The following is a 56,327-nucleotide window of genomic DNA, read 5'->3' on the forward strand; positions in this document are numbered from 1 at the left end:
TCGATGGAGGTGCGCGTCGACCAGGCGCCGATGCGGATATAGCCGGCCGCATCGCGTTCCAACTGGTCGCGCACCAGCGTGGAGGCCGGATCGTGGCCGATCGCCACGAACACGCCGTCCACCGGCTCGATGAAGGCGGTGTCCGCCTTCAGGTCGCGCAGGCGCAGGCCGGTGACCTTGCGCACCGGGTCCACCTGTCCGAGAATCTCCTCGGGAACGCAGTTCCAGAGAATGCGCACCTTGGGGTTCGCCATCAGCCGGTCCTGAAGGATCTTCTCGGCTTTCAGCCGGTCGCGCCGGTGGATGAGCGTCACCTTTGACGCATGATTGGTGAGATAGAGCGCCTCCTCGACCGCCGAATTGCCTCCGCCGATGACGGCGACGGACTTGTTGCGGAAGAAGAAGCCGTCGCAGGTCGCGCAGGCCGACACCCCATAGCCCGCGAAGTCCCGTTCGCTTTCAAGGCCCAGCCAGCGCGCCCGCGCGCCGGTGGCGATGACCAGGGTGTCGGAGAGGAAGACGCTGCCGGATTCGCACGTGGCGCGGAACGGTCGCGACGACAGGTCCAGGGCGATGACATTGTCCTCGACGATCCGCGCGCCCACATGGCGCGCCTGCTCGCTCATCTGCTCCATCAGCCACGGGCCCTGGATGGCCGTGGCGAAGCCGGGGAAATTCTCCACATCGGTGGTGATGGTGAGCTGCCCGCCGGGCTGCATGCCCGTCAGCAACACCGGGGAAAGGCTCGCGCGCGCCGCATAGATGGCGGCGGTGTAGCCGGCGGGCCCCGCCCCGATGATCAGGAGGCGGGTGTGGATCGGTTCGGCCACGCCTGCAGTGCCCGCGTGCGTCATGATGGTCCTCGCTTGAGATGTGGCGGCTGGACGGGCTAATGCGCCGGCGTGCCGCGGTTCTGGGCCTCGCGTTCGCGCGCAAACCGCGCGAGCGCCACGTACCGGTAGATGCCGTGCACGAACTTGCCGTACGGCATGGTGAGGAAGAAGCCGAGCACGGCGCCGAGATGCAGCGCGAGCAGCGTGCCCATTGCAGCCGTTTCCCGGAACACGAGCAGCGCCAGCCCGGTCACGCCAAGCCCCACCAGAGTCAGGCAGAAGGCCGTGCCCAATCCGGCCTGGCCGGGATCCTTGAGAGGGGCCTCGCGCCGGCGGTCCTGCGCCATCAGGCCGAGCGGCCCGATGACGATGCCGATGCCGCCGAGCGTGCCGAGCACCACCGGCAGGTCCCACCAGGGGTAAGGCGCTTCCCACCCGAACAGATAATGGTAGAGCGTCGCGACCGAGGTGGCGGCCAGGCAGAGCATGAAGCCGTAGAAGGTGAGGTGGTGGTACAGCCGCCGGCGATCCTGCGGCTTTCCCTCCGCATTCCCGCAACCCGCGCCGCCGCCATCGAGGTAACGCAGTTCGCCCGCGTCGCGCGTCGCCTGCCACAGGCCGCTGCCGGCGGCCGGCGTGGCGGCGGGCTCGGCGATGTCCCGCAGGAATGCGCGCACGCCAAGGCCGATCACCGCGACGGCGAACAGCAACGCGATGCCGAACAGCAGCGCCATCGCATTGTGCGGCATCAGGCGATAGAAGGCGCCCGGTCCCACATGGACGCCGAACAGAATGTCCGGCCCCTGCCAGATTGCGAACCCCGCGAACAGCGCCGCCACGGCAAGCGCCGAGGCCCCGGCGACGGCGATCCCGGACCGCTTGAACACGCCCGAGAGGATGCCGGGCCGCGCATAATGGCCGTAGGATTCCGCCCGCACCTGGGCCAGCACCTGCGGGACATTGACCTCGAATTCGTGCGGCGGCGAGAATTGGCAGTCGTAATAGCAGGCGCCGCAGCCGTGGCAGAGATTGGCGAGATAGTTCAAATCGCCATCGGCAAAGGCGCGGCGCATCTCCATGGCCGGGAAGACGGCGCACAGCCCCTCGCAATAGCGGCAGGAATTGCACACCGTCATCAGCCGGTCGGCTTCCGCCAAGGCGTTAGTTGCGTGCATTGCGGCTCGCCTCCCGTCCCGCGATCCGGCCGAACACGCTGCCGATCGTCATTCCGATGCCCGCCGCATAGCCCTTGCCCAGCACGTTGCCGGACATGATCTCGCCGGCGGCGAACATGTTGGCCGAAGGACGCCCGTCGCTCATGAGCATGCGCGCGTCGTGGTTCACCCGCGTGCCGAGATAGGTGAAGGTGATGCCGGGCCGGACCGGATAGGCATAGAAGGGCGCGGCCTCGATGCGGCGCGCCCAATGGCTCTTGGGCGGATCGAGGCCCTCGGTCCGGCAGTCGTCCAGGATCTTGTCGTCGAACGTGCCCGGCCGCACAGCGGCGTTGAAGCCGTCCACGGTGGCCTGCAGCGCCTGCGGATCGAGCGAGAGCTTCATGGCCAGTTCCCCGACGGTGGGGGCGCTGATCGGCGGGAACAGGGACGGCATGAACAGGCGCAGCGAGGAGGCATCGAAGATGATGTAGGCGATCTGCCCGGGCTGGGCGGCGACGAGCCGGCCCCAGATGGCATAGCGCTTGGGCCAGATGTCCTCGCCTTCGTCATAGAAGCGCTGGGCGTGCGCATTGACGACGATGCCGAACACCACGCAGTCCAGGCGGGTGATGATGCCGCCGTCGTATTTCGGCGCGCGCGCGTCGATGGCGACCGCGTGGCACTGGGTGGGATCGCCCACCTGCTGCACGCCCTTGTCCAGCAGCATCTTCAGGATGGTGCCGCGATTGTTGGAGGTGCCGCGAATGAGGAAATTGTCCGCGGCTTCGCCCCAATAGCGCTTCAGCCATTCGATGTTGGACTCGAACCCGCCGGCGGCGGCCACCAATGTGCGCGCGGTGATGCGCTCCGGGGCGTGCTTGCCCACCGTGGCGGAGAGGAAGGTCCCGTCGCGGATGTCGAGGTCCGTCACCTCTGCCTCGTAGCGCACCTCGACCCCGAGCTGCGCGGCGGTGCGATAGAGCGCGTTCAGCATGGCGCGGCCGCCGCCGAGGAAGAAGGAATTGGTGCGCCCGAGGCTCAGCGTTCCGCCCAGCGAGGGTTGCCAGCGCACCCCCTGCTGCTCGATCCAGCCGAGCATGGATTTCGATTCCGAGATCATGAAGCGCGCGAGGTCCTGGTCGGTCTCTCCGCCGGTCACGCGCATGAGATCGTCGAAGAATTCCGCTTCCGTATAGGGCCCGGTGAGGATGTCCGTGGCGCTGTCGTGGGCGCAGCGCATGTTGCGGGTGTGGCGCGTGTTGCCGCCGCGCCAGAAGGCATCCGCCGATTCCAGGACCAGGACCGAGGCCCCCTCGCGCCGCGCGCTGATGGCGGCGCAAAGGGCCGCATTGCCACCACCGATCACCAGCACGTCGTAGTCGTTGTGCCTCGCCTGGATCAATGCGCCCTCCGCTAGGCCGTTTGTCGTTTTGGCCGGCTGGCGCCGGCGCTCTTCCCCGCAAGGGGCGGACGGGTGGGAATGGGGCCGCCGAGGGAATGGGTGAGCTGCGCGCTGGCCTTCAGAAGCAGATCCCGCATGTGCGTGATCGCGCTGTCGGTGAAGCGCTCCCCGGGGCCCGAAAGGGATATCGCGCCGGCGATCTCGCCTGTGGGGCCGAACACCGGCGCGGCGAGCCCGCAGCAGGCCGGATCCCGCTCGCCCCGCGAAAGGGTGTAGCCGTCCCGCCGCAGGGCCTCGTGCGCGGGATCGGGATCGCCCGAATAGGCGAGCAGCACCCGTCCCGCCGCGCCGCGCTCCAGCGGCATGACGTTGCCCGCCTCCACCCGGTCGAGGGTGGAATGGGACGAATTCACGCGGAACAGGCACAGGCGCGTGCCCGGCCCGTGCAGCACATGGAAGGAGGAACTCTCCGTTCCATGCTCCACCAGGTCCTTGAGCACCGGAAGCACGTGCTGACGCAACGGGTTCTGCCGCTCATAGGCCAGCCCCAGGCGAAACGCGGATGCGCCGAGGCCGTAGCGGCCGTCGCGCATGCGCACGGCATAGCCGCCGACCTCCAGGGAGGTCATCAGCCGCAGGATCGTGCTCTTGTAGAGCCCGGTCGCCTGCGCGATCTCGGCCAGGGTCGAGGGCTCGTCCACGGCAGCCAGAGCCGCCAGAATGCTGAAAGCCCGATTGACCGCTGCGACGCCGTCCTGCGTTTCGATGGATGCCACGGGGGACCTCACAAATCTGTGGGACCGGAGGCACTGGTATTCGGATCGATAATCCGGCTTACCACCGGCCAATACAGGCGGCTGTAGCCACTTTCTGCCGCCTGGCGCAAGAGGTCGTCTGCCGTTTCGGCACCCCGCAGGGTGATGCCCAACGCCTTCGCCAGCGAAAGCGCATAGGACAGGTCCTTGCGGGCATAATCGGTGGAGAAGGCGCGCTCGGGAAAATGCCCGGGCAGGATCGCCTTCATGCCGTGATTGCGCAGGGCGAAACTGTCGGCGGACCCCTTCATCAGGGTCTCGAACAGGATCCGGTCGTCGAGGCCGGAGCTGCGGGCGATCGCCACCGCTTCCGACAGGGCCACCACCGTCTCCACAAGCACCATGTTATTGAGGATCTTGACGATCTGGCCCGCGCCAACGGGTCCGCACAGGGTGATGTCGGTGGCGAAGGTCGCGAGCAGCGGACGCAGCTCCGCGAATATGCCCTCGTCGGCGCCGACCATGATGCTGAGCGTGCCCTCCTCCGCCGCCTGCCGGGTGCGGGCGATGGGGGCATCGGCATAGCGCGCGCCGGCGGCCACGAAGCGCGAGGCCAGCTCGCGCGTCAGGTCGACCGGCGAGGTGCCGAGATCGACGACGAGCGTGCCGGGGCGGATGCCCGCGAGCAGGCCGTCCGGCCCGGTGCACACCGCTTCCACGTGCTTGCCGCTGGGCAGGGCCATGAAGATCACGTCGCAGGCCCGGGTCAGCGCGGAGAGGCTCGCGGCGGGAGCGACGCCCTCCGCAGCCAGCCGCTCCAGCGGCTCGGATGCGAAGTCGAAGCCCAGGACCTTGGCGCCGCTCTTGCGAGCGAGATTGCGGCACATGGGTTCGCCCATGACGCCGAGTCCGATGAAGCCGATGGTGGTCATGTGCGGTTTCCTTCGGCGGCGCCGTCCAGGGCGAGATAGATGCTCTTCGCCTGCTGGTAGAGCCGCATGCCGGCCGTGCCCTTCTCGCGTCCGAGGCCGCTGTCCTTGAACCCGCCGAACGGCGTCGAGATGCTGAGCTGCTTGTAGGTATTGACCCAGACGGTCCCGGCATCGATGGCCCGCGCGACCCGCCAGGCCCGCTTGTAATCGGCGGTCCAGATCCCGCAGGCGAGGCCGTAGGCGGTGTCGTTCGCCTGGGCGATCAGGTCGCTCTCGGTGTCGAACGGCAGGATGCACAGCACTGGCCCGAAGATCTCCTCCCGGCACACCCGCGCCCCGGTCGGCAGGCCGCTGATCAGGGTCGGCAGATAGAAGGCGCCGTTCTGCAAGGCCGGATCGTCCGGCCGTGCCCCGCCGGTCAGAATGTCCCCGCCCTCGGCCCGCGCGCTCTCCACGAAGCTTTCCACGCGCTCGCGGTGCGGGAAGGAGGCGAGCGGCCCCATGGTGACGCCGGCCTCGTCGGGAAGCCCGACGCGCAGGCGGCTCGTGCGCTCGCGCAGCTTGTCCACGACCTGATCGAAGACCGGACGCTGCACGAACAGGCGCGATCCCGCAACGCAGGACTGCCCGCTGCCCTCGAAGATGCCGCCCATGACGCCCTTCACCGCAGCATCGATGTCGGCGTCGGCGAAGACGATGTTCGGCGACTTGCCGCCGAGTTCGAGCACGACCGGGATCAGCCGCACGGCGGCGATCTGGGCGATGGCGCGCCCGGTGCCGGTGCCGCCGGTGAAGGAAATCATCCGCACGCCGCGATGGGTGACCAGCGCCATGCCGGTCTCCGCCCCGGTGCCGGTCAGGACGTTCAGGATCCCCGGCGGCAGGCCGGCGGCAAGCGCGATCTCCGCGACTTCGAGCGCGGCGGTGGGCGTCACCTCCGACGGCTTCACGATGACGGCGTTGCCGCCCGCCAGCGCCGGCGCGATCTTCTGCGCCTCCATCGTCAGCGGCGAATTCCAGGGCGTGATGGCCGCGACGACGCCGACCGGCTCGTAGAGCGTCATGGAGAGATAATCTCCCCGGGGCGGCGTCAGTTCGGAACCGAGGGTTTCGCAGACGCCGGCGTAATAGCGGAAGGTCGCGGCGGCGCTCGCCACCTGGGTGCGGCACTCCGCGATCACCTTGCCGTTTTCGCGCATCTGGATGTCCGCGAGGACCTCCGCGCGGGCGGTCATGCCGTCGGCGATGGCATGGAGAATCTTCGCCCGCTCGTGCGGCCGCAGATCCCGCCACCCGGTGGCGCGAACGGCCTGCTGCGCGACCGAAACGCAGATGTCCACATCGCCGGCCGAGGCCGCGCACACCTCGTAGTTCACTGCGCCGGTGGCAGGATTCACGGACGAGAAGGTGCTCGCCCCCTGCACGCGCTCGCCACCGATCAGGAACGGGACGGGCGCTCCGTCGGCCAAACCCGCTTCCCGGCGATGCATCGCATGTTGCGCCAAGGCGTCCTCCTATTGCCGTTCTCTTCTACAGAACGATCGTTCTATTGTTATGTGTAGCGCCTCGCGATAAGGTTGGCAAGACGGCGCCCGGGAAATCGAAAAATGCGCCGCGGATTTCCGAGGTCCGCCCCGGAAACGCGCACCGCGCCGGCGAACGGCCGGCCTTGAAAACGAGGAAACGCCATGAGTGATCTGGACCCCTACGAGATCCACGCCATCCGCTACGCACACAATTCCAGCGCGACGCGGCGCGGGAATTTCCTTGATGGCGATGCCCATGACGGCCCCATGCCGCTGGACTATTTCGTCTGGGCGATCCGCGGGAACGGCCGCACCTTCATCGTCGATACCGGCTTCGATGAAGCGATGGCGCGCAAGCGCGACCGCACGCACCTGCGCTCGCCCGGCGCCGGGCTGAAATGCATCGGCATCGATGCCGACACGGTGGATGACGTGATCGTCAGCCACATGCATTACGACCATTGCGGCAACCACGGGCTGTTCCCGCGGGCGCGCTACCATATCCAGGACGTGGAGATGGCCTATTGCACCGGCCGCTGCATGTGCCATCAGACGCTTCGCGCGCCGTTCGAGGAACAGGACGTGGTGGCGATGGTCGGCAAGGTCTTCGCAGGGCGCGTCACGTTCCACGACGGCGACCGCGAGATCGCGCCAGGCATTTCCGTCCACCGCGTCGGCGGCCATTCCAAGGGGCTTCAGGTGGTGCGGGTCTGGACGCGCCGGGGATGGACCGTCATCGCCTCCGACGCCAGCCATTTCTATGCCAACATGGAGCAGGGCCGGCCCTATCACATCCTCCACAATTTGGAGGACACGCTGGAGGGCTATCGCACCCTGTACGGTCTGGCGAGCAACCCGGCGAACGTGCTGCCCGGCCATGATCCGCAGGTGCTGGAGCGCTATCCGGCCTCGGCGCCCGGCCTTGAGGGAATCGCCGTGCGGCTGGATGCCGATCCCCGGTAATCCGGGACTCAGGCCAGCAGCGCAATAAGGGTGCGCATGTCCGCGACCGTCTCCAAGCCGAAGCAGAGGGCGGCGATCTCTCCCGCCTTCTGTTTCGAAACGATCATTTCCGCCTGATCAGCGAATTTGGCGGCGACGTCCTCATCGTCCAGCGGATGGTCAGGACCTCCCCACGCATGCGGAACATGGGCTTCCAGCTCGCGTCCATCCCTCAGGGTCACGACGAGGCGCGCCTCGTCGCGCGCCAGAGCGGGATCGGGAATGGCGGTGACCAGGTCGCGCAATGCGATCACCCGCGGATCGCGAACGCTCGCGTCGGAGACCTCCTTGATCCCCGCCCGGCCGGTCAGCAGCACCACCGCGGCCCAGTGATAAATACTCACCAGCGCCTCGATGGTGTCCTGCGGCGCGACGCGACCCGTCAGGCCCACGCCCAGCGGGTGCACGACGAGGCGGGCGGCTTGGATGTCGTCGGGCGAAAACGCGTGCTCCCTGCGCACTTTCAAGCAGGCATCGATGGCCGCATGGATGAAGATGCCGGCCGGATACGGCTTGCAGAGATTCTGCTCGACCTGATAGGTCGCGCCGAGATCGCGCGTCAGGGCTTCCGGATCGGGGCGCTGCGCGAACACGTCGAAGAAGCCGTTCTTGCCTTCGAAGATCTGGTTCGAGCAGGTGAAGCCGCGGCGCGCCATGTGCGCGGCGAGCACTCCGGCCCGCGCCGCGTGGCCCGGCACGAAGCCGAGGCACATGCTGCCGTGGGCCTGCCGAAATCCCGCGCCCTGCAGCGCGCCGAGCGCAATCGCGCGGGTCATCGCCTCTTCGTCCAGGCCCATGACCTTGCCGAGCGCGGCGGCGGCACCCGCCGCCCCCGTGACCCCGGTCAGGTACCATCCGACACTGCATTCGGCCGGCGGCTTGGACAGCGCATTGCTCAGCCGGCACTCGATCTCGATGCCCAGGACCAGGGCCGACAGGAAGTCCGCGCCGGAGACCCGATGGTGCTCGGCATAGGCCAGGAGCGCCGCTGCAACGGGTCCGGTCGGGTGCGTGACCGTGTGGATGTGGGTGTCGTCGAAGGCCAGGATACTGCTGGTCATCGCGTTGATCAGCGCGGCATGCTGCATGTCGGCCTGCCGGCCTCGCCCGATCACCATGGTATCGCGCAACGTGCCCATGTCCTCCAGCGACCCGAGAAGGGCGTCCACCGCCGGATGGGTGGCGGCGCCGAACGCGCAGCCGATCCAGTTGAGAAACGCCCGGCGCCCATGCGCGCGGGCGCCGGCGGGAATCGTGCCGGCATCCGACCGGCAGATGAAGTTCGCAAGCACCGTGGCAGAACTTGGCATGGACGTTTCCAATTCCCTGTTGATTTTTTTTGGCATGCTAAACGGAGTCGGGCTGTCGCGACGAGATCGCGGCAGCCCGGAGAGTGTCAGGAGCTCGGCGGCACCCGATTCAGGCCAGGCGACGCGGAGAGCGCCAGGTCCCCGCGCAGGGCCGGCTCCGGCGCGGCCGGCTCCAGGGGTTCGGCGGCGATATCCTTCCGGAAGGTTTCCGGACTGAGCGCCACCGCGATTATGGTGATGGCGGCCAGGATCACGATATAGATCGCGACGCCCCACGGTTCCCCGTCCATCCAGGCCACCAGCGCCACCGATATGAGAGGCACCGGGGCGCCGCCGATCAAGGTGCCGATTTCCCGGGCGAAGGCGAAGCCGCTGAACCGCGCGGACGTGCCGAACAATTCCACGAAGAACGCCGGCTGCGCGCCGAGCATGCCGGCATAGCCGACGCCGCTCGCCATCACGAACGCGGCGCAGATGAACGCCACCTCCTTGGTCCCCACCATCCAGAAGAACGGGAAGGCCATCAAGCCGGTGATGAGCGCCGCACCGATATAGACCGGGCGCCGGCCATATTTGTCGGAGAGCAGGCCGACCGAGACGATGGTGAAGAGCTGGACCACCGTGGCGATCAGCAGCGCCATGAGGCCGACGCTCTTCGGCATGCCCAACGTGGCCGTGATGTAGTTCAGCCCGAAGACGTTGAACATGTAGGCGAGACCGTTCTGGCCGATCTGCGCGAAGATCACGATCAGGAAGCTCTTCTTGTAGGAAGAGACGGCCCTGACAATGGGGAAGCGCGCCAGCTTCTGCTTGGTGGCGGCGACGGAGAAGGCCGGCGTCTCGCGCACCCGCATGCGGATGTAGAGACCCACCACGACGAGCACCGCGCTCAGCAGGAACGGGATGCGCCACGCCCATTCCAGCAGTTCATCCTTCCAGATGAACGTGATCAGGGCGAACACGCCGGCCGAGAGCACGTTGCCGCCGGCCACCCCCAGGGCAGGGATGCTGGTGATCAGCCCGCGCCGGCCGGGAGGCGCGTATTCGGCCGCCATGATGATCGCGCCGCTGTATTCGGCCCCGGTCGCAAATCCCTGTGCCAGGCGCAACACCAGCAGCAGGATCGGCGCGAAGATGCCGATCTGCGAATAGGTCGGCAGAAGCCCGATGAGCGTGGTTCCGACCCCGACGATGATCAGCGTCATGACGAGAACCGGCTTGCGGCCGATCCGGTCGCCGAGATGGCCGAAGAACAGGCCGCCGACGGGACGGGCGAAGAAGCCCAGCCCGAGGGTCGCAAACGAAGCAAGTGTTCCCGCCAGCGGAGACAGATCCGGAAAGAACAGCTTGTTGAAGACGAGGGCCGAGGCCGTCGCGTAGGCGTAGAAGTCGTACCATTCGAGAGCGGTGCCGATCGCGCCGGCGGCCAGCACCCGTCGCAGCATCCCTTCGGTGAGGGGCTGGTCAACTGATGTGTCGGACATGACATTCCTCCTGAAGAGGGGGGAGCTTCAAGAAGAGCTGTGATCCACCATGTTGATGTCGAAGCCCGAAATGTGGGGGGCCCGCGAATGGAACAGATCCGTCAGGAAGATCCGCAGATCGTCCACGGTCACCGTGCATGTGGAGCAGTGCTCGTTGGGCGCCACTTCATAGCGGATGAAAGCCGTGCCGTTCTCCACCTTCTCCAGGGTCAGATGCCCGTCAGGCGAGACGATGCTCTGGGCCTGATCGAGGGCAAATTGGGCAAGCGCGTCCTTCTTCAAAGCGTCCTCCTCTGATTTATTTCTTGAAACGAACGAATGGGTTGGCGCCTATTCGTCGATGACCTTGCTCTGGGATTCCCCGGTGCCGTACAGGAATGCGCCGCGCCCGGCGCCGCCGCCGACCACCACGATCTCGAAGCACTCGGGATCTTCCACCACCGGCAGCAGGGTCTGCGGGCTTTCCCACAGCCATTGAAGCTCGGGATGGCTCTCCTTGAACGCCTCCGGCTCCTTCTGGAGCATCAGGGTTTCAAACGGCATCCGCGCCTTGCGGAACATGGCCTTCTGCAGGTCCGACTTGCTCCAGCCCTTCGCCCGGAACCGCTCGGCGTGCTCGGGGCAGATGAGCATCACGTGATGCTCCTTCTCGTTGGTGCCCGAGCGCGGATCGGAGCGGCGGCCCAGCAGCCACCCGCCGGTGGAGACGTTGGCGACGTTCATCGCCGCCGACGCATAGACATCGGTAAGCCGCTCGGGATCGTGATTGACGAAATCCTGCAGTTCGCAGATGCCGCAGCCGAACAGGAGCGAGACCACGCTCTCCTCCTCGCCGAAGCCCGCATCCACATGGAACGGCTTCCACGGGCTCTTTTCCTGGTTCTCCGCCACCACCATGCTGTATTTGGTGGGCGAGCCGATGGTGTCCATGTCGCTGATGCCGGGATAGGTGTGCCCGACGTTCATCATCAACAGGCGCACGGCCCGGCCGATGGCGGTGTTCGCGAACGAAAGCGCGCCGGGGCCCAATGCGCAGGTGCCGCTGTTGAGGCCGATGCGGTCGCGGATAGGCCCGTTGATCCAGAGCACCGGCGCATGCGGACAGGTGGACTGCGACTTGTTGCGCAGGTTGATCTTCGGCTCCGCCATGCACTCCACCGCCGCGATGAGCACCGGCAGGAAATCCGGCCGGCAGCCCGCCATGACGGCATTGGCGGCGATCTTGCGGACGGTCGCCTTGCCGAAGCCCGGCTCCATCACCGCCACCACCTCCTCGGGATCGCGGCGGGTGCCCCTCAGCATCCGCTCGACGCGGTCCTCGGTCGGGGGAATGAGCGGAAATCCGTCGCCCCAGCCATAGCTCAGGAACTGGTCGTTCATGTGCTCCATGGCGGCGAGGGCGTCGGTGCCGTCGAAGTCCAGCCAGGCATCGTCGAGCAGCGTGAGCTTGGTTTCGTAATGGGTGCTGGCCAGCGGCTTCGTCAGGGCGGCGACCACGCCGTCGATATTCTTGTCGACGTTCTCGCGGATTTCGTCGGGGGTCTGATTGGTGAAAGGCAGCGGCACCACGGCCAGCGCCAGATCCTTGATGCCGAAGCTGCCGGCGCTGTGCCGCGCGTCGCTGATGAACTGGGAGGCGACGAAGCCGACGGAGGGCACGCCGGCCTTCTCGAATTCGATGAGGTCACGCATCAGCCAGGAGGTGCAGGAACCGCAATCGGCGGTGGTGCCGATCACCACATCGCATTCCCGTGCCACCTGGGCGACGTCCGCCGGCGTGACGTGGCGCATCATCCAGCCCACGGAGCCGCGATAATAGGCGAAGGTGGCGCGCGGATAGCGCTGCTTCAGCAATTCCTCGGCGCGCGCGAGCGCCACGTCGCCGCCCGCCTTCATGTTCCAATACAGGCCGATGCGCTTTCCATCCAGATCATCGACGCGGGGCGCCGGCGGGTGGCTGACCTCGAGGATCTCGGCGACGGGATTGTAGACACGAAGGCGCGTGCGAAAAGTGGTCATGTGTCGCTCCAGTGGATGCGATGCTCACCACGCTCATTCATCACCAGGGGCTTTCAAGCCGAGCCCTTCGTGACTGCCTGAAGTATGGCGGCGATCTCTCGTTTCTCTCCCGACGGTTCCCTTTTCTTAGGAGAAGGATACTTCCGTCGTTCTATCTAGCAGAACAGATGTTCTATTTATATCATCGGCTTGGGAGGTCCGCAAGGCGGGATTTCTTCGCCGGCGACCGGGGTGCGGAAGAAAGATGCCGCGACCGCGAAGGCATGGCCGATCGAGCCTCAGGGACGTGAGGTCGTGAGCGCCAGCATCGCAACCATCCGGGCTGGCCCACAGGGGCCGCTGGCGCCTGGAACGCGACATGGGCGGGTGCGATCCGCGTTTGGGGCGGCACCGGGAGGACCCGCGCACGCCGATGGGCAAAAAGCCCGGGCCGCCTTTGCCCAAGGGAAGACTTCCTTCGACCAATGGCTTGTGCTCTTAAGCGTTACCCCCATGCGCCGCACCGGTGCAACGCCCGGTGCCCTGCCACCTCAGGAGGTCCCGCCCATGGCCCATCCAGCTCTCTCTCCAGCTTCCACCGCGGTCATCACCGGCGGCGCTTCCGGCATCGGCCTTGCCGCCGCCATGCGCTTCGCCGCCATGGGGCTCCAGGTGTGCATCGTCGATCTCGAGGGGGAGCGGCTCGCCGCAGCGGAAGCCGCCCTCGCCGCGGCGGCGCCGGACGGGGCGAAAAGCATCCTGGCTGTGGCGGCGGACGTCAGCCGCATCGAGGAGGTCCGCCGCCTGGAACAGGCCGTCGCCGCGCGCTTCGGCGCCGTGGACGTGCTCATGAACAATGCCGGCATACAGCCCGGAAGCAGCATTTTCGGTCCGCAGGCAAATTGGGAGAAGGTGCTCGGCGTCAATCTGTGGGGTGTGATCCACGGCGCCCAGGTCTTTGGACCGCAGATGGTGGCCGCCGGGCGGCCGGGGCTCATCATCAACACCGGGTCGAAGCAGGGCATCACCACGCCGCCGGGCGATCCCGCCTACAATGTCTCCAAGGCCGGCGTGAAGGCCTTCACCGAAGCGCTCCAGCATGAGCTGCGCAACACGCCCGGCTGCCGGGTGACCGCCCATCTGCTCATTCCCGGCTTCGTCTACACGGGGCTGACCGCACGGGGCCGCACGGAGAAGCCGGCAGCGGCCTGGACGGCGGAGCAGACCGTCGACTTCATGCTGGACAGCATCGCTGCCGACGACTTCTACATCCTCTGCCCCGACAACGACGTGCCGCGCAGCCTGGACGAACGGCGCATCCTGTGGGCGGCGGGCGACATCGTGGAAAACCGCCCGCCCCTGTCGCGGTGGCATCCCGACTATGCGGAGCGGTTCGCGGCCTTCCTGGACGGAAAATAAAAGGGACGGTTGCGGGATCGCACCAGCGCCGGGGGGCGCATCAAGGAGCAGCAATGTTCGTATCCAAGGTGCCTCAGGCGCTTTCCCTCCCGGGCGATGGCCTGCAGGGGTCCCAGCGTTTCCAGGCCATTCTCGCCATCTCCTCCGCGGTCGGCATGGCATCGCTCGACACGGCCATCACGAACACCGCCTTGCCGACCATAGCGGCCGACATCGGGGCGGACGCCGCCTCTTCCATCTGGGTGGTCACCGCCTATCAGATGGCGGTCGTGGCGGCGCTGCTTCCGCTCGCTTCGCTCGGCGACATCGTGGGCCATCGCCGGGTCTATCTGGTGGGGCTCGCATTGTTTACCGTGACGTCGCTGGCGTGCGGCCTTGCCTGGTCGTTGCCGTCCCTGGTGGTCGCCCGGGCCCTGCAAGGGCTGGGCGCCGCCGCCATCATGAGCGTCAACACCGCCCTCATCCGCTACATCTATCCCTCGCGCATGCTGGGGCGGGGCCTCGGCAAGAATGCGCTGATCGTCGCGCTCGGCTTCACCGTCGGCCCCACCGTCGCTTCCGGCATATTGTGGGTCACCTCGTGGCATTGGCTGTTCCTGCTCAATGTGCCGGTCGGGCTCGCGGCGCTGTTCTTCTCCGTGCGCTCCCTGCCGCGGACACCGCGTGCCGAACACAAGTTCGAGCTGACGGCGGCGCTGTTGAGCGCCGGCTTCTTCACCTTGCTGGTTCTCGGCATCGGCCAGGCTTCCCATCTCGGCCCGTGGGGATTGGTGGGCCTGGAGATCTTCGGCGCCCTGGCCTGCGCCGCGGTGCTCCTCAGATTGCAGGGGGAACATCCCGCCCCCATGCTGGCGGTGGATCTCTTCCGGCGGCCGGTCTTCGCCCTGTCCGCGGTGACCTCCGCCTGCTCCTTCACGGCCCAGGGGCTTGCGTTCGTCGCGCTGCCGTTCCTGCTTCAGACGCAATTGGGCCACAGCCAGGTGCAGACCGGTTTCCTCATGACGCCGTGGCCGGCGGTCGTGGCGGTGATGGGCCCCATCGCGGGCCGCCTGTCCGATCGCTATTCACCCGGCATCCTGGGCGGAATCGGGCTTCTGATGCTCTGCGCCGGCATGGCGACCCTGGCGCTCCTGCCTTCGGCGCCGTCGACCTTCGATATCGTCTGGCGCATGGTCCTGTGCGGCGCGGGATTCGGCTTCTTCCAGTCCCCCAACCTGAAAGCCCTGATGACCAGCGCCCCGCCGGAGCGCAGCGGCGGCGCGAGCGGCATCGTGGCCGCGGCCCGCCTGCTCGGCCAAGCCACCGGCGCCGCCCTGGTCGCGCTATGCTTTCATCTCGCAAGCGAAAGCGGCCCCGAACTCGCCCTTTGGCTCGGAAGCGCCTTCGCCCTCTTCGCGAGCCTGGCAAGCTTCCTCAGGCTCCTGTCCCGCTCGCGCGCCTGATCCGCGGGGCGGGCCGGCGGCCCGCCCGATGCGACGACCTGAAGAAAATTTGCGCCGTGCCGGAATAATCGGCGCGGACGGGAGTCCCACCTCCTGAAGGCGCCATCGCGCCGGACGGAGAAAATCCCATGCGAACACGACACCTCGCCTGTGTCGGCGCGCTGCTTGCGGCATGCCTTACCGGCGCCGGCGCCGAAGCACATGACCATGATCACGGAGCCGGCACCGCCGCGGCGAGCACAGCCCCCACGAGCGATGAAACGCCCTTCCTCGCCGAGAACACGGCCGCCATGGACAAGATGATGGCGGACATGGAGGTCAAGCCGACGGGCGATATCGAAGCCGACTTCACGGCGATGATGATCCCCCATCATCAGGGCGCCATCGACATGGCGGTGGCCTATCTGCGCTACGGCAGGAACCCGCAGCTGCGGCGCATCGCGCAGGAGATCGTCGTCGAGCAGCAGCAGGAAATCGCCGCGATGCGCCTCGCGCTCGGCCAGCCCCTGCCCCCCTCCGCGCCGGCACAGACCCAGCCGGATGCCGCTCCCGCCCAGCCTCACCTCAGCCAGCGCAATGCGCCCATGGCGCACGACGCCTCCATGACGCGGCCGGCCGCTCCGGCGAAATAGGAAAGACCAACGATGAACAAGACCATCCTGCGTGTGCTGCTCGCCAGCACCATTCTGGCGTGCGCGGTTCCGGCCTTTGCCGGTGAAGCCCCCTTCGCCGCCTCCGCGCCGGCGATCGCGGTGAGCAGCCATGACCGCGTCTATGCGGCGGAACAGTTCTCCAACACCGTCTCGGTCACCGATCCCTCAACCAACAAGCTGCTCGGCGTCATCCGGCTCGGCGATCCGCAGCCGGGCAATTTCAGCCCGCTCTACAAGGGGCAGGTGCTGGTCCACGGCATGGGCTTCTCGCCGGACCGCAAGACCCTCGCCGTTGTGTCGATCGGCTCGAATTCCGTCACCTTCATCGACACCGCGACCAATGCCGTGAAGCACACCACCTATGTCGGCCGCTCGCCGCACGAGGCGTTCTTCACCCCGGATGGCAAGGAAGTCTGGGTGACCGTGCGCGGCGAAGATTATATCGCAGTGCTAGATGGGGCGACCTATGAGGAGAAGACCCGCATCAAGGTTCCCAACGGCCCGGGCATGCAGATCTTCTCGCCGGACGGAAAGTACGGCTATGTGTGCTCCTCCTTCATGCCCGAGACGGTGGTGATCTCCGTCGCCGACCATCAGATCGTCGGCCATGTGAAGCAGGAGAGCCCCTTCTGCCCCAACATCGCGGCGACGCCCGACGGCAAGCAGGTGTGGTTCACGCTGAAGGACATCGGCAAGACGCAGGTGTTCAACGCGCAGCCGCCCTTCGACGTGATCAAGACGATCGACACCGGCCCCATCACCAACCACGTCAACTTCGCCCATAACGCCCATGGCAGCTTCGCCTATGTGACGGTGGGCGGGCTCAATGAGGTGAAGGTGTTCCGCACCGACGATTTCTCGCAGGTCGCGACCATCCCAGTGGGCAAGCTGCCGCACGGCATCTGGCCGTCGGGCGACGGCTCGCGGGTCTATGTCGGGCTTGAGAATGCCGATGCGCTCGCCGCCATCGACACGCTGACCAACACGGTGATCGCCACCATCCCGATCGGCCAGGCGCCGCAGGCGGTGAACTATGTCCCCGGCGCGGTGCCCGAGGGCGACGGCATGCAGAACCTTCAGCCGCTCGGCGTGGCGGGGCAGACCGCGCATCTCACCCTCAGCCCGGACGGCAAGGCAGAGGCGAAGGCGCCCACCAGCGTCTCGCTGTTCGATCAGGGGCTGATCCAGATCCTGCAGGCCTCCGTCACCGGGCTGATGCCGAAGAAGCCCTATGTGCTGGCGCTCGCCAGCGAGGCGGATGGCAAGGGCACGCTGGAGCCGCTCTCGGCCTTCATGACCAACCCCGCCGGTTCCGCTATCGTCAACGCCGCCGGACCCATCCGGCAGATCGTGCAGAACGATGCGAAGGCACAGCGCCGCTATCTCGTCATCGCCGAAGGGACGACCGGGCAGACCGGCGCCGTCGTCCAGCACCAGACGCTCGACTGACGCCTCCGGGCCCAAACGGAGGGGAAGACGGGCCGCTCTCGCAGGAGAGGCCCGCCTTCCGGGAAGGAGATGTCATGAACCACGAGATGGTGCGCCTCATCGAGCCGCTCATCCCCGCCTTGCGGCGGTATGCGCGCGCGCTGATGCGCGAGCGGGCGGCGGCGGACGATCTGGTGCAGGACTGCCTGGAGCGCGCCATCAGCCGCTGGCATCAACGGCGCCAGGAGGACGATGCGCGATCCTGGATCTTCGCCATCCTGCACAATCTCGCCATGACGCGGCTGCGTCGCGCGACCGAGCGGCCGGTCCATGTCCCGCTCGACGACGCCGAGGCGGCGCACCTGTCTTTTGCCCCGCGACAGGAAGACGGGCTGCGCCACCGCGACCTGCTGGACGCGCTGGCGGAACTGCCGGAGGAACAGCGCACCGTGCTGCTGCTGGTCACCGTCGAGGACCTCTCCTATGCCGATGCCGCACGCGTGCTCGATATCCCGGTCGGCACGGTGATGTCGCGCTTGTCGCGCGCCCGCGAACGCCTTTCGCGGCTCATGTCCGCTGAACCGCGGGCGACCCTTTCGCCGCCTTATCTCCGGAGCGTGAAATGAGCTCTCGCCCCATCACCGAAGACGACCTCCACGGCCTCATCGACGGTTCGCTCGACCCCGCGCGCCATGCCGAGGTGAGCGCCTGGCTCGACGCCCACCCCGAGGTGGCCGGGCGCATCGCGCGCTATGGCGAGCAGCGCGACATGCTCCGCGCCGCCTTCGCGCCGGTGATCGAGGAACCGGTGCCGACCGAACTCGACCTCTCGCGCATGATCGCGGACCGCCGCCGCCCGCAGCGGCCGCCGCGCTGGGCGATGGCTGCGGCCGCCGCCCTGCTCCTCTGCTTCGGCGGGCTCGGCGGCTGGTCGCTGCGCGGCATGGCGGTGCCACCCGCCGAGGGCGTGCAGGCCCTCGCCCGCGAGGCGGCGGCGAGCTATGTCGCCTATGCGCCCGACCAGGTCCGCCCCGTCGAGATCCGCGCCAGCGACCGCGACACGCTCGCCGCCTGGACCGCCAGGAGCGTCGGACGCCCGGTCGCCATTCCGGACCTGACGGCGGCGGGCTATCGGCTCATGGGCGGGCGGGTGGTGCCGACAGAGCACGGGCCGGCGGCGCTGTTCATGTATGACGACGACCGGGGCACGCGGCTCGTGATGCTGGCGCGGCCCATGCGGAGCGACGGCGACGTGCCGATGTCGCCCCACGCGCAGGGCGAGCTCAACGGCCTCGCCTGGGCCGACCATGGCCTCGGCTACAGCCTGATCGGCGCGATGGCGCCGGACCGGCTGCATCCGCTGGCGAACGAGGTGCGTCGCCAGGTCCGCAACGAGGCCTAGCGGGAAACCATCATGCCGGTTGCCTATCTTCGCGCGCTGCCGGCCGGCGGTGTTGCGCTGGCGGCCCACTTCCTCCTGCTCGGCTTCGCCGACCGGGTCGACGTCGTCACCGCGGAAGCGCCAACTCCCCTATAAATCAATGGGCTGGATCTCACCGCCTCCGACATTGGATGCCTGATCCCGGCGCGCGACCGCGCGGGGCGCCCTTTCGGAGCAAGGACGGCGCGCGGGACGTGGTCTTGATCTTGCTTGGTGGTCGGCGTGGCGGATCGCGGACCGGAGGTCCGGACCGGCCATCCGCGGGCGCCGGGCGCGCCCGCGCGGGCCGAGCGGCCACACGACATTTCTATCGGCGAGGAGGCCATCCCCCATGGCGCAGTTCGACACCCTCATACGCGGCGGCACGGTGATCACGGCGGGCGACCGCATCCCATGCGACGTCGCCATCAGCGGCGGGCGCGTGGCCGCGCTCGGCCAGGGGTTCGCCGACGCCAGCGAGATCATCGACGCGACCGGCAAATGGGTGCTGCCCGGCGGGGTCGATGCCCATGTGCATTTTTCCCAGCCCTCGGGCGAGGGAATCGTGATGGCGGATGATTTCGAGACCGGCACCCGCTCCGCTGCGCTGGGCGGCACCACCACGGTCATGCCCTTCTGCCTCCAGGAGAAAGGCCAATCCCTGCGGGCCGCGCTGAGCGCCTATCACGCCAAGGCGGACGGCGCCTGCCATGTGGATGTCTCGTTCCACCTCATCGTCTCGGACCCCACCGACCAGGTGCTGGGCCAGGAGCTGCCGGCCCTGGTGGAGGACGGCTACACCTCGTTCAAGATCTTCATGACCTATGAAGGGCTGGCGCTGAACGACCGCGAAATCCTCGACGTCATGGCGGTGGCGCGCGAAACCGGCGCGCTGGTGATGGTCCACGCCGAGAATTACGACGCCATCCGCTTCATGACGGAGCAATTGGAGAAAGCCGGACGAACCGCGCCGCGCTTCCATGCCACCTCGCGACCGATTGCAGTGGAGCGCGAGGCCACGCACCGCGCCATCTCGCTGGCGGAGCTGGTGGACGTGCCGGTGATGATCGTCCACGTCTCCAACCGCGAAGCCATGGAGCAGATCCGCTGGGCGCAGCAGAAGGGGCTGACGGTGCTCGGCGAGACCTGCACCCAATATCTGGTTCTCACCGAACAGGATCTCGACGGGCTCGGCATGGAAGGGGCGAAATATGTCTGCTCGCCGCCGCCGCGCGACGTGGCGAGCCAGGAAGCGTGCTGGGAGGGCCTGCGCACCGGCGTGTTCAGCATCTTCTCGTCGGACCATTGCGCGTTCCGCTACGACGATCCGCAAGGCAAGCTCACGCCCCGGGGCCGCACCAGTTTCCGCTGGGTGCCCAATGGCATACCCGGCGTCGGCGCGCGCCTGCCGATCCTGTTCTCGGAAGGGGTGATGGCGGGGCGGATCGATATCGAGCGGTTCGTCGCCCTCACCGCCGCAAATCCCGCCAAGACCTACGGCCTTTATCCCCGCAAGGGCACCATCGCCGTCGGCTCGGATGCGGATATCGCCATCTGGGATCCCGCGCGAAAGGTAACCCTCACCCATGATCTGGTGCGGGACGGCGCCGATTATACGCCCTATGAGGGCCGCCAGATCACCGGCTGGCCCGTCCTCACCATGGTGCGCGGTCGCACGGTGGTGCGCGAGGGCGAACTGGTGGGCGCGAAGGGCCATGGGGTTCACCTCGCCCGGGCCCGCTCCCCTTATGCGAAGGCCCGCGCCTGAGAGGCGCAATGCGCGCCCGGAAGCGGGCAGATGCCGGCGCTCAGGCCGTCGGCGGGCCGGCCTGCTGCTGCGCCAGCAGGTCCAGGGCGGCGAGCACCGCCGTGCGGGTGCGGCGGGTATGGTCGGCGATGGCGGCGGGGAAACGCTCCGCGTCGCGACTACGCAGAAGCGCCATGAACCCCTCGTGTTCCTGGAGCGACTCGTCCCACCGCCCGGCCTCGTAATTGGCCTGGGCGCGGGCGCGATAGATCTTCGCCGCGAGCGCGGTCCAGGTGGCGAACAGCGCCGGATTGCCCGCGAGACGGACGATCTCGGCATGGATCTGCTGGTTCTGCCGAAAATAGTCCGCGCGCGCACCGGCCTGGTGATGCGCCACCAGCCGCCCGTGCATCGCGTCCAGGCCGGCGATCTCCGCCGCCGTCGCCCTGGCGCAGGTCAGGCCGGCGGCGAGATGATCGAGCGCGAGCACCACTTCGAACACCGCGGCGATATCGTCCCGATCGAGCGGCATCACCGTGGGCGTGCGATGCGGCCGCAGCTCGATGAGCCCCTCGGAAGCCAGGACCTTGAACGCCTCGCGCAGCGGCGTGCGGGACACACCGAAGGTGTCGCACAGCATGCGTTCCGGCAGCGGACTGCCGGGGCGCAATTCGCCATCAAGCACCATTTCGCGCAGCCGCAGCACCAGCTGGTCATGCAGGGAAGCGGTGTTCAGCGGCTGCTTGGCATCGCTTGCCGAAAGCTTCAGCCGCGCCGGCTTGAAACGCGTGCGGGCGGGGGCGCGCGGGCGCGCCTTGCCGCCGCCGGGCCGCTCCGCGGGTGCCTCCGATTCTGTCATTTCTTTGCGCTCCCTGCCTACAAAATCGGCTTTTAAGACCATCGTCTTATGACTTATAAGCATGATTATACGAATAAAAAACCATATTGCATACCGAATGCTTCTAGCATCCCCTGCGAACAGGCGATCGGCTCGAATGGTCTTCCAGAGGAGCAAGGTCATGAAGAGATTTTTGTCCCGCATCGCCTTTGCGCTGGTGCTTGCGGGTGGTGCGGTGTCGATGGCGGCAGCCCAGTCCGAACCCACCATCAAGCTCGGTTTTGCAAAGTGCGCCCATTGCACCCCGCTCACCCTCACCCCGGACTATGCCAAGGGCATCAAGCTGGACGTGATCGGCTTCAACACCGGCAATGACGTGCTCACGGCCCTGATTTCCAAGAGCATCGACGTGGCGCAGGTGACCTACCTTCATTATGCGACCGCCCTCGACAAGGGCTTCGACGTCGTCGCCATTTCCGGACAGGTGAACGGCGGTTCGGCGTGCGTCATTCAGAACGACCTGCCGCTCGCCGCGGACGATTGGGCCGGGCTCAAGAAGCTGATCGCGGACTACAAGGCGCAGGGTAAGCCGTTCCGCATCGCGGCCTCGCGCGGCAATGCGCAGGACATCCACATGCGCGGCGCCTTCGCCAAGCAGGGCATCGACGTCAACAAGGACGTTCAGTTCATCAATATTCCCAACCCTTCCGACCATATCCAGGCGCTGCGCCGGAACGAGGTGGAGTTGATCTGCACCACGGAGCCGTTCGCGACCCAGATCCTCCAGGCCAAGGCCGCCAAGTTCTTCACCTTTCCCTATGATCAAGCCGCCGGAAAGCTGACCAATCTCATCGTCACGCGGTCCGACGTGATCGCGACGAACCCCAAGGCGGTTGAGGAGACCGTGCGCGCCATCATCAAGGTCGACGAGAAGATCGAAGGCGACAAGCAGCTGTGGGTGAATGTCATCAGCAAGGTGACCGGCCTCGACAAGGCGATCGCCGAAGGCGCCGTGGGCAATCTTTATCCCGATTACAAGATGTATCGGTCCTCGGCGGTTGCCATCGCGACGATGATGCGGGACCTCAAATACATCAATACCGACGTCACGGCGGCGGTGGAGAAGAACATGGACTATCGCTTCCTTGAAGCGGTCACCGGCAAGCCCAAGACCGAACTCGGTTATTGAGGGCGGGCGGATGCATGCCATTCTCAGACGGGGCCGGCCGGAGCGTTTCATCGTTCCGGTCCTGATCCTCGCCGGGTGGGAAGCGTTTTCCCGCTCCGGCGCCCTACCCCCGGCGCTGCTGCCGGCCCCCTCGGCGGTGGCCTGGGCCTGGCTGGACTGGGTCTTCGGCATCGACGGCAACACGCAGAGCTATAGCGGCCGCTGGATTTTCGACGTGATGGCGAGCTTCTGGCGCGTCGCCGCCGGGTTCGCCATCGCCACCGTCATGGGCGTTGTGCTCGGCGTCGCCATCGGCTGGTCCCGCCTGATCGAGGTGCTGATCGAACCCACATTGCAGACCCTGCGCCCGATCCCGCCGGTCTCGTGGATTCCCCTCGCCATCATCTGGTTCGGCATTGCCGACAAGCCGGCGATCTTCCTGGTGTTTCTCGGCGCCTTCTTCCCGATCCTGCTGAATACCATCCATGGCGTGAAGACCTGCGATCGCAACCTGATCCGCGCGGGTGCCATGGTGGGCGGCGGCCAGCACCAATTGCTGCGCTTCATCGTCGTTCCGGCGGCGCTGCCGTCGATCTTCGCCGGCCTGCGCATCGGCGTCGGCTCGGCCTGGATGCTCACGGTCACCGCCGAAATGGTCGCGGTGAAGAGCGGGGTCGGCTACGTGCTGTGGGATTCCTATTATTTCCTGCGCTACGACATCGTCATCGCCGCCATGGCCTCGATCGGCCTGCTCGGCTTCCTGAGCGATCTCATGATCCAGGCGGTGGCCCGGCACATGCTGCGCTGGCAGCAGGGCACGACCCTCCAGGGCGTGGAGGGATGAGCATGGCCACCATCGAAATCTCCGGCGTGTCCAAGATCTTCAAGGACGCCAAGCGCAAGGCCGATGTCACCGCGCTCGGCGACGTCAGCTTCTCGGTCAAGCGCAACGAGCTGCTCTGCCTGCTGGGGCCGAGCGGCTGCGGCAAGTCCACCTTGCTCAACATGATCGCCGGCTTCGACAAGCCGACCACGGGCACGGTGAAGGTGGACGGCCAGATCATCGCCGCGCCCGGTGCCGACCGGGGCGTGGTGTTCCAGCAGCCGAACCTCATGCCCTGGCTTCCGGTATGGGAGAACGTGGCGTTCCACCTCAAGCTGCGCGGCGCCCAGAAGGCCCTGCGACGCCACGAGGCGCAACGCTATATCGATCTCGTGGGGCTGACCGGGTTCGAGAACCATTTTCCCGCCGAGCTTTCCGGCGGCATGAACCAGCGCGTCGGCATCGCCCGCGCGCTGCTGATGAACCCGGCCGTGATCCTGATGGACGAGCCGTTCGGCGCCCTGGACGAGCAGACCCGCATGGACATGCAGAACGAGCTGATCTCCATCTGGGAGCGGCACAAGGGCACGATCGTCTTCGTCACCCACGGCATCGACGAGGCGCTCACGCTCGGCACCCATGTGGCGGTCATGTCGGCCCGCCCGGGGCGGATCGCCGAGATCATCCCGCTCGACCTGCCGCGTCCGCGCGACATCACCAGCCCCCGCTTCAACGATGTGAAGCGGCACATTCTCGACCTGCTGCGGCGCGAGCCGGCGGCGGCCTCTCTTCTCCAGACTGCGGACCCATCATGAGTGAACGCGTTCTCCTCGGCATGCTCACCCCCTCGTCCAACACGGTGCTGGAGCCGGTGACGCAGGCCATGGTGGCGGGCCTGCCCGAGGTCTCCGCCCATTTCGGACGGTTCAAGGTCACCGAGATCGCCCTCTCCGACCGCGCGCTGGCCCAGTTCGACGACAGCGAGATCCTGCGCGCCGCGGAGCTTCTCGCCCACGCCAAGGTGGAGGTGATCGCCTGGAACGGCACCTCCTCCGGCTGGCTCGGGTTCGAAGCCGACGAGCGGCTGTGCGCGCGCATCACGGCCGCCACCGGCATCAAGGCCACCACCTCCATGCTGGCCCTGAACGAAATCCTGGAGCGCAAAGCCGTGCGGGACCTCGGGTTCGTCACGCCCTATCTCGACGAGGTGCAGAGCCGCATCCTCACCAATTACGCGGCCCTGGGCCACGCCTGCAAAGGCGAGCGGCATCTCGGGCTCCAGGACAATTTCTCATTCTCCACCGTCACCGGCGGCCAGATTTCCGGCATGATCCGCGAAGTCGCCGCGCAAGGGCCGCAGGCGATCACGGTCATCTGCACGAACCTGCGTGCGGCGCCGCTGGTGGAAGGGCTGGAACGCGAGCTCGGCATTCCGATCTACGACACCATCGCCACCGTGGTCTGGAAGAGCCTGCGCATGGCGGGCGTCGATACCAGCCGGGTCACCGGATGGGGCTCGCTGTTCCGCGATCTGGCCTGAGGCGGATGGGCGTCTTCGTCACCGGCAGTTCGGGCTTCATCGGCCTCGCGGTCTGCGAGGCCCTGCTGGCGCGGGGCGAAAGCGTGGTGGGCTACGACCTCGCGCCGCCGCCACCGTTCGCCGAGGCGATATTCGCGGGCCTGCCGGGCCGGTTCCAATGGATCGCCGGCGATGCGAGACAGGAGGACGCCCTCACAGACGCCCTTGCCGCCAGTGGCGCGGACAGATTGCTCATATTGGCGGCGGTGACCGCCGATGCGCAGCGCGAGCGCACGGCCCCGCGCACCGTTATCGACGTGAACGTGGGCGCCGTCGCCTCGGCGATGACGGCGGCGGCCGCCACCGGCATCAGGCGCATCGTCTATCTCGGGTCCGGCTCGGCCTATGGCGCGAGCGGCCGGGACGGCGCGCCGCTGGACGAAGCCACGACACCGCTTCGGCCCGAAGGTCTCTACGGCATCAGCAAACAGGCCGGGGAAGCGGTGGCCCTGCGGCTTGCCGATCTCTACGGGCTCGATCTCGTGGTCGGGCGCCTTGGGACCTGTTTCGGACCGTGGGAATATGCGACCTCGGCGCGGGACACGCCGAGCGCGCCGTTCCAGGTGCTGCGCCACGCCGCGCGGGGCGAAGAGGTGGTGCTGCCGCGCCCGCATCCGCGCGACTGGTTCTATGGGCGCGACGCTGCCGCAGCGATCCTCGCCCTGATGGACACGCCGCGCCTGCCGCATTCGACCTACAATCTGTCCGCCGGTTTCATCTGGTCGCTGGCCGACTTCTGCCACGCCCTGGCCTTGCGCCGCCCCGCCATGAGGTGGCGCCTCGCCGCGCCGACCGAGGCCGGCAACATCGACCTCTACATGCCTTATGACCGCGCCCCCATGGCCAACGCCCGGCTGCGCGCCGACACCGGATTTGCGCCGCGTCACGACCTGCCCGCCGCTCTCGACGATTATCTGTCCTGGTGGGATGCGACCGGCGGCCCTTGGCTCACATGCGAGACCACGCCATGACGTTACCCGTTGAAACACAGCGCCTTGCGGGACGCGTTTGCATCGTCACCGGCGGCGCCTCCGGCATCGGCCGCGCCATCGCCCGCCTGTTCGCCCGCCACGGCGCGCATGTGGTGATCGCCGACGTCACGCAGAAGGTGATCGAGGGCGGCGCGCCAACCGCCGATCTGATCGCGCAGGAGGGCGGGAGCGCCCTGTTCCACCACACCGATATTTCGCGCGCCGATGAGGTGGAGGCCCTGGTGGAAACCGCCGTCGCCCGCTTCGGCCGCCTCGATGTGATGGTGAACAATGCGTGCATCCGCCATCCGCGCCGCCTGACGGATCTGGCGGAAGAGGATTGGAACCGCATGCTGGCGGTCAATCTCACCGGCGTGTTCCTCTGCTGCCGCGCTGCCGTGCGGCAGATGCTGGCGCAGGAACCGCGCGGACAGGACCCGCGCGGGCAGGAGCAGCGCGGGCAGGAACCGCGCGGGCAGGAGGCGCCCGACGACGTACGCGGGCGCATCGTCAATCTTTCCTCCCAGCACGGCATGATCGCGGCGCCGGAGGATCTGGCCTATGGGGTGACCAAGGCCGGCATCGCCTATCTGACCCGCCAGGTGGCGGCGGATTACGCGGCCGAAGGCATCGTGTGCAATGCGGTGGCGCCCGGCAAGATCGTCACCGGCCAGGGCGGCCGCTTGCAGGACCCGCAGGTTCTCGATCGCGCCCGCCGCCGCACGCCCTGGCCGCGCTTCGGCGTGCCCGACGACGTGGCCCACGCGGCCCTGTATCTTGCGAGCGACGATGCCCGCTTCGTCACCGGCATCAACCTGATGGTGGATGGCGGCTGGATGGCCGCCTGACGCGCGCCCGCGCATCGCCGGTCCCGACCCGCTCAAGACCGCCGCGGCACATCCCACATCCCCGCCCCGCGCGGGAAGGACCTGCCATGGACATCTCTCCATGGGTCCGCTAGACGAAGGTTGTAAACTGTCGCCAATGTTGGATAGCCTGAATTCATGACAGGCTTATCCCTGGTGCCGCGCCGTTTCGCAGATTGCGTTGAGCTGGCGCCCCTTGGTACCGAGGCAGGTCACCCCTTTATCGTGCGGAGCATGCGCAACATGGCCAAGACCGAGGACGCCCTTTCGGCCATCGCGCAGCGCCGCACCCAGTCTCTCACGGACATCGTGCGCAAGGAACTGGAACGGATGATCCTGAGCGGGGAAATCCGCGCGGGAGAGCGCATCAACGAGCAAACCCTCGCGACCCAGCTCGGCGTCAGCCGGGGGCCGATCCGGGAAGCGACGCGGGCGCTGGAGCGCGCCGGGCTGGTGACCTCCGTGGTCAATCACGGCAGCTTCGTGCGCGCCATCGAGGCGGACGAGGCGGCGGAAATCTACGACCTGCGGGCGGTTCTGTTCGGCTTCGCGTGCAGCCGCCTCGCGGCTCACATGACGCCGGAGCAGGAGGCGGTGCTGGAAGACTTGCTCGCGCAGATGGATCTTGCGGTCAAGAAGAGCAAGGCCACTTTGTACTATCAGCTCAACCTGCGCTTCCACGAACAGGTGATGAATTTCTGCGGCCACCGGCGGCTGAAGGAAACCTACGAATCCCTGCTGAAGGAAATGCATCTCGTGCGCCAGAGATCCCTGATGTCGGCGGCGAGCATGCGCGAATCCAATGCCGAACATGCCGCCCTGCTCGCGGCCATGTCGGCCGGAGACGTGGCGCGCGCGCGCCAGCTGGGCGAGGCCCATGCCCAGGGCGGCAAGCGCCGCTCGTTCGCGGCCGGCGCCTGATCTCCCTCTTCCCCCCGCTTTCCACCTTGGCCCTTCACGAAACGCTGTCCATGCCCCGCATTGTATACTGTTGACAGTTTTCGATCCGGCGTCGTATCGAGACGGGGAAGGCGCCGCCTGGAAAGAGGGTCGAGGTGACACGTATGGACAGGCGCAGACGCGGGTTGAAGGTGGCGGCCACATTCGCCGCAGCCGCGCTCGGCGGCGCGGGCATGGCGGCGCTGGGTGCCCCCCTCGCCTGGCTGCTCGGGGCCTTGCTGGCGATTGCCGTGCTCGGCCTTCTCGGCGCCCCCATCGAGGTTCCCGTCTGGTCCCGGCAAGGCGGCCAGGTGATCGCGGGGGTCGCGATCGGCCTCTATTTCACGCCGACCTTGATGGACCACCTGCTCTCCAATATCGGCTACATGCTGATCGCCGCCGGGGTCTCGATCATCGCGGGCGGCATGCTCTCCCTGCTGCTGGCGCGGTCGGCCAAGGTGGACAACACCACAGCCTATTTCGCCAGCCTGCCCGGGGGCGTCGCCGAGATGTCGGTCCTGGCGGAGCGCTTCGGGGGCGACACCGCGCTGGTGGCGCTGTCCCAGTCGCTGCGCATCGTGGTGGTGGTGCTGACGATCCCCGTCTCCATTGCGTTTTTCGGCGTCCAGGGCGCGGAAAGCTATCTGCCGCCCGCGCTTCCGGTGAAGCCGCTGGAAATGGTCGGCATGCTGCTGATGGGCCTCGCCTGTGCCTATCTGCTCGGCCGGATCCACATGGTGAACAACTGGCTGCTGGGCGGGCTCGTGGTGGGCGCAGCAGTCGCGCTCCTGCAACTCCCGCTGTCGGGCATACCGACGCCGGTGGTGGATGTCAGCCAGGTGCTGATCGGCGCCGCGCTGGGCGCCCGCTTCCGGCGCCACATGGTCCAGCGGTTGCGCAATTTCGTGCCCGCCGCGGTCACCAACACCTTGCTGCTGATCGCGTTCAATGTCGCCATGGCTGCCGTGATCGGGTGGCATGCGGGCCTCGACCTCGCCACCATGGTGCTCGCCAACGCGCCCGGAGGGGTGGCGGAGACCAGCATCACCGCCAAGACCCTGCATCTCGGCGTGGCGGAAGTGACGGCGTTCCACCTCGTGCGGATTCTCTGCATCATCCTGCTGAGCGCGCCCGCCTATCGGCTCGCCCGCTTCGCCGCGCTCCAGGTGCGCGGCAGTTCCAGCGGCTGAGCAGGCTTACTTACCCGGGCTCGTCGAGCAGGCTCACATGGGCGGCGACGATCTGCCAGCCCTCGGGAAACCGGATCCAGGTCTGCATCTGCCGCCCCACCTTGCCGGGCAGGCTGGCGCGCCGAAACAGGGTCGAGGCGGTGGCGGCATCGCGCCCGTATGTGGTGATCACCGTGCGCGAAAGCGTGCGCATCAGGTTCGCGCCGGAATTGGCGGTCCGGAACGCGCTGATCTCGGCATAGCCGTAGAGGTTTTCGCCCATCCCGTAGCGGATCGTGCGCGGATCGTCCCGGAACAGGGCATCAAACCCCGCCACATCGTTGGAAAGCACAGCGGCTTCATAACGCGCAAAAGCCGCCTCGACCTCGACCAATACCTCGGGGAGATTGATCTCCATACCCTGACCTCTTTCCAAAAGCCTGCCGTTTATTCGAACTCTTCGCTGCCGGGGATGATGCCCTTAGGCAGATCCGCCACATAGCGGGCGAGTTCGCCGGGCCGCGTGATCCACAATTGGTCGCGCTGCCCCAGCATGTGCGCGAAGGCCTCGCGCAGGGCTCGCAGCCGGAACGGCTGGCCCACGATGAACGGGTGCAGCACCACGCTGCAAACCAGGGGATATTTGCGCGACTGGTGCAGCATCTCGTCGAACTGGTCGATGATCATCTGCGCGAAGTGGCGGCCGGTATGCTGGCGAAACACCATGGCGGGACTGTCGTTGAGCTCGATCGAATAGGGGATCGACAGCAGCGGCCCGGAGCGCGTGCGCATCCAGAACGGCTGGTCGTCCGCCGCCCAATCCATCACATAGCTGAAACCCTCCTCCTTCAGCAGGTCGAGGGTGCAGGCGCTTTCCGCGATATAGGGGCCGAGCCAGCCCTGAGGCGCCGTGCCGGCATGGCGCAGAATGGCGTCGCGGCTCTCGGCGATGAGGCGGCGCTCGTCGTCTTCCCACCACCCGTCCTGGCGTTCGGAATTGGTGCGGCCGTGGCCGACGAATTCGTCGCCGCGCGCCAGCAGGGCCGGGGCGATTTCCGGGCAGGCATCGAGCGCCGCGGCGTTCACATTGTGCGCGCAGGGCAGGTCGAATTCGTCCAGCAGATCGAGCAGATACCAGAGGCCGACGCGGTTCCCGTAGTCGCGCCAAGCATAGTTCCGTTGGTTCTGCGGCGCCCCCACCTGCGCGCTGTCGCTGCCGAGCCCGGCACGGAAGGCGAAATGCTCGATATTGTTGCACACCACGAGCGCGAGGCCGGCGCCATTGGGCCAGGCATAGGCAGGGCGCTGCGGCAGGGCGCTATGGGCGTATCGGCCGTGCTGGGGAAGCTTCATGAGGGGTTGCCTTTATGCGCCGGCAGGGCGCGCGGGGCGCGCTTCCTGTGGGTCCGGGGTATCACTCGAAGATCGCGACCGCCCGGATGGGACTTGCCGTGCCCCCGCGGATCTTGAGCGGGAAGCCGACGAAGCGGAAACGCCCGCGCCCCACCAGCTTGTCCAGATTGGCGAGGCATTCCATATGGGTGATGCCGCGTTCGGCGCACGCCAGATGGGCCTGGAAATTCAACTCGCCCTCCGGCGCCGGGCTCACGGCCTCCACGCCGAACATGCCGATGCCCTTGTCCGCAAGCCAATGCACGCTTTCCAAGGCAAGGCCCGGAAACTCGTGGGGATAGCCGGGCTTGCCGAGCAGGCGGTCGTTGGTGGCCATATAGAGCAGGACCGTATCGCCGGGGCGGATTTCCTCTCCGGAGGCCGCCAGCGCCGCCTCCATCTCGGCGACCGTCACCGCATGGCGCAGGGGAACGTGGGAGAGGTCGAGGCAGATGGCGGAGGTGTAGAATTTCTCCAGCGGCATCTGGTCGATAGACTGCGCCTCGGGGCGGGAATCGAAATGAACGGGGGCATCCACATGGGTGCCCGCATGATCGCAGAAGGCGATGGACAAAGCCTTGGACGTGAAATCCGTAGTCCCCGCCCGCTTCTTCTCGGAATGATCATACCATACCGAAATGACCACCGGCGGATGCGAGGGATGCACCTGGGTGCGATGGAAAATCTCGCGGCTCAGATCGATGAGTTCCACATGCGTCTCCTCAATTTCGCTTTGTCACGGCAACGGCATCCGCGGGCAGGATGGGTGAAAGCACATCCTCCGCCCGCAGGGCGCCCTTCGGCAGGCGCGCGGGGCGCAGCGTGATGCCGAGAATGCGGCGGGCGACCCCGAGCGGGGTCCGCGTCAGCAGCCCATCCGGGCGCCACAGCATGACGCCGACGATGATCAGCCCGTAGACGATCAGCCGATATTCGTTCGCGAAGCGCAGCGCCTCCGGCAGGGCGGTCAGGACGACCGCGCCGAGGATCGGGCCGGCCAGGGTCTGCACCCCGCCGAACAGCAGGAAGATCACGTAATTGAGCGAAACGAAGAAGCCGAGCTGGGACGGCGTGATCACCAGCAGATAATGGGCCTGCACGGCGCCGGCCATGCCGATCAGCGCGCTGCCGAGCGCGAAGGTGATGATGCGCACCTGAGCCACGGAGACGCCCATGGAGGCGGCCGCCAACGGGTCGTCGCGCACCGCCCGCGCCGCATAGCCGAGGCGCGAGCCGTCAAACCGCCAGGCCACATAGAAGGCGATGGCCGCGACCACGACGCAGGTGAACAGCCCGGTGTGCGGCTCCAGCCCGGTGAAGCTGTTGGCGCCGCCGATATAATCCCAGTTGAACGCCAGCACCGAGAGCGCCTCGCCCGCCGCGAGCGTGGTCAGCTTCAGGATGAAATCCCGCATCTTCAAGGTCAGCAGCGCCAGGACGCAGCCGAGCGCGCCGCCCATGAACGCCCCCGCCGCGACGGCCGGCACGAACGGGACGCCGAACTTCACCGTCAGGATTCCCGAGGCATAGCCGCCGACCCCCGCGATGGCCGCCGTGGCCATGGACAGCTGCCCCGACAGGGCGGTGACATAAAGCCCGATCGTCATGGCGACGTTCAGCAAGGTGAAGATCAGGATCGGCTCGAAGAAGGCAAGATTGGGCATGATGCCTCCAGCTCAAGTGGCGTAGGAACCGAACAAGCCGTTCGGCCGCAGGTAGAGCACGCCGATCAGCACGAAGAAGGCCACCGCATCGCGCAGCGATGAGGAGACATAGCCGGTCACCAGCGCCTCGAGCACGCCGAGCGCGAGGCCGACCGCGATCACCGCCTCGAAATAGCGGTTGCCCGCCACGAGCATGCAGATGAACGCCTTCAACCCGTACAGAAGCCCGACGAAGGCGGAGGCGGAGCCGTACAGCGATCCCACCGCCACGGCGGCGAGCCCCGCCATGGTCGAGGCGAACCAGAAGGTGATCTGGCACACGCGCCGCACGTCCACACCAAACGCAGCGGCGACATCCGGGCGCTCGGCGATCGCCCGCGTCGCCCGGCCGATGTGCGTGCGCCGCACATACAGGCTCGCCAGCGCCAGCAGCACCGCGCACAGGCCGAGGCAGAACATCTGGCGCAAGGTGAGCAGCACCGGGCCGATTTCGTAGAACCGCGCCGGCAGCAGGCGCGGATAGGGGATCGGATCGGGACCGACGATCACCGCCATGCCGTTCTGGAGGATGACCGAAACGCCGAGCGTCGCGATCAGGGTCGTCAGCACGTCCCGCCCGCGCAAGGGGGCCACCACCGTGCGCTCGATGATCGCGCCGATGGCGGTGGAGCCCACCGCCCCGCCGAGCAGGGCCACCGCCAGCCCGCCGCCGGGCACGAACCCCGCCGCCACCATGCCGGTGAACATGCCGATCATGAACACGTCGGGATGGGCGAACTGGATCACGCGCAGCACCGTGAAGGCCAATGCGAAACCCACCGCGACGACGGCATAAGTACTGCCGATCACCAGGCCGTTGCTGAGTTGTTGCAGGAAAAGATCCATCTCGACGCCGTCCTATGCGCTGCCGCCCAGGAACACGTCCTGCACGCTTTCCTTGCCGGCGATCTCCGCCGCCGGGCCGGCTTCGACCACGCGCCCGAGCTCCAGCAGATAGGCGAAGTGGGCGACCTTCAGCGACTGGCGCGCGTTCTGCTCCACCATCAGCACCGCGATGCCCATCGTGTTGATCTCTCGGGCCAGGGCAAACACGTCGCGCACCACGATGGGCGCGAGGCCGAGCGAGGGCTCGTCCATCAGCAGCAGGCGCGGGCTCGACACCAGCGCGCGGGCGATGGCCACCATCTGCTGCTCGCCGCCGCTGAGGGAACCCGCCAGCTGGTGGCGCCGCTCGGCGAGCCGGGGAAACCGCTCGAACATCTCGCCGATGCGGCGCTCGACCATGGCCTGGTCGCGAACCTCGAACGCCCCCATGCGGAGATTGTCGAGCACCGTCATGGTGTTCCACAATTGCCGCGCTTCCGGCACCCAGGCGATGCCGAGCTGGTGAATCTGGTGCGGCCGCAGGCGCAGCAGATCGCGGTGGCCGTCGAAGCGGATGCTGCCGCCGCGCGGCTTCAGCAGCCCCATGATCGTCTTGATGATGGTGGTCTTGCCGGCGCCGTTGGCGCCCAGGATGACCCGCAGTTCGCCCGGCTCGATCTCCAGCGATACGCCGTCGACCGCCGGGACGGAGCCGTAGGAGACGGCGAGCCCTTCGATTTTCAGAAGCGCGCTCAATCGTCCACCCCCAGATAGGCTTCGATCACCTTGGGATCGGCGCGGATCTCGGCGGGCAGGCCCTCGGCGATCTTCTGGCCGAAGCTGATCACCACGATGCGGTCGGAGGCGGACATGACGACGTTCATGTTGTGCTCGATCAGCAGCAGCGCGATGCCGCGTTCGCGCAAGCGATCGATCATCTCGATCACTGCGTGCGCCTCCCGCGCCACCATGCCGGCGGTCGGTTCGTCGAGGATCAGCAGCCGCGGCTGGAGCCCGAGCGCGCGCGCGATCTCCACCCGCCGCTGATCGCCATAGGGCAATTCCCCCGGCATGCGGAACCGGTTCGCGCCGACCCCGACCCAGTCCAGCAGCGCCTCCGCGCGCTCGACCATCACCCGGCGGTCCGTGCGGTCCCGCGACGTGTAGGCGAGCGCGTCGAACACGCCGGAGCGTGTGCCGGCCACCTGGCCGATCATCACGTTTTCCAGCGCATTGAGATGCCCGAACAGGCGGATGTTCTGGAACGTGCGGGCGATGCCCATGGCCGCCAGGCGATGCGGCGCGGCGCCCGTGATGTCCTTGCCATCGAGCACCACCGTGCCGAAATCCGGCTTGAGCACGCCGGTAATCAGGTTGAACAAGGTGGTCTTTCCGGCGCCGTTGGGGCCGACCACGGAGACCACCTCGCCGGCCCCCACCGAGAACGTCACGTCATTGACGGCGACCAGGCCGCCGAAGCGCCGCGTAAGCTGGCTGATCTCAAGCACGGCTCAGATCGCGGTATAGGTGCCGCGGCCGGTGATCTCGATCGCGACCACGTTTGGCGTATTGTTGTTGCCGCTCGGCGGATTGTGGAACGTCATGTGGGTGCCGAGCGGGGATACGAAATCCAGCTCCGCCAGCGCTTCCTGTAGCTTCGCCCGCGAGGGGGCGCCGGCCTTCTTCAGCGCTTCCGCGATGGTGGAAAGCGCATCCGCGCCATAGGTGGAGAAGGAGGTTGCTTCCTGGGAGAACTTCGCCTTGTACCGATCGATGAAGGTCTTCACCGAGGGCGTGGGCGAGGCGAGGTCCTGCGCGAGCCACGTGTAGCAGCCCTTGATCTCGCCGTGGGTGCCGTCCCAATAGACCGGATCCTGAAACGAGCCGAAGCCGGTCATCAGGGGCACGGTGAAGCCCGCCTCCCGGATCTGGGACGTGACCTTCACCCCGTCGCCGGTGGCGGCGGCGACGAAGATGGCGTCAGGCTTTTTGCTGCGGATGGTCGCGAGCTGGGCCGAGAAATCCTGGTCGCCGGCGCGGAACGCTTCGAATGCCACGACTTCGTAGCCCAACTCCTGCGCCAGCGCCTTGCAGGTCTGCGCGTCGCCCGCCTGTCCGTCCTGCGTCTGGTCGTAGATCACCCCCAGGCGCTTGAACGGCACCTTCCCATGCACCTTGCGCAGCAGCACCGGGATCGCCGTCTCGGAGACCGGATTCACCCGGTAGGACCAGATGTTCCATTGCTTGACCGGCGCGCCCGAGCCCGCGCCCACGAGCGGAATCTGCAGCTGTCCGGCGGCCGGGACCGAGGGCACATAGCCGACCGAGTTGGACGGGCCGATCACTGCGAGCACGTCCGCATTGGACGCCGCCTGGCGCAGCAGCGTGATCGCCTGCTGCGGATCGTTGGCCATGTCCTCGGTGGCGATTTCGATGCGGTAGGTCGTGCCGCCGAGGGTGAGGCCGGCGGCGTTGATGTCATCGGCGACGAGCTGCGCCCCATCCCGCGCGCGCCAGCCATAGGGCGAGGACGGCCCGGTGATCGCCTGAATGCTGCTCACCCGCAGGATCGCGGGCTGGGCCCGCCCGATGGTCGGGGGCATGGCCAACCCGAGGACGGTGCCGGCGGCGAGGCGGCCGAAGCCTCGCCGGCTGATGCGGAACGCAGTCTGATCGTTGGTCATGGGGATTCTCTAAACCTTCCGCTGCTTGCGGTTTGGCGACCTCCGGAGCGCGAATACAGGGCCGCATCTCGGCGATCCCTGCCCCACTCGCTCGGCTGATCTTATTTTGCACAGGGCGAGGTAAAATCGCAGCACAAATTGTAGACAGTTTACAATGAATTTTTGTGCAGCCGGGCTGATATCCATGCAGCGAGAGCGACGCACGGCCTGCGTTTTTTCGGGGGCAGACCGATTGCCCGGGCGAACACGCACGGCCAAGACATTCAAGCGTCTTTATATTCCGGATGCTTACCTCTGCCCGCAAGCCGGCGCATTCGACCGCATCGAAGACAGATCAGCCATGTAAACGCGGCCCGCAACGGAGCCCAGCCGCGCGGTGGCGGAGGCCTCCGGCCAGCTGCGTCGTCGTGCCGGACCGCGGCGGAAATCCGCCATTGTAAATTGTCAACAGTCGTCCTAACGTTTTTGCGCGCTCCTGGCGCGAGGGAGATCCGCCTTGCAGACGGCGGCCTTGCGGGCCGCGGAGCCGAACAGTCAGGACGACGCCTCGCCCCCGCCCGGTCTCGCTCGGCAGGCGGGCGGGCCATCACCCCATCAAGGACGGAAGCGGAAATATGACGTCTTCTCTTCCCCGGGTCGCCGTGATCGGGACCGGCGGCACGATTTCCTCGTGGGCCCAGTCCACCCTGGACACCATGGACTACCCGGAATTCGGCGAGAAACGGCCCGTCGGCGAGATCCTGGAGCAGGTGAAGGAAGCGCGGCTGGTGGCCGATCCCCTGCCCGTCCCCTTCCGCTCGGTGGGCAGCACGGCCATCGGCCCGGCGGACTGGGTGGCGCTTCGCGAACGGGTGCATGCGACCGCCGCGAGCGAGCCGGATCTCGCCGGCTTCGTCATCCTGCACGGAACCGCGACGCTGGAGGAGACCGCCTTCTTCCTGAACCTCACCCTCGCCATTCCCCAGACCGTCGTGCTGGTCGGCGCGCAGCGGCCGGCGAGCGCGCTCGGCAGCGATGCCGGCATCAATCTCGTCAATGCCTTGCGCGTGGCGGGCTCGCCCTTGGCCCGTGGGCTCGGCGTGCTGGTGGTGCTGAACGACGAGATCCACGCGGCGCGCGACGTGGTGAAGACCTCCACCTATCGCCAGCACACCTTCCGCTCGCTGGATTTCGGCGCGCTCGGCCATGTCGATGGGGACGGCATCCACATCTATCGCGCGCCCACGCCCGCCCATGCGCCCGACGGCGAGTTCTCGACGCTCGCGACCATCGTCCTGCCGCGCGTCGATATCCTGATGTCCTATGCCGGGGCGGACGCAACTTTCATCGACGCTGCGATCGCCGCGGGGGCGCGCGGGCTCGTGTCCGCCGGCCTCGCGCCGGGCCTCGTCACGCCGGCGGAACGCGTCGCCTACGAACGGGCGGTCGCGTCCGGCATCGTGGTCGTCCAATGCACCCGCGCCGCGAGCGGACGGGTGGGGCGGCGGCGCTATCTCCAGGAGGCGGGGATCATCGCGGGTGAGGATTTCAGCCCGCAGAAGGCCCGCATCCTGCTGTCCCTGGCGTTGGCGCGGACCGATGACCGCGCGGAGATCGCCGCCATCTTCGCCCGCTGCTGACACCGCCCCGCTGCTCCATGGGAAAACAGATGATCGATCTCGTGATCCGCGCCGATACGGTGATCACGCCGCACGGCGTCGGCGCCTATGACATCGCCGTCGCCGACGGCATCATCGTTGCGCTCCACGCGCCCGGCCCCCTGCCAGCGCCCGAGGGGGCACGGGTGATCGATGCGCGGGGCAAGATCGTGATGCCCGGCGGCATCGATCCCCACGTGCATTGCGCCTGGCCCATGCCGTTGCCGGACGGGCCGCCCAGCTTCACGGAGCCGCCGTCGGTGGTCAGCCGCGCGGCCCTGTTCGGCGGCACCACCACGCTCATCGATTTCGCGCGCTGGACCCATGGCACAACCATCCAGGGCACCATCGAGCGGCGCGACCAGGACTGGCGCGGCGCCTGCCATTGCGACTACGCCTATCACGTCATGGTGGAAGGCGACCTGCCGCCCGACATCCCCGGCCAGCTCGCGGAGACCATCCAGGCCGGCTATCCGACGATCAAGCTCTTCACCACGGACATCACCCCCAGCCGGCGCGGGCGGATGGTGGATTTCGGCGACATCTGGGAAGTCTTCCAGGTGCTTGCGGCCAATCGCGGCCTCGGCGTCATCCATGCCGAGGACAATGACATCGTCATGCACATGTATGGCAAGCTGATCCGCGAGGGGCGCACGGGGTTCGAGAATTTGGCGGAGGTGCACAACACGCTCTCCGAGGATCTCTCGTTCCGCCGCATCATCCGCCTCGCGGAAAGCGTGCCCGGCACCGCGCTCTACATGATGCATGTCAGCGCCGCCACCGGGGTCGCGGCGGTACGCGAGGCGCGGGCCAGGGGCCTGCCCATCTATGGCGAGACGCTGCACCAATACATGCTCTACAACAGCGCCGATTATCGCCGCCCCAACGGGCAGATCTACCACACCTACCCCTCGCTCAAATCGCCGGAGGATCAGGCCGCGCTGTGGGCCGGAACGCGCGACGGCACGATCCATGCGGTGGCGACGGACGAATTGTGCTGCAGCCTCGCGACCAAGGTCCAGGGCAGCCGCATCGACGACACCACCGGCGGGAATGCCGCGTGCGAGCCGCGGGTGGCGCTGATGTATACGGAAATGGTGGGGCGGCGGGGCTATGCCCTGACCCGGTTCGCCGATCTCGTCTCCACCAATGCCGCGAAGATCATGGGGCTCTACCCGCGCAAGGGCGCCATTGCCGTCGGGTCGGATGCCGACATCGTGGTGCTGGATCCGGCGCTGCGGCGGGTGATCCGCAACGAGGATCTTCACGAGACCGATTACTCGCCCTGGGAAGGGCACGCCGTGGATGCGTGGCCGAGCCTCACCCTCCTGCGGGGGAAGGTGATGGTGGAGGACGGCCGCTTTTATGGCGCGCCCACCGACGGGCAATGGCTGCACCGGCGGATCGCGGACGACATCCTCGCGGGGCCGGCCTTGTGACGCCGTCCGGCGGTGCCACGGCGGAGGACATGCGCGGCCTGATCGCCGAGTGCCTGATGCTCTGGGGGATCTGGGGGCGGTGCGCCGCGACGGGGGGCGGGCTGGAGGTCCGCACCGTGTCGGGCGTTCGGGTTCGCGTCCGGCAAGCCCTTGCCGCCGAACGGCCGGCGCGCTGGATGCTGGAGAGTCTGGAAGGCCCCGGCGCCGCGCGCCCGCCCCGCCCGGCGGCCTCGGTGGCGGGCCTCCTCGGAGCCTTGCGCAAGGCGCTGGGCGCAGGAAATGCCGGGCCGGCGCTGCGGGTCGGCCGGCCGGAGCCCGTGGGCGAGCCGGCCGCGCTCCCCGCCGCCGACGACGCGGGCGCACGCCGCCCTTCCGCCCCGCCGCCGGGCTTAACGCCGGTGCTGGTGGTGACCGGATTTCTGGGCAGCGGAAAAACCACCTTCATCCGCAAGGTGTTGAGCGACCCCCGCTTCGCCCGCGCGGCGGTGATCGTGAACGAGTTCGGGGAAATCGGGCTCGACCACGACATTTTGGCGAGCAGCAGCGATGCCCTGATCCGCCTCTCCACCGGCTGCCTGTGCTGCGCCGTGCGCAGCGATTTGATCGCGACCCTGCTGGACCTCGACGCCCGCCGCGCCCACGGGGAGATTGAGTTCGACCGCATCCTCATCGAGACCTCGGGCCTGGCGGACCCGGTGCCGATCCTCCAGGCGCTTATGAGCGACCCGGCGGTGGCCGCGCGCTTCAGCCTCGAAGGGGTGCTGACCCTGGTGGACGCGGTTCACGGCCGCTCCACCTTGGCCGACCATGTGGAAGCGCGCCGCCAGGTGGCGGTGGCGGACCGCCTCCTCGTCACGAAGACCGATCTCGCGCCCGCCCCCGCCGGCCTGCTGGATGATCTGAACGCCCTCAACCCTTCCGCCGACAGGGTTTCGCACCCGCAAGAGGCGGCAGAAGGGCTGCTGTGCGGCCTCGGCGCCGCCCGCGTCCGCCGGCCGGACAAGGGACTGGCCGATCGGGGCGCGCGCCATTCCGGCGGATATGACGGCATCGCCGTGACCCGCGCGGCGCCCATCCCCGCCGTCGCCCTGACGCTGTTTCTCCAGGCCCTGGCGGATCACGCGGGCAGCCGGCTGCTGCGGCTCAAGGGCTTGGCTCTCATCGCCGAAATGCCGGGGCGGCCGGCGCTGATCCATGGCGTGCAGCATGTGTTCGCGCCGCCGGAATGGCTCGATCGATGGCCGGACGGAGAGCGGCACACGCGCATGATGCTCATCGGCGCGTCTCTTCCCCCGCGCTGGCCGGGGCGGCTGCTGGAGGCGATCTGCGCGGATGTGCAGGCCGCCGGGGAAATATCCTGAATCCGAAATTCGGAAATTTTCTTGCGAAAGCTCCGGCGCGGCGGGACCGGGGGTGCTTTCTTCGACCGGCTCGCCTCAAACCCATGTAAAACAAGGGGCCGTCGGGAAATGTTTCACGTGAAACACTTGGCGCCTACGGAGGAATATGAGGTTTGAAAGCTCCTCCGCGCGACGAAACCGCAATTTCCGCGAATTTCAGCCAGATGCGCGACGATGAACGTCAGGATAGCCCGATTTTGCCCGCGCTCACCCGCAGGTCTCGTCGAGCCAGCGCGCCACCGCCGTGAGGCGGTAGTCGGTGTCCGCCGTGCCCATCACCTGGAGGCCGACCGGCATGCCGTCCACCGCCATGAGCGGCAGGGAGAAGGCCGGGCCGCCCACCATGGACCAGGGGCTGAGGAAGCTGCGGCTGCCGGTGGAGAGATGCGCGTTCGGCCGGTCCACGGTGCCGCTTTGGTCCACGCCATCGAACGGCGCGGGGCCGGAAGAGGCCAGGGTGATGAACCCATCCACCTGCTGCCCCACCCGCGCCACCTGGGCGCGGATGCGGTCGCGCTTGGCGAGCGCCTGGCGATAATCGCCGGGGGTCATGGCGAGGCCGCGATCCAGCCGGGCCTTGGCGGTGGCGCTGATGGCGTCGGGGCCGTTCGCGTCGAGATAGGCCACCAGGGGCCAGCGCAACTCGTAGACGAAGATCCGGTCGGAGACCTCGTCCGCTTCCAGCAGCAGGTCTTCCAGCGCGGCGATCCCATCGTCGCAATCGCGGTCCAGCAGGCCGACGCCGAGGGCCTCGATGCGATGGCACATCTGCGCCATGGCCTCCCGCGTCGCCTCGTCCAGCTGCGCCATGCCGAGGGTGTCCAGGCGCGCGAGGCGCAGCGGCTTCAGGGCGCGCGGCACCCCCGGCGCGCCGGAGAGGCCGGGATGGCCGTTATGGCCGCCGATGCGCGCGGAGATTTCCCAGGCGGTGCACCAGGCGTCGGCGAGGCTCGCGGCCATGGGGCCGATATGGTCCTGGCTCGGGGCGATGGGATGCATGCCGCCCACGTTCAGCGCCCCATGGGTGGGCTTGAAGCCGTAATTGGCATTGAACGAGGACGGGCGGATCAGCGAGCCGCCGGTCTGGTTGCCGAGCGCGACCGGCACCATCGCCGCCCCCACGGCCGCCCCGCACCCGCTGGAAGAGCCGCCGGCGGTGCGCCGCACGTCGAACGGATTGCGCGTGGGCGGGGATTTGCCCATGGCGAATTCCGGCACATGGGTCTTGCCGAGAAGCACCGCGCCCGCCTGCCGCAGCGCGTAGCTGCTCGCCGCGTCGAACCGCATCGGCGTGTCGTCATACACCGCGCTGTTCATCTTCGAGGGCATGCCGCGCACATGGATGGTGTCCTTGATGCCCATGGGACAGCCATCGAGGGGCGAAAGCGGCCGGTTCTGCGCATAGCGCTGCGTGGCCGCATCCGCCGCCGCGCGGGCGCCGGGCAGGTCGAGAAAGCAGAAGGCCTGGATGACGGGATCGAGCCGCTCGATGCGCTCCAGGCTCTCCTCAAGAAGGTGGCGCGGGGTGGAGCGCCCGGCGAGGAATTCGGCCCGCGCCGCGAGGAATGTGGGAAGCCGGCGATCGGGATCATAGCCACCGGGGGAAGCGCCCGCGTTGCGGACCGCGATCTTCGCCATGCCTCGTCCTCGCCCTCATCCTCCCCCGCCGCATGCGTGCGCCGGCGGGTGGGTTTCGTCCATAGTATGGACAAGTGTCAACAGTAGGCAATATGATCGGACCATGGCTTTCGCCTCGGCCGGGCGCGCGGCGTCCGCCGCCGCGCAGCGATGTCATCCGGCGAAGTCCTCCAGAGCCCGCACCCGACCCGCCCCCTCAGGACACGATCCCATGGCCGCCGCATTCGATCTCGTGGTCCGCAACGGCACGGTGGTGACCGAAGCGGGCCTCTCCCGCTGCGATGTCGGCATCGCGAACGGCATCATCACGGCGCTGGGGCTGGAACTGGGGCCCGGCGCGCGCGAGCTGGATGCGACGGCGCGTCTGGTCCTGCCCGGCGGCATCGATGCCCATTGCCACATCGAGCAGGTCTCCTCCTACGGCCTCATGGGGGCGGACGATTTCTTCGCGGCCTCCCGCGCCGCGGCGTTCGGCGGCACCACCACCATCGTGCCGTTCGCGGCCCAGCATCGCGGCCAGCGCCTGCCCGACGTGTTCGCCGATTATCACCGCCGCGCGCGGGAAAAATCGATCCTCGATTATTCCTTCCACGCCCTCATCAGCGATCCCACCGAGGACTTGCTGAACGATCACCTGCCGCGCCTGATCGCCGAGGGCATCACCTCCATCAAATTGTTCACGGCCTATGATCTCATCGCGGTGAGCGACGAACAGATCCTGGACCTGCTCAGCGTGTGCCGGGAGCATGGCGCCATGGCCATGGTGCATGCCGAGAACAACGGCATGATCAAATGGATGGCGAAGAAGCTGATCGCCGGCGGCTTCACCGCGCCCAAATACCACGCCATGAGCCATCCCCGCTTGGCCGAGGTCGAGGCGGTGCGGCGCTGCATCGCGCTGGCGACCCTGGCGGACGCGCCGCTGCTCATCGTCCATGTCTCCACGGTGGAAGCGCTCGCCGCCATCCGCGCCGCGCGGGCCGAGGGGCGGGCCATCTTCGGCGAAACCTGCCCGCAATATCTGCTGCTGAGCGCGGCCGATCTCGACCTGCCGGGCTATGAAGGGGCGAAATTCTGCTTCAGCCCGCCGCCGCGCGGCCCGGTGGAGCAGGAGGCGCTTTGGGCGGGGCTCGCGGACGGCACGCTGCAAATCTATTCCTCCGACCATGCCCCCTATCGCATGGACGAGACCGGCAAGTTCGCCCGCAGCGCGACCCCCACCTTCAAGGACATCGCCAACGGCATTCCGGGCATCGAGGTGCGCCTTCCCCTGCTGTTCTCGGAAGGGGTGAACGGCGGGCGGATCGACCTTCCCCGCTTCGTCGCGCTCAGCGCCACCAATGCGGCGAAACTCTACGGCCTGTTCCCCCGCAAGGGCACGATCGCGGTCGGCTCCGACGCGGATCTCGCGCTGTGGGACCCGGACCGCCGCGTCACCCTGCGCGCCGCCGACCTGCACGACACCGTGGGCTACACCCCGTTCGAAGGCCGGGAGGTGACGGGCTGGCCGACCACAATCGTGCGGCGCGGCGATGTGATCGTCGACGACGGCGTGCTCAACGCCGCGCCCGGCTCCGGCCGCTTCATTGCCCGCGCCGCCTCCGGCCGGGCCGCCGGCACGCCGCCACCGGTGCCGGAGACCGACACCGCGACGAATTTCGGCGCCGCTCTCTTTGCCGCACGCGCCCCGGCCGGGAGGGCCTGAGACCATGGCGGATGCAGCCGCGAACCGGATCCTGGTGATCAATCCCAACAGCAATGCCGCCGTCACGGCGGAGATCGCGGCGGCGGTCGGCGACCTTGCGTTCCCCGGCGGGCCGGCGATCCAATGCGTGACGCTCCACGAGGGGCCGCCCGGCGTCGAGACCCAAGGCGACGTGGAGCATGCGACGGGCCTCGTGCTCGACCATATCGGCCGCGAACCGGCGAGCGCCTATGTGATCGCCTGCTACAGCGACCCGGGCCTCATCGCCGCGCGCGAACTCACCGCGCGCCCGGTGCTCGGTATCGGCGAAGCGGGAACCTTCGCCGCCATGATGCGCGGCGACCGGTTCGGCGTGATCGCCATATTGGACGCCTCCGTGCGGCGCCAGCAGCGGCAGGCGCGCCTGCTCGGCGTGTCGCAGCGCTATGCCGGCAGCAAGGCGATCGGCCTCTCCGTCGCGGAACTCGCCGACCACGGGCGCACCCGCGAGCGCATGATCGCGGCCGGTGCCTTCCTGCGCGATACGCAGCAGGCGGACGTGCTCATCCTCGGCTGCGCCGGCATGGCGCGCCATCGCGCGGCGCTGGAAGACGCGCTCGGCCTTCCCGTCATCGAACCCTCGCGCGCCGCCACCGCCATGGCCCTCGCCCTGGCGCGGCTGGCGGAATGAGACCGCCTCCCATGACCTCGCACCTTAAGACCTCGCCGCAGACGACAGCGCGCCGCAAGACATCGCCCGCCCGGACCTCGCCGGCCGGATCGCGACCCGCGGCCGAGGCCCTGATCGCGGCAACCGACGCCCAGCTGGACCTCGCCACGCGGCTGTTCGAGGCCCTGCGAAACGGCAGCATCGACGCGCCGGGCATCACCCGCGACACCTATGGCGCCGGCGAGAATTTCGCCCATGGCCTGGTGCGCGACCATGCCCTGCGCCTCGGCCTCGATATTGCGACCGACGCCGCCGCCAACACCTATATGACCCTGCCGGGCCGCGACCGCGCCGCGCCCCGCATCCTCACCGGCTCGCATCTCGACAGCGTGCCGCACGGCGGCAATTTCGACGGCGCGGCCGGCGTGGTGGCCGGGCTGGTGGCGGTGGCGGCCCTGCGGACGCTCGGGCTCACGCCATCCTGCGACATCACCGTGATGGGGGTGCGGGCGGAAGAGAGCGTGTGGTTCGAGGTCTCCTATCTCGGCAGCCGCTCCGCGCTCGGCACGCTGCCGCCGGGCGCGCTCGACGCGCGGCGCATCGATACCGGCCGCACGCTGGCGGACCATCTGGAAGCATGCGGCGGCGATCCGGAACTGCTGCGCGCGGGACACCGGCATCTCGACCCGCGCGCGGTGCGCGCCTTTCTGGAAGTGCATATCGAACAGGCGCCGAGCCTCGTGGAAGCCGGCCTTCCGCTCGCCATATGCACCGCCATTCCGGGCAATTTCCGCTATCCCAATGCCCAGATCGCGGGCGAATACGCCCATGTGGGGCTGCCCCGCCGGTTTCGCCGCGATGCCGTCATGGCCGCCAGCGAATTCGCGACGGGGATGGATCGGCTCTGGGCGGCGCACGAGGCGGAGGGGCGGCCCATGGCCGTGACGCTCGGGCGCTTCCACACCGACCCAGCGAAGCACGGCCTGACCACGGTGCCCGGCGCCTTTCATTTCAGCCTCGACGTGCGCGCCTATGACGATGCGCAGCTCGCGGAGCTGGAGCGCGGCATGGGCGATATCATCGCCGACATCGAGCGGCGGCGCGGCGTGACCTTCCACATGGGGCCGCGGGCGAGCGCCGTGGTGGGCAAGATGGATGCCTCAATCCGCACGCGGCTCACCGAGGGCGCGCGGGCGCTGGGCATCCCGGCGATGAGCCTCGGCAGCCCCGCCTCGCACGATTCCGCCGCGTTCGCCGCCGCCGGCGTTCCCACCGCCATGATGTTCGTGCGCAACCAGAACGGCAGCCACAATCCGCACGAGGCCATGGACATGGAGGATTTCATGCGCGCCGCCAGCCTGCTCGCCTGGTGGCTCGCCGAAACCGCCTGCGCCTGAGCGCCCGTCGGGAAGGAGAGCCCGAAATCGGGCTCTCCGGGCGCGCTCAGTCCTTCATGCCGGTGATGGAGGCGCTCATGGCACGCGGGTCGCGGGTCGGCCAACGGCCGCAATCCACCTTGGTGAGGAAGTCGCCGACGAGGCGATTATATTCGTCGGGATCCTCCAGATTGATGGTGTGCCCGCAATTGGGCATCACCGCCAAGGCGGCCGAGGGAATGTGCTGCTTCATCAGCAGGCCGGGGGCAAGGCAGGGCCAATCCTCGTCGCCGGTGATCACCAGGGTGGGCACGGTCAGCCGCTTCATCTCCTCCACGAGGGTATAGAGCGAGGGGCGCTCGCGCTGCACGCCCAATTGGGTGTTGGCGGAGCCCAGGGCCGAATGCTCGGCCAGCATCTGCTTGAATTCGGCAAAGCCGCGCGGGTCCTTGTTCTCGAACTGAACGCGGGTGGGGCCATAGGCATATTTCTCGGCGAAGGCGGGCATGCCGGCGGAGGTGATGAAAGCGGCGATGGTGTCGGCCTCGGCCTGGAAGCGGGCGCGCTGCTCCACCTCCGCCCCATAGCCGCACCCGCCGACGCAGAGCGACAGCGCCAGCTGCGGATGGCGGAAGCCGAAATGCAGGGTGGCGAACCCGCCCATGGAGAGGCCGACCACATGGGCCTGCTTCTCCCCCGTGGCCGCGAGCACGGCGGCGATGTCGTCGGCGGCGCGGGCCTGGGAATAGGAGCTGGGGTTTTCCGGCACGTCGGAGGGCAGAAAGCCGCGCGCGGCGAAGGCGACGCAGCGATAGCGCTGGCCGAAATGGCGCATCTGCGGTTCCCAGCTGCGGATATCGCCGGCAAACTCATGGACGAAGATCACCAGCCGGCCGGTGCCGGTTTCCTCGTAATGCAGGCGCACTCCATCATCTGTCGTCGCGTAGGCCATGGTCATTCCCCGATTGGATTTGCGCACATCCTCTGCGGGACGCGCCCCGGCGCTGCGATGCGCGGCGGCGCGCGTCCGCTTGTCGCCCCGGCGGTTCGCGCGCCCGGCGCGGCCGGCCAGGCAGCCGAACGGCTTCAATCTGTATACTGTTTACAATTATCGGCAGCAAGGCGGCATCCGCCCTCGCACCGGGCGAGCACGGCCGCCCCGGGTGAATTTCGGCTGCCGCGCGAAAACCTCTCGACATTTCCATAGTTCTCGACATATTGCCGCGATGTGAGCGCGCTTCGCCGCTCCCGCCCCGGAAAGGCGCGCCCGCAACCGCCGCACGGGGGAGCCCACACGGGGGAAAGCGCCGCACGGGCGGGGGAAAGCGGCGATGCGGGACAAGGACCGGCGAGACGAGATGGACGCGACACGATTGCACGCGGAGGACGCGATCCGCATCTTCGATGCGCTGTCGCAATCGACGCGCCTGGAGACCTATCGCCTGCTGTTGCGCTATGCGCCCTATGGCCTGCCGGCGGGCGACATCGCGCGGCTGCTGGCGGTGCCGCACAACACCATGTCGTCGCACCTCTCCACACTGGAACGGGCGGATCTCGTGACCGCGCGCCGCGAGGGCCGCTCCATCATCTATGCCGCCGACACGCGCCAGAGCGCGCGCATCTTCTCGCGGCTCATCGAGGAGATGCGCAACGGCGCGCCCACGACGGATCGGGCGCCCGCGTTTCCGCAGGTGCGGCCATCGCCGGGGGATGCGCGGCCGTATAGCGTGCTGCTCGTCTGCTCCGGCAATGCGGCGCGCTCGGTGATCGCCGAGGCGGTCCTGAAGCGCGAGGGGCGCGGCCGGTTCCAGGCCTTCTCCGCCGGCAGCCGGCCGAAGGGAACGCCGCACCCCCTCGCCGTGGGCCTCCTGCAATCGCTCGGCTACGACATCGACGCGCTGCATTCCAAGAGCTGGAACGCGTTCGCCCAGGCCGACGCCCCGCCCATGGATTTCGTCATCACGGTGTGCGACGCCGCCGCCGGCGAGACATGCCCGGCCTGGCCGGGACATCCCCTGCGGGCCCATTGGGGTGTTCCCGACCCGACCCTGGTGCACGGCAGCGAGGCCGAGCAGCGCGCCGCGTTCCTCGACACCTATCGCCGGCTCGCCGCCCGCATCACCGCCTTCGTCAATCTTCCCATCGCGCGGCTGGACCTTGCGACGCTGAAGGAACGGCTCGCCGAAATCGGCACCATGGAAGGCGCCACGGACTTCACCCTGACCGGGCAGGCCGCCGCCTGAGGAGACACCATGAGCGCGGAAACGATTTTCACCGCCTTGTTCCTGTGCACGGACCCGGCGACACGGCCGAGCCCGACCAGGCGCGACGCCATCGGCAGATCGGGGAATGCGGGCGCGCCCGCGTGGGTGGCCTGATGTCCGCTTCCCCCCATCCCCTCGCGCGGCGCCTGTTCTCGGAAGCGCTGGGCACCGCCCTTCTGGTGGCCACGGTGGTCGGCTCCGGCATCATGGCCGACCGATTGTCCGGCGGAAACCTCGCCCTCGCCCTGCTGGGAAACACCCTTCCCACCGGCGCCATCCTGGTGGTGCTCATCACCATCCTCGGTCCCATCTCGGGGGCGCATTTCAACCCGGCGGTCAGCCTGGTGTTCGCCGCCCGCCGGGAAATGCCCTGGGGCGAGGTTGCGCCCTATGTCATCGCCCAATGCCTCGGCGGTATCGCCGGCACCGCCATCGCCCATCTCATGTTCGAGCTGACGCCGCTGGTGATCGGCCTCAAGGGCCGCAGCGGGCCGTCCCAATGGTTCGCGGAGGCGGTCGCCACCTTCACCCTCGTGCTCACCATCCTCGGCGGCGTGCGCCATGCGAGGGCGGCGGTGCCGTGGCTGGTGGGCCTCGTCATCACGGCGGCCTATTGGTTCACCGCCTCCACCAGCTTCGCGAACCCGGCGGTGACCCTGGCGCGCGGCTTGACGGCGACGTTCGCGGGCATCGCCATCGGCGATGTTCCCGGCTTCGTCATCGCCCAGCTGATCGGCGCGGCGGTGGGCGCCGGGGTCGCCGCCCTCCTGTTTCCGGCGGCCGAGCCCGCGCCGGCGGCCGTCGCCCAACCCGCGGAATAGGCCGACACCCGCGATCGAAAAGCCCCCGCGCACGCCGGCACCCGCCCGGCCCGCGATCCCGCCGCACAGGCGTTTTCAGCAGCAACCCGCCGGATGGATGGCCATGAGCGAAAAAATCCCAGTGACCCTTTGGCACAATCCCGCCTGCGGGACCTCGCGCAACACCTTGGCGATCATCCGCAATGCCGGGATCGAACCGACCATCGTGGACTATCTCACGACCCCGCCCACGCGCGCGGAACTGATCGCGGCCATTGCCGCGGCGGGCCTCGACGTGCGCGCGGCGATCCGGCAGAAGGGCACGCCCTATGCCGCGCTCGGGCTCGACGATCCCGCGCTCAGCGACGATCAGCTGATCGATGCCATGTTGCGGGACCCGATCCTCATCAATCGCCCGTTCGTCTTCACCCCCTGGGGCGTGCGCCTGTCGCGGCCGTCCGAGACCGTCCTCGACATTCTGCCGCTTCCGCAGAAGGGCCCGCTCGCCAAGGAGGACGGCGCGCCGCTGATCGACGCGCAGGGCCAGCGCGTGCGCTGAGGGGCCGCATCGTCCTCGACGCATCGCAGGACCGCGCGGACCGCGCGCTCCCCGCGTGCTGGAAACGGGGAAACGCGCGGCCTCTCCTGGTCGCGATGCGTTCGGCGGCCCCGCCTCAGGAGCCGGTCCAGTGGGGAACCGCCTTGGTGCGGGCGAGGAAGTCGCGCACGCCGAGGCGGAAGTCGTTGCTGCCATAGACCTCTTCGATCAGGGCATCGATGTTCGGCAGATTGCCGAACGCCATCTTGCGCAGGGTCGCCTTGGTGGCGCGCGTCGTCAGCGGGGCGTTCTCCGCGGCGCGGCGGCAGAGGCTCTCGATTTCCCCCTCCATGGCGTCCGGCTCGACCAGCCGCAGCAGGAACCCGCTCTCGACCAGTTCCTGGGCGGAGATGATCTCGCCCAGCAGCACCATGCGCTTGGCCTTGGCGACGCCGATCGCGCCGCCGATGCGCGCGACGCTCTGGGCGGAGAGGCAATTGCCCAGCGTGCGGCCGATGGGCGAGCCGAAGCGGGCGCTCGGCGTCGCGATGCGGAAGTCGCAGGCGGATGCGATGTTGAGCCCGCCGCCCACCGCCCAGCCGTCCACCACCGCGATGGTGGTGACGGGGATGGCATCGACGGCGCTCATGCATTCGTCGATCGTGTGCTCGTAGGCCTGTCCGTCGGCGCCGCTGGTGAATTTCGTGAAGCCGGAAATATCGGTCCCCGAAACGAACGCCTTGCCCCCCGATCCGCGCAGCACCGCGACCCGGATCGCGGGATCTTCGGCGATCGCCCGCGCCGCATCGCGCAGATCCAGCCACATCTGGCTGGTCAGGGCGTTATGCGCCTGGGGATTGTGAAACACGATGCGGGCGACGTCGCCCGTCTTTTCAAACTTGATGCACGGGCTACTCATCGCGCTCACTCCTGACATCCTGCGGGGCCAGCAGCCCCTTGCTGATGAGTTCCTGCCGGATTTCGTCCCCGTGCTCGCCGAGGAGCGGCGGAGGCAGGCGCACTTCCTGGGGCGTTGCGCTCAGCTTCACCGGGAAGCCGAGCGCACGAAACTCGCCTTCCACCGGGTGCGGCACCATCTGCACCATCTCGCGGGCGACCGCCTGCTCGCTGACCAGCGCCTCGCCATAATCGAGAATGTCCGCCGCGGGCACGCCGGCGGCCAGCATGGCGTCGATCCATTGCGCGCGGGTGCGGGTGAGGAAGGTGGGCGCCAGCGCCTCGATCAGCGCGATGCGGTTCGTGACCCGGGCCGCATTGGTCGAGAAGCGCGCGTCCTGCTGCAATTCCTCGCGGCCGAGCACCTTCAGGAAGGTGAGCCAAAGGCCCTGGTTGGCGGCGCCGATGACGAACCAGCCGTCGGACGCCTGGACCGCCTGGTAGGGGGCCGACATGCGGTTCGCCGAGCCGATCGGGGTGGGCGACTTGCCGGTGCCCCAAAGCTCGGTGGTTTCCCAGATCGACAGCGCGAGGGCGGCCTCGAACAGGGAGGCGTCGATATATTGCCCCTCCCCCGAGGTCTGCCGCCCGATCACCGCGCTGAGAATGGCATAGGCCGAGAACAGGCCGGCGCCGAGATCGGCCACCGCGATGGAGTTCTTCGCCGGCTCCATGCCGGGAAATCCGTTCGAGCTCAGCACCCCGGTGACCGCCTGGGCGATCAGGTCGAAGCCCGGACGCTGCGACCAGGGGCCGGTCTGCCCGAAGCCGGAGATGCTCGCATAGACCAGCCGCGGATTGAGCGGCCGCAGCGTGTCGTAATCCATGCCGAGGCGCGCCGCGACGCCGGGGCGGCCGTTCTCCACCAGCACGTCGGCGGACTTCACCAAGGCGTAGAGGACTTCCCGGTCGGCGGGCGACTTCAGGTCGAGCGTGATGCTGCGCTTGTTGCGGTTGAGCGCGAGGAAGCCCGGGCTGTCCGTGCCCTTCAGGCGAAAGCCCATGGAATGGCGCGTGGAATCGCCGGTGCCCGGCGGTTCGATCTTGATCACGTCCGCGCCCATGTCCGCCAGCAGCATGCAGCAGAAGGGACCGGCCATGACCTGCGTGATATCGAGCACACGTATGCCTGCAAGAGGCAGTGCCATCTTAAGTCCTCCCGTTCGTGTCTTTGTTCTTCGTTGCGCGGCGATGGGCTGATGCCCCATCGCCTGAATGGCGGGGTGGCGAGGCTTCGACCCGAGCGGCGACGGGCGGATCGCCCGTGGCGATCGCCCCTTCGCCGTCGTCGCCTCGAAACTATACTTTACTATATCATATAGGATTTTAGCGGCCAGCATTTTTCCTGTCAAACCCGGCGGGACGGCCGGGCGAAGGCACTCACACGGTGCGGCGCCCCCGGCGGGGACGGGGCGTGCGGGGCGGGGCTTCCGGCCCGCCCGGCTTTTCCCCGGCCGCGGCCACGCGTTCCTGCTCCGCGAACGCCTGATCCATGCGTTGCCGCGAGGCATGCAGATGCGCCCGCATCGCCGCTTCCGCCGCCACCGGATCGCGCGCCAGCAGGGCATCGATGATGGTTTCGTGCTCCTTCACCGCCTCGGACGGCGCGTTGGTCTTGAACAGGAAGCGGAAGATATGAAGGTGCACATGCAGCCCCTCGATGGTCTCCGCGATGAACCGGTTGCCGCTCGCGGTGGCCACCAGATGGTGAAGCTTCGCATCGCCCTCGGCGAATTGCGCATAGGCGAGATCATCCCCGGTCTGCGCCAGAGACATCTCGCCGGAGAGCTTGGCGAGCGCCCGCAGCGCGGTCTCGTCGCTCCGCTCGGCCGCAAAGGCGGCCGCCTGCGGCTCGACCAGGAGCCGCAGCTCGAAGAGATCGGCGATTTCCTCGCGGGTGAGCAGGCTCGCGGCCCGGAAGCCGACATTGGGGATCTTGTGCGCCAGCTTCTGCGCTTCCAGCAGCGTCAGCGCCTCGCGGATCGGGGTTTGCGAGATCTGCAACTTCCGCGCGAGCGCCTCGATCCCGATGTGCGCGCCGGGCGCGATCTTCATCGTCACCAGCATCGACAGCAATTGCTCGTAGGCGAGTTCCACCAGCGACTGGGGATACGCCGGGCGTGCGTCCTCCAGCGCCACGAGGCGCGCGAAGGATGGCAATTCCTGATTGTTGGTGGTCATTGTGAATCAACCCAGAACGCGTGATGCTATAAAATATATGATCTTATGGCCCGAACCAAGCCGGCCGGACGGACCGGCCCTATGCCGTGCCAGCCCGCGGCGCCGGATCGGGGCCTTCCCCGGCCAAAGCGCGCATGTGGGCCCACACCGACGGAGCGACCGGAATATCCCGCCCCATGCGCGCCTTGCGCGTCTCGCCCGCCCGGTCGCCGGGGATGCGGACCGGATGGTCCGCGTCCGCCGGCACGCTGGTGCGCAGATCGTCGAGAAACTGCGAGACGAGCCCCGCCATGTGCGCCGCCGGCTCCATGATGATGAAGACGTCGCCCTTGTTGCAGGGGTGCGTCGAATCCAGCGTCCCCCGCACGTCGGGCCCGAGCGCGCAGGCCGCGAGGCTCGCCACGAGCACCTCGAAGGCGAGGCCCAGCCCATAGCCCTTCGCGCCGCCGAACGGGGCGATGGCGCCGGATTTCGCCGCGGTGGCGTCGGTGGTGGGATCGCCTTGCGCATCGAGCGCCCAGCCGAGGGGAATCGGCGCCCCGCGCGCCGCGTGGTCGTGGATCTTGCCCATGGCGACGATGCTGGTCGCCATGTCGAACACGAACGGGTGCGGCGTGGCGGGAACGCCGATGGCGATGGGATTGGTGCCCAGCATGGCCTTGCGCCCGCCCCAGGGATGGACCAGCGCCTCGCTGATCGTCAGCGCCAGCAGCACCTGACCCTTGCGCGCGATCTTCTCGGCATACCAGGCCAGCATGCCCAGATGGTCGCACCGGCGGATCGCCGCCATGGCGATGCCGGTCTCCTTGGCCCGCGCCGAGATGGCATCGAGCCCGTTGAGCGCGACCACCGGGCCGAGCCCCTGCATGCCGTCCACCTCCAGCAGCGCGGCGCCGCGCCAGCGGCCCTGTCCCTTGGCGCGCGGATCGACCACGCCATTGGCGATGCGCTCGAGAATGCGCGACAGCCGCAGCAGCCCGTGCGAGGGATAGCCGCGCAGTTCCGCCTCCACGAGGAGGCTCAGCTGCTGCTCGGCATGATCCGCCGGCACGCCGGCTCGGCCGAGCGCCGTCAGGCCGATATGCTCGATCTCGCTTAAGGACGGCATCTGACCTCCCGATCTGTGCGCCTCGGCGCCATCGCGCCCGGTTCGCCGGATGCCCGCGCCTGGGCGGGGCATCCGGCGCGACGGGGTGCTACCAGTTCACCGCGACATATTTGGCCTCGGTGAATTCGAGCAGGCCGTGATGGGCGCCCTCGCGGCCAAGCCCGCTCTGCTTGACGCCGCCGAACGGCGCCGCCGGATCGGAGACCAGCCCGCGATTGAGCGCCACCATGCCGTATTCGAGCCGCTCGGCCAGTTGCAGGCCGCGCTTCAGATCGCCCGTATAGACATAGGCGGCGAGGCCATATTCGGTGTCGTTGGCCATGCGGACGGCCTCCTCGACATCCTTGAACGGCACCACCGCCGCCACCGGGCCGAACACCTCCTCGCGCAGGATGGCCGCGTTCAGCGGCACGTCGGCCAGCACCGAGGGCGGATAGAAGAAGCCCGGGCCGACGCCGGCGGCGCAGCCGAGGCGCACGCTCGCGCCCTTGGCGAGCGCGTCGCCCACCAGCGTGTCGATCTTCTCGATCGCCGCCGGATTGATCATCGCCCCGCACTGGGTGGTGGTGTCGGTGCCCGCGCCGAGCTTCAGCGCCGCCATGCGCTCCACCAGCTTGTCCACGAAGGCCGGATAGATGCCCTCCTGCACATAGAAGCGGTTCGCGGCCGTGCAGGCCTCGCCGGCATTGCGCATCTTGGCGATCATCGCGCCGTCGAGCGCGGCTTCCAGGTCCGCATCGTCGAGCACCAGGAACGGGGCGTTGCCGCCGAGCTCCATGGACGAATTGATGACATTGTAGGACGCCTCGCGCAGCAGGATGCGGCCGACCTCGGTCGAGCCCGTGAACGAGAGCTTGCGCACGCGCGGATCGCGCAGGATGGCGCTGCACAGCGGGCCGGGATCGGAGGTGTTGACGATATTCACCACACCGGCCGGCACGCCGGCACGGCGCAGGATCTCGCCCACGGCGAGCGCGGTCAGCGGGGTTTCCTCCGCCGGCTTGAGGATGCAGGTGCAGCCGGCGGCGAGGGCCGGCGCGATCTTGCGCGTCGCCATCGCCGCGGGGAAATTCCACGGCGTGATCAGAAGCGAAATGCCGATCGGCTGATATTGCACGAGGATGCGATTGCCGCCGGCCGGCGCGATGGAGATGTCGCCGTTGATGCGCACCGCTTCTTCCGCGTACCAGCGGAAGAATTCCGCCGCGTACAGCACTTCCGAGCGGGCGTCGGGCAGCGCCTTGCCGTTCTCGAGCGAAATGATCTGGGCGAGGAAGTCCGCCTGCTCGATCATGGCCGTGAAACAGCGTTGCAGGATCACCGCGCGGGCACGCGGCGGGGTTGCCGCCCAGGCCGCCGCAGCGCGCGCCGCCGCATCGACCGCCGCAAGACCGTCGGCGACGGTGGCATCGGCGACGCTCGCGAGCACGCCGCCGGTCGAGGGGTTGAGAACCTCGATCTGCGCGCCGTTCGAACCGGCGACCCAGGCGTCGCCGATCAGCAGGTCGGTGGGAATGGCAAAGCCGCCCTTGCCCTCGAAGCCGGGCACGACATAGCCCGGTTCGGATGCGATCGGGCTGAGGCTCGCGGTGCTGGATGACATGGCAATAGATCCTGCTGGGTGTCAGAGATTGAGCAGCGCGGCGCGCTCGCCGCTGAAGGCCGCTTCGGTGATGTGAAGCATTGCGGCGAGGTCGAGCGGGCGCGGATTGTTCTTCACCAGCCGCTCGGCCTTGAGGGAGCCCGAGGCGACCTCATGCGCATGGCCGCCGGCGAGCCCGAGCGCGGCGAGCGAGCGCGGAATGCCGATGGTCGCGAACAATTCGGCAACCGCGTCGATGAACACCTGGGACAGCGCGTCCGTGCTCATTTCCCCATCGCCGAGGCCGACCGTGCGGGCCAGTTCCGCGAACGCGTCCGGGCAGGCCGAGCGGTTGTATTGCATGACGAACGGCAGCAGCGCGCCGACCCCGTCGCCATGGGCCGTGTGGGTGAGATTGCCCACCGGATATTGCAGGGCATGGGCCGCCGCCGTCCCGGCGGTGCCGAACGCGCACCCCGCCGCCAGCGAGGCGAGCATGAGGCCCTCGCGCGCCTCCATGTCGGCACCGTTGGCATGGGCCCGCGCCAGATAACGGAACACATTCACCACCGCCAGCTTGGCGAAATGGTCGGACAGGAGGTTCTTGCCGATGAACACATGCTTTTCGGTGAGCTGGGGCTCGGGCGGCCGGGCCATGCTGGTGAAGGCCTCCACCGCATGGGCGAGCGCATCGGCACCGGAACAGGCAGTGAGGCCGGGCGGGCAGGTGAGCGTCAATTCGGGATCGCACACCGCCATCCGGGGGATGATGTAGGGGCTGGCGACGCCGATCTTGGAGCCGCGCGCCTTGTCGAGCACCACCGCGACCGGCGTCACCTCCGAGCCGGTGCCGGAGGTGGTGGGCAAAGCGATCAGCGGCACCACCGGGCCGGGGACTGCGAACTCGCCGTAATATTTGCTCACCTCTCCGCCGTGGGTGATGAGCACCGACACGATCTTGGCGAGGTCCATGCAGCTGCCGCCACCGATGCCGATCACGAGATCGGGCCCGAAATCGCTGACCCGCGCCATGCAATCGGCGATGGATTCCAGCGGCAGGTCGGCGATGGTCTGGTCGTACACGCGGGTCTTCACGCCTGCGGCGTGGAGATCGGCCAGCAGGCTGGCGAATTCTTCGGTCTGCGCCAGGCGGGCGTCGGTGCACACCAGGGCGCGGCTGCCGATCCGCGCGGCGGCGGTGCCCATGACATGACGCTGGCCGCGCCCGAAGAGGATCGTTTGGGGGAGACGCAAGGCTCCGAACATGGCGCAATTCTCTCTCAAGATGCGACAGCACCCGGCCGTCGCGAGGGGTGACAGGTCCGCCCGCATCCGGGCGGTTCAATCCGCATGCGCGGCGCGCCCGGCCGCTAGGCCACGCCGCGCTTGACCCCGGTGTGGAACACGGCGGCAAACACGCGGGTGATGAGCGGAAGCAGCAGAAGGAAGATGCCGATGGTCATCATGGTGGCGACCAGCGGGGTCTCGAAGAAGATGCGCAGCGTGCCGCCGGACGAGAGCATGGATTGCCGGAACGCATCTTCCGCCTTGTCGCCCAGCACCACCGCGAGAACGAAGGGCGCGAGCG

The 56,327-nt window shown here is 68.0% G+C and carries 53 protein-coding genes and 1 pseudogene (2 of these 54 cut by a window edge); 26 read left to right on the forward strand and 28 right to left on the reverse strand.

From position 1 onward, the window contains the following. The 6 genes and pseudogenes from trxB to V5F84_RS00300 form a co-directional block, all read right to left on the reverse strand. Window positions 1–830, reverse strand: partial view of a thioredoxin-disulfide reductase gene (trxB, locus tag V5F84_RS00275; protein ID WP_394043143.1) — the 5' portion only. 178 nt of this gene lie to the left of the window's left edge; 830 of the gene's 1,008 nt are visible here — the first part of the coding sequence; it begins with the start codon at window positions 828–830; its stop codon lies off the left edge, out of view. Between the two features lie 59 nt (window positions 831–889). Beyond that, window positions 890–2,008: a tricarballylate utilization 4Fe-4S protein TcuB gene (gene tcuB / locus V5F84_RS00280; RefSeq protein WP_394042997.1), complete on the reverse strand. Its 1,119-nt coding sequence runs from the start codon at window positions 2,006–2,008 to the stop codon at window positions 890–892. Next, window positions 1,995–3,389 carry an FAD-dependent tricarballylate dehydrogenase TcuA gene (gene tcuA, locus V5F84_RS00285; RefSeq protein ID WP_394043144.1) on the reverse strand — a complete coding sequence of 465 codons (1,395 nt, stop codon included), beginning with the start codon at window positions 3,387–3,389 and terminating at the stop codon, window positions 1,995–1,997. Before tcuA ends, tcuB begins: the two co-directional genes overlap by 14 nt. 14 nt (window positions 3,390–3,403) lie before the next feature. Then, window positions 3,404–4,168: an IclR family transcriptional regulator gene (locus V5F84_RS00290; RefSeq protein WP_394042998.1), complete on the reverse strand. Its 765-nt coding sequence runs from the start codon at window positions 4,166–4,168 to the stop codon at window positions 3,404–3,406. An 8-nt stretch (window positions 4,169–4,176) separates the two neighbouring features. Continuing rightward, window positions 4,177–5,274: an NAD(P)-binding domain-containing protein gene (locus tag V5F84_RS00295; protein ID WP_509277227.1), complete on the reverse strand. Its 1,098-nt coding sequence runs from the start codon at window positions 5,272–5,274 to the stop codon at window positions 4,177–4,179. Further along, a pseudogene (locus tag V5F84_RS00300) lies at window positions 5,178–6,569 on the reverse strand (aldehyde dehydrogenase); the annotation flags it as partial. The pseudogene V5F84_RS00300 and the gene V5F84_RS00295, both read right to left, overlap by 97 nt. Window positions 6,570–6,767: 198 nt before the next feature. Here V5F84_RS00300 and V5F84_RS00305 point away from each other — a divergent pair. After that, the gene (locus tag V5F84_RS00305; RefSeq protein ID WP_394043002.1) at window positions 6,768–7,568 is read left to right on the forward strand and encodes an N-acyl homoserine lactonase family protein; all 801 of its coding nucleotides are present in this window, start codon (window positions 6,768–6,770) and stop codon (window positions 7,566–7,568) included. A gap of 8 nt (window positions 7,569–7,576) precedes the next feature. Here the strand turns inward: V5F84_RS00305 and V5F84_RS00310 are convergent, their stop codons facing one another. The 4 genes from V5F84_RS00310 to V5F84_RS00325 are packed head-to-tail and all read right to left on the reverse strand — an operon-like array spanning window position 7,577 to window position 12,420. After that, the gene (locus tag V5F84_RS00310; RefSeq protein WP_394043003.1) at window positions 7,577–8,953 is read right to left on the reverse strand and encodes an MmgE/PrpD family protein; all 1,377 of its coding nucleotides are present in this window, start codon (window positions 8,951–8,953) and stop codon (window positions 7,577–7,579) included. A gap of 50 nt (window positions 8,954–9,003) precedes the next feature. Continuing rightward, on the reverse strand, window positions 9,004–10,401 hold the full coding sequence (locus V5F84_RS00315) for an MFS transporter (RefSeq protein WP_394043005.1): 1,398 nt from the start codon (window positions 10,399–10,401) through the stop codon (window positions 9,004–9,006). Window positions 10,402–10,428: 27 nt separating this feature from the next. Further along, window positions 10,429–10,683, reverse strand: coding sequence for a hypothetical protein (locus V5F84_RS00320; protein WP_394043007.1), 255 nt, complete (start codon window positions 10,681–10,683; stop codon window positions 10,429–10,431). A gap of 48 nt (window positions 10,684–10,731) precedes the next feature. Then, a complete protein-coding gene (locus V5F84_RS00325; protein ID WP_394043008.1) occupies window positions 10,732–12,420 on the reverse strand; it encodes a UGSC family (seleno)protein in 1,689 nt (562 codons plus the stop codon). Window positions 12,421–12,966: 546 nt separating this feature from the next. Here V5F84_RS00325 and V5F84_RS00330 point away from each other — a divergent pair. From V5F84_RS00330 to hydA (V5F84_RS00365), 8 genes are all read left to right on the forward strand, one after another. Next, entirely contained in the window at window positions 12,967–13,818 is an 852-nt protein-coding gene (locus tag V5F84_RS00330; RefSeq protein ID WP_394043009.1) for an SDR family NAD(P)-dependent oxidoreductase, read from the forward strand. Between the two features lie 53 nt (window positions 13,819–13,871). Then, window positions 13,872–15,260 (forward strand): MFS transporter, encoded by a 1,389-nt coding sequence (locus tag V5F84_RS00335; RefSeq protein WP_394043011.1) that lies wholly within the window; start codon window positions 13,872–13,874, stop codon window positions 15,258–15,260. A gap of 128 nt (window positions 15,261–15,388) precedes the next feature. After that, window positions 15,389–15,892 carry a DUF305 domain-containing protein gene (locus V5F84_RS00340; RefSeq protein WP_394043012.1) on the forward strand — a complete coding sequence of 168 codons (504 nt, stop codon included), beginning with the start codon at window positions 15,389–15,391 and terminating at the stop codon, window positions 15,890–15,892. Window positions 15,893–15,904: 12 nt separating this feature from the next. Then, complete coding sequence (locus V5F84_RS00345) at window positions 15,905–17,362, forward strand: YncE family protein (protein ID WP_394043013.1); 1,458 nt, start codon at window positions 15,905–15,907, stop codon at window positions 17,360–17,362. Between the two features lie 74 nt (window positions 17,363–17,436). Next, window positions 17,437–17,967 carry an RNA polymerase sigma factor gene (locus V5F84_RS00350; protein WP_394043015.1) on the forward strand — a complete coding sequence of 177 codons (531 nt, stop codon included), beginning with the start codon at window positions 17,437–17,439 and terminating at the stop codon, window positions 17,965–17,967. Further along, on the forward strand, window positions 17,964–18,743 hold the full coding sequence (locus V5F84_RS00355; RefSeq protein ID WP_394043016.1) for an anti-sigma factor family protein: 780 nt from the start codon (window positions 17,964–17,966) through the stop codon (window positions 18,741–18,743). The genes V5F84_RS00350 and V5F84_RS00355 overlap by 4 nt, the downstream gene beginning before the upstream one ends. A 12-nt stretch (window positions 18,744–18,755) precedes the next feature. Then, a complete protein-coding gene (locus tag V5F84_RS00360) occupies window positions 18,756–18,878 on the forward strand; it encodes a hypothetical protein (RefSeq protein WP_394043018.1) in 123 nt (40 codons plus the stop codon). Window positions 18,879–19,113: 235 nt separating this feature from the next. Further along, on the forward strand, window positions 19,114–20,529 hold the full coding sequence (gene hydA / locus V5F84_RS00365) for a dihydropyrimidinase (RefSeq protein WP_394043020.1): 1,416 nt from the start codon (window positions 19,114–19,116) through the stop codon (window positions 20,527–20,529). A 40-nt stretch (window positions 20,530–20,569) separates the two neighbouring features. On the opposite strand, the gene V5F84_RS00370 is transcribed toward hydA (V5F84_RS00365), so the two are convergent. Then, a complete protein-coding gene (locus V5F84_RS00370; protein WP_394043021.1) occupies window positions 20,570–21,367 on the reverse strand; it encodes a GntR family transcriptional regulator in 798 nt (265 codons plus the stop codon). A 160-nt stretch (window positions 21,368–21,527) separates the two neighbouring features. Between V5F84_RS00370 and V5F84_RS00375 the strand changes: the two genes are divergently transcribed. The 8 genes from V5F84_RS00375 to V5F84_RS00410 all read left to right on the forward strand — a co-directional run bounded on the left by V5F84_RS00375 (window position 21,528) and on the right by V5F84_RS00410 (window position 28,882). After that, complete coding sequence (locus V5F84_RS00375) at window positions 21,528–22,535, forward strand: ABC transporter substrate-binding protein (RefSeq protein WP_394043022.1); 1,008 nt, start codon at window positions 21,528–21,530, stop codon at window positions 22,533–22,535. 10 nt (window positions 22,536–22,545) lie between these two features. Beyond that, window positions 22,546–23,358 (forward strand): ABC transporter permease, encoded by an 813-nt coding sequence (locus tag V5F84_RS00380; protein ID WP_394043024.1) that lies wholly within the window; start codon window positions 22,546–22,548, stop codon window positions 23,356–23,358. A gap of 2 nt (window positions 23,359–23,360) precedes the next feature. After that, complete coding sequence (locus V5F84_RS00385) at window positions 23,361–24,152, forward strand: ABC transporter ATP-binding protein (RefSeq protein ID WP_394043026.1); 792 nt, start codon at window positions 23,361–23,363, stop codon at window positions 24,150–24,152. Further along, window positions 24,149–24,877, forward strand: a complete 729-nt coding sequence (locus V5F84_RS00390) for a maleate cis-trans isomerase family protein (protein ID WP_394043028.1) — start codon at window positions 24,149–24,151, stop codon at window positions 24,875–24,877. Before V5F84_RS00385 ends, V5F84_RS00390 begins: the two co-directional genes overlap by 4 nt. Before the next feature lie 5 nt (window positions 24,878–24,882). Further along, window positions 24,883–25,887 (forward strand): NAD-dependent epimerase/dehydratase family protein, encoded by a 1,005-nt coding sequence (locus V5F84_RS00395; RefSeq protein WP_394043030.1) that lies wholly within the window; start codon window positions 24,883–24,885, stop codon window positions 25,885–25,887. Continuing rightward, window positions 25,884–26,735: an SDR family NAD(P)-dependent oxidoreductase gene (locus V5F84_RS00400; RefSeq protein ID WP_394043032.1), complete on the forward strand. Its 852-nt coding sequence runs from the start codon at window positions 25,884–25,886 to the stop codon at window positions 26,733–26,735. The genes V5F84_RS00395 and V5F84_RS00400 overlap by 4 nt, the downstream gene beginning before the upstream one ends. Before the next feature lie 261 nt (window positions 26,736–26,996). After that, a complete protein-coding gene (locus V5F84_RS00405; protein ID WP_394043034.1) occupies window positions 26,997–27,674 on the forward strand; it encodes an FCD domain-containing protein in 678 nt (225 codons plus the stop codon). Between the two features lie 143 nt (window positions 27,675–27,817). Beyond that, window positions 27,818–28,882 (forward strand): AbrB family protein, encoded by a 1,065-nt coding sequence (locus tag V5F84_RS00410; RefSeq protein ID WP_394043036.1) that lies wholly within the window; start codon window positions 27,818–27,820, stop codon window positions 28,880–28,882. A 10-nt stretch (window positions 28,883–28,892) separates the two neighbouring features. On the opposite strand, the gene hpxZ is transcribed toward V5F84_RS00410, so the two are convergent. The 8 genes from hpxZ to V5F84_RS00450 all read right to left on the reverse strand — a co-directional run bounded on the left by hpxZ (window position 28,893) and on the right by V5F84_RS00450 (window position 35,465). After that, on the reverse strand, window positions 28,893–29,279 hold the full coding sequence (hpxZ, locus tag V5F84_RS00415) for an oxalurate catabolism protein HpxZ (protein ID WP_394043038.1): 387 nt from the start codon (window positions 29,277–29,279) through the stop codon (window positions 28,893–28,895). A 29-nt stretch (window positions 29,280–29,308) separates the two neighbouring features. Then, window positions 29,309–30,214, reverse strand: coding sequence for a polysaccharide deacetylase family protein (locus tag V5F84_RS00420; protein ID WP_394043040.1), 906 nt, complete (start codon window positions 30,212–30,214; stop codon window positions 29,309–29,311). 61 nt (window positions 30,215–30,275) lie between these two features. Next, complete coding sequence (locus V5F84_RS00425) at window positions 30,276–30,965, reverse strand: cyclase family protein (protein ID WP_394043042.1); 690 nt, start codon at window positions 30,963–30,965, stop codon at window positions 30,276–30,278. Window positions 30,966–30,975: 10 nt separating this feature from the next. Continuing rightward, the gene (locus tag V5F84_RS00430) at window positions 30,976–31,917 is read right to left on the reverse strand and encodes a branched-chain amino acid ABC transporter permease (RefSeq protein WP_394043044.1); all 942 of its coding nucleotides are present in this window, start codon (window positions 31,915–31,917) and stop codon (window positions 30,976–30,978) included. Window positions 31,918–31,929: 12 nt separating this feature from the next. Then, entirely contained in the window at window positions 31,930–32,802 is an 873-nt protein-coding gene (locus tag V5F84_RS00435; protein ID WP_394043046.1) for a branched-chain amino acid ABC transporter permease, read from the reverse strand. A gap of 12 nt (window positions 32,803–32,814) precedes the next feature. After that, window positions 32,815–33,537, reverse strand: a complete 723-nt coding sequence (locus tag V5F84_RS00440) for an ABC transporter ATP-binding protein (RefSeq protein WP_394043048.1) — start codon at window positions 33,535–33,537, stop codon at window positions 32,815–32,817. Next, entirely contained in the window at window positions 33,534–34,289 is a 756-nt protein-coding gene (locus tag V5F84_RS00445) for an ABC transporter ATP-binding protein (RefSeq protein ID WP_394043050.1), read from the reverse strand. Before V5F84_RS00445 ends, V5F84_RS00440 begins: the two co-directional genes overlap by 4 nt. Before the next feature lie 3 nt (window positions 34,290–34,292). Beyond that, window positions 34,293–35,465 (reverse strand): ABC transporter substrate-binding protein, encoded by a 1,173-nt coding sequence (locus V5F84_RS00450; protein ID WP_394043052.1) that lies wholly within the window; start codon window positions 35,463–35,465, stop codon window positions 34,293–34,295. 614 nt (window positions 35,466–36,079) lie between these two features. On the opposite strand from V5F84_RS00450, the gene V5F84_RS00455 reads away from it, so the two are divergent. The 3 genes from V5F84_RS00455 to V5F84_RS00465 are packed head-to-tail and all read left to right on the forward strand — an operon-like array spanning window position 36,080 to window position 39,902. After that, window positions 36,080–37,084: an asparaginase gene (locus tag V5F84_RS00455; protein WP_394043054.1), complete on the forward strand. Its 1,005-nt coding sequence runs from the start codon at window positions 36,080–36,082 to the stop codon at window positions 37,082–37,084. A gap of 29 nt (window positions 37,085–37,113) precedes the next feature. Beyond that, a complete protein-coding gene (locus V5F84_RS00460) occupies window positions 37,114–38,541 on the forward strand; it encodes an amidohydrolase family protein (RefSeq protein WP_394043055.1) in 1,428 nt (475 codons plus the stop codon). A gap of 29 nt (window positions 38,542–38,570) precedes the next feature. Beyond that, window positions 38,571–39,902: a CobW family GTP-binding protein gene (locus V5F84_RS00465; protein WP_394043056.1), complete on the forward strand. Its 1,332-nt coding sequence runs from the start codon at window positions 38,571–38,573 to the stop codon at window positions 39,900–39,902. 246 nt (window positions 39,903–40,148) lie between these two features. Here V5F84_RS00465 and V5F84_RS00470 read toward each other — a convergent pair whose 3' ends face one another. Next, window positions 40,149–41,579 (reverse strand): amidase, encoded by a 1,431-nt coding sequence (locus V5F84_RS00470; RefSeq protein ID WP_394043057.1) that lies wholly within the window; start codon window positions 41,577–41,579, stop codon window positions 40,149–40,151. A gap of 211 nt (window positions 41,580–41,790) precedes the next feature. Between V5F84_RS00470 and hydA (V5F84_RS00475) the strand changes: the two genes are divergently transcribed. The 3 genes from hydA (V5F84_RS00475) to V5F84_RS00485 are packed head-to-tail and all read left to right on the forward strand — an operon-like array spanning window position 41,791 to window position 45,330. Next, window positions 41,791–43,284, forward strand: a complete 1,494-nt coding sequence (gene hydA / locus V5F84_RS00475) for a dihydropyrimidinase (RefSeq protein WP_394043058.1) — start codon at window positions 41,791–41,793, stop codon at window positions 43,282–43,284. A 4-nt stretch (window positions 43,285–43,288) separates the two neighbouring features. Beyond that, a complete protein-coding gene (locus V5F84_RS00480; RefSeq protein ID WP_394043059.1) occupies window positions 43,289–43,954 on the forward strand; it encodes an aspartate/glutamate racemase family protein in 666 nt (221 codons plus the stop codon). Between the two features lie 11 nt (window positions 43,955–43,965). Then, window positions 43,966–45,330, forward strand: a complete 1,365-nt coding sequence (locus V5F84_RS00485; RefSeq protein WP_394043060.1) for a hydantoinase/carbamoylase family amidase — start codon at window positions 43,966–43,968, stop codon at window positions 45,328–45,330. Window positions 45,331–45,376: 46 nt separating this feature from the next. Here V5F84_RS00485 and V5F84_RS00490 read toward each other — a convergent pair whose 3' ends face one another. After that, complete coding sequence (locus tag V5F84_RS00490; RefSeq protein ID WP_394043061.1) at window positions 45,377–46,261, reverse strand: alpha/beta fold hydrolase; 885 nt, start codon at window positions 46,259–46,261, stop codon at window positions 45,377–45,379. A 379-nt stretch (window positions 46,262–46,640) separates the two neighbouring features. Between V5F84_RS00490 and V5F84_RS00495 the strand changes: the two genes are divergently transcribed. The 3 genes from V5F84_RS00495 (at window position 46,641) to arsC (ending at window position 48,932) form a co-directional block, all read left to right on the forward strand. Then, window positions 46,641–47,552, forward strand: coding sequence for a metalloregulator ArsR/SmtB family transcription factor (locus tag V5F84_RS00495; RefSeq protein ID WP_394043062.1), 912 nt, complete (start codon window positions 46,641–46,643; stop codon window positions 47,550–47,552). Window positions 47,553–47,686: 134 nt separating this feature from the next. After that, on the forward strand, window positions 47,687–48,394 hold the full coding sequence (locus V5F84_RS00500) for an aquaporin (protein WP_394043063.1): 708 nt from the start codon (window positions 47,687–47,689) through the stop codon (window positions 48,392–48,394). Between the two features lie 103 nt (window positions 48,395–48,497). Continuing rightward, the gene (arsC, locus tag V5F84_RS00505; RefSeq protein WP_394043064.1) at window positions 48,498–48,932 is read left to right on the forward strand and encodes an arsenate reductase (glutaredoxin); all 435 of its coding nucleotides are present in this window, start codon (window positions 48,498–48,500) and stop codon (window positions 48,930–48,932) included. 115 nt (window positions 48,933–49,047) lie between these two features. Here the strand turns inward: arsC and V5F84_RS00510 are convergent, their stop codons facing one another. The 7 genes from V5F84_RS00510 to V5F84_RS00540 all read right to left on the reverse strand — a co-directional run. Continuing rightward, window positions 49,048–49,830, reverse strand: coding sequence for an enoyl-CoA hydratase (locus tag V5F84_RS00510; protein WP_394043065.1), 783 nt, complete (start codon window positions 49,828–49,830; stop codon window positions 49,048–49,050). Next, the gene (locus V5F84_RS00515; RefSeq protein WP_394043066.1) at window positions 49,823–51,016 is read right to left on the reverse strand and encodes a CaiB/BaiF CoA transferase family protein; all 1,194 of its coding nucleotides are present in this window, start codon (window positions 51,014–51,016) and stop codon (window positions 49,823–49,825) included. The genes V5F84_RS00510 and V5F84_RS00515 overlap by 8 nt, the downstream gene beginning before the upstream one ends. 232 nt (window positions 51,017–51,248) lie before the next feature. Then, complete coding sequence (locus V5F84_RS00520) at window positions 51,249–52,049, reverse strand: GntR family transcriptional regulator (protein WP_394043067.1); 801 nt, start codon at window positions 52,047–52,049, stop codon at window positions 51,249–51,251. A gap of 79 nt (window positions 52,050–52,128) precedes the next feature. Beyond that, the gene (locus tag V5F84_RS00525) at window positions 52,129–53,157 is read right to left on the reverse strand and encodes an Ldh family oxidoreductase (protein WP_394043068.1); all 1,029 of its coding nucleotides are present in this window, start codon (window positions 53,155–53,157) and stop codon (window positions 52,129–52,131) included. An 88-nt stretch (window positions 53,158–53,245) separates the two neighbouring features. Then, window positions 53,246–54,760, reverse strand: coding sequence for an NAD-dependent succinate-semialdehyde dehydrogenase (locus V5F84_RS00530; RefSeq protein ID WP_394043069.1), 1,515 nt, complete (start codon window positions 54,758–54,760; stop codon window positions 53,246–53,248). A 21-nt stretch (window positions 54,761–54,781) separates the two neighbouring features. Continuing rightward, window positions 54,782–56,005, reverse strand: coding sequence for an iron-containing alcohol dehydrogenase (locus V5F84_RS00535; protein WP_394043070.1), 1,224 nt, complete (start codon window positions 56,003–56,005; stop codon window positions 54,782–54,784). A 104-nt stretch (window positions 56,006–56,109) separates the two neighbouring features. Further along, on the reverse strand, window positions 56,110–56,327 hold the 3' end of the coding sequence (locus V5F84_RS00540; RefSeq protein ID WP_394043071.1) for a tripartite tricarboxylate transporter permease. The gene runs 1,297 nt beyond the window's last position; the window shows 218 of its 1,515 coding nt (coding positions 1,298–1,515); its start codon lies beyond the right edge, outside the window; it ends in the stop codon at window positions 56,110–56,112.

The organism is Roseixanthobacter liquoris, from assembly GCF_043195135.2.
Taxonomy (GTDB): Bacteria; Pseudomonadota; Alphaproteobacteria; order Rhizobiales; family Xanthobacteraceae; genus NCEH01.

What these genes read in the sequence shown, in the direction of transcription:
- V5F84_RS00330 (WP_394043009.1), top strand. Translation starts at nt 12,967, where the DNA reads ATGGCCCATCCAGCTCTCTCTCCAGCTTCCACCGCGGTCATCACCGGC.
- V5F84_RS00340 (WP_394043012.1), top strand. Translation starts at nt 15,389, where the DNA reads ATGCGAACACGACACCTCGCCTGTGTCGGCGCGCTGCTTGCGGCATGC.
- V5F84_RS00360 (WP_394043018.1), top strand. Translation starts at nt 18,756, where the DNA reads ATGCCGGTTGCCTATCTTCGCGCGCTGCCGGCCGGCGGTGTTGCGCTG.
- V5F84_RS00465 (WP_394043056.1), top strand. Translation starts at nt 38,571, where the DNA reads ATGCGCGGCCTGATCGCCGAGTGCCTGATGCTCTGGGGGATCTGGGGG.
- V5F84_RS00525 (WP_394043068.1), bottom strand. Translation starts at nt 53,157, where the DNA reads ATGCCGTCCTTAAGCGAGATCGAGCATATCGGCCTGACGGCGCTCGGC.
- V5F84_RS00345 (WP_394043013.1), top strand. Translation starts at nt 15,905, where the DNA reads ATGAACAAGACCATCCTGCGTGTGCTGCTCGCCAGCACCATTCTGGCG.
- V5F84_RS00435 (WP_394043046.1), bottom strand. Translation starts at nt 32,802, where the DNA reads ATGGATCTTTTCCTGCAACAACTCAGCAACGGCCTGGTGATCGGCAGT.
- V5F84_RS00495 (WP_394043062.1), top strand. Translation starts at nt 46,641, where the DNA reads ATGCGGGACAAGGACCGGCGAGACGAGATGGACGCGACACGATTGCAC.
- V5F84_RS00395 (WP_394043030.1), top strand. Translation starts at nt 24,883, where the DNA reads ATGGGCGTCTTCGTCACCGGCAGTTCGGGCTTCATCGGCCTCGCGGTC.
- V5F84_RS00375 (WP_394043022.1), top strand. Translation starts at nt 21,528, where the DNA reads ATGAAGAGATTTTTGTCCCGCATCGCCTTTGCGCTGGTGCTTGCGGGT.
- V5F84_RS00410 (WP_394043036.1), top strand. Translation starts at nt 27,818, where the DNA reads ATGGACAGGCGCAGACGCGGGTTGAAGGTGGCGGCCACATTCGCCGCA.
- V5F84_RS00480 (WP_394043059.1), top strand. Translation starts at nt 43,289, where the DNA reads ATGGCGGATGCAGCCGCGAACCGGATCCTGGTGATCAATCCCAACAGC.
- V5F84_RS00450 (WP_394043052.1), bottom strand. Translation starts at nt 35,465, where the DNA reads ATGACCAACGATCAGACTGCGTTCCGCATCAGCCGGCGAGGCTTCGGC.
- V5F84_RS00335 (WP_394043011.1), top strand. Translation starts at nt 13,872, where the DNA reads ATGTTCGTATCCAAGGTGCCTCAGGCGCTTTCCCTCCCGGGCGATGGC.
- V5F84_RS00455 (WP_394043054.1), top strand. Translation starts at nt 36,080, where the DNA reads ATGACGTCTTCTCTTCCCCGGGTCGCCGTGATCGGGACCGGCGGCACG.
- V5F84_RS00385 (WP_394043026.1), top strand. Translation starts at nt 23,361, where the DNA reads ATGGCCACCATCGAAATCTCCGGCGTGTCCAAGATCTTCAAGGACGCC.
- V5F84_RS00310 (WP_394043003.1), bottom strand. Translation starts at nt 8,953, where the DNA reads ATGCCAAAAAAAATCAACAGGGAATTGGAAACGTCCATGCCAAGTTCT.
- V5F84_RS00490 (WP_394043061.1), bottom strand. Translation starts at nt 46,261, where the DNA reads ATGGCCTACGCGACGACAGATGATGGAGTGCGCCTGCATTACGAGGAA.
- V5F84_RS00370 (WP_394043021.1), bottom strand. Translation starts at nt 21,367, where the DNA reads ATGACAGAATCGGAGGCACCCGCGGAGCGGCCCGGCGGCGGCAAGGCG.
- V5F84_RS00510 (WP_394043065.1), bottom strand. Translation starts at nt 49,830, where the DNA reads ATGAGTAGCCCGTGCATCAAGTTTGAAAAGACGGGCGACGTCGCCCGC.
- V5F84_RS00315 (WP_394043005.1), bottom strand. Translation starts at nt 10,401, where the DNA reads ATGTCCGACACATCAGTTGACCAGCCCCTCACCGAAGGGATGCTGCGA.
- V5F84_RS00405 (WP_394043034.1), top strand. Translation starts at nt 26,997, where the DNA reads ATGGCCAAGACCGAGGACGCCCTTTCGGCCATCGCGCAGCGCCGCACC.
- V5F84_RS00350 (WP_394043015.1), top strand. Translation starts at nt 17,437, where the DNA reads ATGAACCACGAGATGGTGCGCCTCATCGAGCCGCTCATCCCCGCCTTG.
- V5F84_RS00355 (WP_394043016.1), top strand. Translation starts at nt 17,964, where the DNA reads ATGAGCTCTCGCCCCATCACCGAAGACGACCTCCACGGCCTCATCGAC.
- V5F84_RS00380 (WP_394043024.1), top strand. Translation starts at nt 22,546, where the DNA reads ATGCATGCCATTCTCAGACGGGGCCGGCCGGAGCGTTTCATCGTTCCG.
- V5F84_RS00530 (WP_394043069.1), bottom strand. Translation starts at nt 54,760, where the DNA reads ATGTCATCCAGCACCGCGAGCCTCAGCCCGATCGCATCCGAACCGGGC.
- V5F84_RS00500 (WP_394043063.1), top strand. Translation starts at nt 47,687, where the DNA reads ATGTCCGCTTCCCCCCATCCCCTCGCGCGGCGCCTGTTCTCGGAAGCG.
- V5F84_RS00470 (WP_394043057.1), bottom strand. Translation starts at nt 41,579, where the DNA reads ATGGCGAAGATCGCGGTCCGCAACGCGGGCGCTTCCCCCGGTGGCTAT.
- hydA (WP_394043020.1), top strand. Translation starts at nt 19,114, where the DNA reads ATGGCGCAGTTCGACACCCTCATACGCGGCGGCACGGTGATCACGGCG.
- V5F84_RS00515 (WP_394043066.1), bottom strand. Translation starts at nt 51,016, where the DNA reads ATGGCACTGCCTCTTGCAGGCATACGTGTGCTCGATATCACGCAGGTC.
- arsC (WP_394043064.1), top strand. Translation starts at nt 48,498, where the DNA reads ATGAGCGAAAAAATCCCAGTGACCCTTTGGCACAATCCCGCCTGCGGG.
- V5F84_RS00535 (WP_394043070.1), bottom strand. Translation starts at nt 56,005, where the DNA reads ATGTTCGGAGCCTTGCGTCTCCCCCAAACGATCCTCTTCGGGCGCGGC.
- V5F84_RS00430 (WP_394043044.1), bottom strand. Translation starts at nt 31,917, where the DNA reads ATGCCCAATCTTGCCTTCTTCGAGCCGATCCTGATCTTCACCTTGCTG.
- V5F84_RS00325 (WP_394043008.1), bottom strand. Translation starts at nt 12,420, where the DNA reads ATGACCACTTTTCGCACGCGCCTTCGTGTCTACAATCCCGTCGCCGAG.
- V5F84_RS00390 (WP_394043028.1), top strand. Translation starts at nt 24,149, where the DNA reads ATGAGTGAACGCGTTCTCCTCGGCATGCTCACCCCCTCGTCCAACACG.
- V5F84_RS00460 (WP_394043055.1), top strand. Translation starts at nt 37,114, where the DNA reads ATGATCGATCTCGTGATCCGCGCCGATACGGTGATCACGCCGCACGGC.
- hpxZ (WP_394043038.1), bottom strand. Translation starts at nt 29,279, where the DNA reads ATGGAGATCAATCTCCCCGAGGTATTGGTCGAGGTCGAGGCGGCTTTT.
- hydA (WP_394043058.1), top strand. Translation starts at nt 41,791, where the DNA reads ATGGCCGCCGCATTCGATCTCGTGGTCCGCAACGGCACGGTGGTGACC.
- tcuB (WP_394042997.1), bottom strand. Translation starts at nt 2,008, where the DNA reads ATGCACGCAACTAACGCCTTGGCGGAAGCCGACCGGCTGATGACGGTG.
- V5F84_RS00485 (WP_394043060.1), top strand. Translation starts at nt 43,966, where the DNA reads ATGACCTCGCACCTTAAGACCTCGCCGCAGACGACAGCGCGCCGCAAG.
- V5F84_RS00420 (WP_394043040.1), bottom strand. Translation starts at nt 30,214, where the DNA reads ATGAAGCTTCCCCAGCACGGCCGATACGCCCATAGCGCCCTGCCGCAG.
- V5F84_RS00520 (WP_394043067.1), bottom strand. Translation starts at nt 52,049, where the DNA reads ATGACCACCAACAATCAGGAATTGCCATCCTTCGCGCGCCTCGTGGCG.
- V5F84_RS00305 (WP_394043002.1), top strand. Translation starts at nt 6,768, where the DNA reads ATGAGTGATCTGGACCCCTACGAGATCCACGCCATCCGCTACGCACAC.
- V5F84_RS00400 (WP_394043032.1), top strand. Translation starts at nt 25,884, where the DNA reads ATGACGTTACCCGTTGAAACACAGCGCCTTGCGGGACGCGTTTGCATC.